The sequence below is a fragment of the Lyngbya aestuarii BL J genome (genome assembly GCF_000478195.2).
Lineage (GTDB): Bacteria > Cyanobacteriota > Cyanobacteriia > Cyanobacteriales > Microcoleaceae > Capilliphycus > Capilliphycus aestuarii.
On sequence record NZ_AUZM01000026.1, the window covers coordinates 1 to 57,671 of the forward strand.

Annotated in this window: 52 protein-coding genes and 1 tRNA gene (1 of these 53 running past the window's edge); 21 read left to right on the top strand and 32 right to left on the bottom strand. The window is 41.5% G+C overall.

The features are described from left to right. Nucleotides 1-108 precede the first annotated feature (108 nt). From M595_RS12730 to M595_RS12765, 9 genes are all read left to right on the top strand, one after another. Nucleotides 109-633, top strand: coding sequence for a hypothetical protein (locus tag M595_RS12730; RefSeq protein WP_023066712.1), 525 nt, complete (start codon nt 109-111; stop codon nt 631-633). A gap of 196 nt (nt 634-829) precedes the next feature. After that, entirely contained in the window at nt 830-2,314 is a 1,485-nt protein-coding gene (locus tag M595_RS12735) for a hypothetical protein (RefSeq protein WP_023066751.1), read from the top strand. A 414-nt stretch (nt 2,315-2,728) separates the two neighbouring features. Beyond that, the gene (gene apcA / locus M595_RS12740; RefSeq protein ID WP_023066696.1) at nt 2,729-3,214 is read left to right on the top strand and encodes an allophycocyanin subunit alpha; all 486 of its coding nucleotides are present in this window, start codon (nt 2,729-2,731) and stop codon (nt 3,212-3,214) included. Between the two features lie 87 nt (nt 3,215-3,301). After that, nucleotides 3,302-3,787, top strand: coding sequence for an allophycocyanin subunit beta (gene apcB, locus M595_RS12745; protein WP_023066695.1), 486 nt, complete (start codon nt 3,302-3,304; stop codon nt 3,785-3,787). A 255-nt stretch (nt 3,788-4,042) separates the two neighbouring features. After that, nucleotides 4,043-4,246 carry a phycobilisome linker polypeptide gene (locus M595_RS12750; RefSeq protein ID WP_023066740.1) on the top strand — a complete coding sequence of 68 codons (204 nt, stop codon included), beginning with the start codon at nt 4,043-4,045 and terminating at the stop codon, nt 4,244-4,246. 142 nt (nt 4,247-4,388) lie between these two features. Continuing rightward, a complete protein-coding gene (locus tag M595_RS12755) occupies nt 4,389-6,656 on the top strand; it encodes a hypothetical protein (RefSeq protein ID WP_152983571.1) in 2,268 nt (755 codons plus the stop codon). A gap of 352 nt (nt 6,657-7,008) precedes the next feature. After that, the gene (locus M595_RS12760; RefSeq protein ID WP_023066725.1) at nt 7,009-7,425 is read left to right on the top strand and encodes an Hsp20/alpha crystallin family protein; all 417 of its coding nucleotides are present in this window, start codon (nt 7,009-7,011) and stop codon (nt 7,423-7,425) included. A 293-nt stretch (nt 7,426-7,718) separates the two neighbouring features. Beyond that, on the top strand, nt 7,719-7,883 hold the full coding sequence (locus M595_RS31170; protein WP_161809821.1) for a hypothetical protein: 165 nt from the start codon (nt 7,719-7,721) through the stop codon (nt 7,881-7,883). Nucleotides 7,884-8,014: 131 nt separating this feature from the next. Continuing rightward, entirely contained in the window at nt 8,015-8,242 is a 228-nt protein-coding gene (locus tag M595_RS12765) for a hypothetical protein (protein WP_040484051.1), read from the top strand. 153 nt (nt 8,243-8,395) lie between these two features. On the opposite strand, the gene M595_RS12770 is transcribed toward M595_RS12765, so the two are convergent. Then, nucleotides 8,396-9,793, bottom strand: a complete 1,398-nt coding sequence (locus M595_RS12770) for a TldD/PmbA family protein (protein ID WP_023066752.1) — start codon at nt 9,791-9,793, stop codon at nt 8,396-8,398. A 318-nt stretch (nt 9,794-10,111) separates the two neighbouring features. Here M595_RS12770 and M595_RS12775 point away from each other — a divergent pair, with 318 nt between their 5' ends. Continuing rightward, nucleotides 10,112-11,836: a sensor histidine kinase gene (locus M595_RS12775; protein ID WP_238987076.1), complete on the top strand. Its 1,725-nt coding sequence runs from the start codon at nt 10,112-10,114 to the stop codon at nt 11,834-11,836. A gap of 92 nt (nt 11,837-11,928) precedes the next feature. Here the strand turns inward: M595_RS12775 and M595_RS12780 are convergent, their stop codons facing one another. Both M595_RS12780 and M595_RS12785 read right to left on the bottom strand, forming a co-directional pair. Continuing rightward, nucleotides 11,929-12,726: a hypothetical protein gene (locus tag M595_RS12780; protein WP_040484052.1), complete on the bottom strand. Its 798-nt coding sequence runs from the start codon at nt 12,724-12,726 to the stop codon at nt 11,929-11,931. 13 nt (nt 12,727-12,739) lie between these two features. After that, nucleotides 12,740-14,047, bottom strand: a complete 1,308-nt coding sequence (locus tag M595_RS12785) for a DNA cytosine methyltransferase (RefSeq protein ID WP_203419077.1) — start codon at nt 14,045-14,047, stop codon at nt 12,740-12,742. A gap of 105 nt (nt 14,048-14,152) precedes the next feature. Between M595_RS12785 and M595_RS12790 the strand changes: the two genes are divergently transcribed. From M595_RS12790 to M595_RS12810, 4 genes are all read left to right on the top strand, one after another. Then, complete coding sequence (locus M595_RS12790; RefSeq protein WP_023066704.1) at nt 14,153-14,815, top strand: nuclease-related domain-containing protein; 663 nt, start codon at nt 14,153-14,155, stop codon at nt 14,813-14,815. A 458-nt stretch (nt 14,816-15,273) separates the two neighbouring features. Further along, a complete protein-coding gene (locus M595_RS12795; protein WP_023066718.1) occupies nt 15,274-16,269 on the top strand; it encodes a sigma-70 family RNA polymerase sigma factor in 996 nt (331 codons plus the stop codon). Nucleotides 16,270-16,501: 232 nt separating this feature from the next. After that, on the top strand, nt 16,502-16,999 hold the full coding sequence (locus M595_RS12805; RefSeq protein ID WP_023066689.1) for a GNAT family N-acetyltransferase: 498 nt from the start codon (nt 16,502-16,504) through the stop codon (nt 16,997-16,999). 46 nt (nt 17,000-17,045) lie between these two features. Then, nucleotides 17,046-17,252, top strand: coding sequence for a hypothetical protein (locus tag M595_RS12810; protein ID WP_023066715.1), 207 nt, complete (start codon nt 17,046-17,048; stop codon nt 17,250-17,252). A 15-nt stretch (nt 17,253-17,267) separates the two neighbouring features. On the opposite strand, the gene M595_RS12815 is transcribed toward M595_RS12810, so the two are convergent. From M595_RS12815 to M595_RS12855, 9 genes are all read right to left on the bottom strand, one after another. Beyond that, a complete protein-coding gene (locus tag M595_RS12815; RefSeq protein ID WP_023066745.1) occupies nt 17,268-17,717 on the bottom strand; it encodes a DUF3574 domain-containing protein in 450 nt (149 codons plus the stop codon). Between the two features lie 86 nt (nt 17,718-17,803). Then, entirely contained in the window at nt 17,804-18,679 is an 876-nt protein-coding gene (locus tag M595_RS12820) for an SDR family oxidoreductase (protein ID WP_023066734.1), read from the bottom strand. A gap of 56 nt (nt 18,680-18,735) precedes the next feature. After that, a complete protein-coding gene (locus tag M595_RS12825) occupies nt 18,736-19,215 on the bottom strand; it encodes a TM2 domain-containing protein (RefSeq protein ID WP_023066731.1) in 480 nt (159 codons plus the stop codon). Between the two features lie 197 nt (nt 19,216-19,412). Further along, complete coding sequence (locus M595_RS12830; RefSeq protein ID WP_023066727.1) at nt 19,413-19,838, bottom strand: GNAT family N-acetyltransferase; 426 nt, start codon at nt 19,836-19,838, stop codon at nt 19,413-19,415. Nucleotides 19,839-20,074: 236 nt separating this feature from the next. Beyond that, on the bottom strand, nt 20,075-20,224 hold the full coding sequence (locus M595_RS12835; protein WP_023066733.1) for a hypothetical protein: 150 nt from the start codon (nt 20,222-20,224) through the stop codon (nt 20,075-20,077). Between the two features lie 332 nt (nt 20,225-20,556). Further along, entirely contained in the window at nt 20,557-21,678 is a 1,122-nt protein-coding gene (locus M595_RS12840) for a YcjF family protein (RefSeq protein ID WP_009787415.1), read from the bottom strand. 48 nt (nt 21,679-21,726) lie between these two features. Continuing rightward, nucleotides 21,727-22,230, bottom strand: coding sequence for a hypothetical protein (locus M595_RS12845; protein ID WP_023066692.1), 504 nt, complete (start codon nt 22,228-22,230; stop codon nt 21,727-21,729). A 415-nt stretch (nt 22,231-22,645) separates the two neighbouring features. Beyond that, entirely contained in the window at nt 22,646-23,518 is an 873-nt protein-coding gene (locus M595_RS12850; RefSeq protein WP_023066699.1) for an MBL fold metallo-hydrolase, read from the bottom strand. Between the two features lie 205 nt (nt 23,519-23,723). Then, a complete protein-coding gene (locus M595_RS12855; protein WP_023066747.1) occupies nt 23,724-28,919 on the bottom strand; it encodes a response regulator in 5,196 nt (1,731 codons plus the stop codon). A 357-nt stretch (nt 28,920-29,276) separates the two neighbouring features. On the opposite strand from M595_RS12855, the gene M595_RS12860 reads away from it, so the two are divergent. Next, nucleotides 29,277-29,798, top strand: coding sequence for a DUF4330 domain-containing protein (locus M595_RS12860; protein WP_023066686.1), 522 nt, complete (start codon nt 29,277-29,279; stop codon nt 29,796-29,798). A gap of 215 nt (nt 29,799-30,013) precedes the next feature. On the opposite strand, the gene M595_RS12865 is transcribed toward M595_RS12860, so the two are convergent. The 9 genes from M595_RS12865 to ftsH2 all read right to left on the bottom strand — a co-directional run bounded on the left by M595_RS12865 (nt 30,014) and on the right by ftsH2 (nt 41,401). After that, entirely contained in the window at nt 30,014-31,558 is a 1,545-nt protein-coding gene (locus M595_RS12865; RefSeq protein ID WP_023066746.1) for an ABC transporter ATP-binding protein/permease, read from the bottom strand. Nucleotides 31,559-31,587: 29 nt separating this feature from the next. Continuing rightward, nucleotides 31,588-32,028 carry a hypothetical protein gene (locus M595_RS12870; protein WP_023066722.1) on the bottom strand — a complete coding sequence of 147 codons (441 nt, stop codon included), beginning with the start codon at nt 32,026-32,028 and terminating at the stop codon, nt 31,588-31,590. Between the two features lie 70 nt (nt 32,029-32,098). Next, complete coding sequence (locus M595_RS12875) at nt 32,099-32,680, bottom strand: hypothetical protein (RefSeq protein ID WP_023066738.1); 582 nt, start codon at nt 32,678-32,680, stop codon at nt 32,099-32,101. Nucleotides 32,681-33,107: 427 nt separating this feature from the next. Continuing rightward, nucleotides 33,108-34,916, bottom strand: coding sequence for an energy transducer TonB (locus M595_RS12880; protein ID WP_023066716.1), 1,809 nt, complete (start codon nt 34,914-34,916; stop codon nt 33,108-33,110). 231 nt (nt 34,917-35,147) lie between these two features. Next, nucleotides 35,148-35,864 (bottom strand): precorrin-2 C(20)-methyltransferase, encoded by a 717-nt coding sequence (locus M595_RS12885; RefSeq protein ID WP_040484062.1) that lies wholly within the window; start codon nt 35,862-35,864, stop codon nt 35,148-35,150. A gap of 373 nt (nt 35,865-36,237) precedes the next feature. Then, a complete protein-coding gene (gene thrB / locus M595_RS12890) occupies nt 36,238-37,176 on the bottom strand; it encodes a homoserine kinase (RefSeq protein ID WP_023066687.1) in 939 nt (312 codons plus the stop codon). A gap of 62 nt (nt 37,177-37,238) precedes the next feature. Next, complete coding sequence (locus M595_RS12895) at nt 37,239-37,502, bottom strand: DUF7219 family protein (RefSeq protein ID WP_023066730.1); 264 nt, start codon at nt 37,500-37,502, stop codon at nt 37,239-37,241. A 567-nt stretch (nt 37,503-38,069) separates the two neighbouring features. Beyond that, nucleotides 38,070-39,380, bottom strand: a complete 1,311-nt coding sequence (locus M595_RS12900; protein WP_023066691.1) for an aminopeptidase P N-terminal domain-containing protein — start codon at nt 39,378-39,380, stop codon at nt 38,070-38,072. A 134-nt stretch (nt 39,381-39,514) separates the two neighbouring features. Then, nucleotides 39,515-41,401 carry an ATP-dependent zinc metalloprotease FtsH2 gene (gene ftsH2, locus M595_RS12905; RefSeq protein ID WP_040484054.1) on the bottom strand — a complete coding sequence of 629 codons (1,887 nt, stop codon included), beginning with the start codon at nt 41,399-41,401 and terminating at the stop codon, nt 39,515-39,517. A gap of 438 nt (nt 41,402-41,839) precedes the next feature. On the opposite strand from ftsH2, the gene fcmB reads away from it, so the two are divergent. Together fcmB and fcmC are read left to right on the top strand one after the other, a co-directional pair. After that, on the top strand, nt 41,840-42,949 hold the full coding sequence (fcmB, locus tag M595_RS12910; RefSeq protein ID WP_023066694.1) for a filament morphology actin-like protein FcmB: 1,110 nt from the start codon (nt 41,840-41,842) through the stop codon (nt 42,947-42,949). A gap of 365 nt (nt 42,950-43,314) precedes the next feature. Beyond that, complete coding sequence (gene fcmC, locus M595_RS12920; protein WP_023066720.1) at nt 43,315-43,875, top strand: filament morphology membrane protein FcmC; 561 nt, start codon at nt 43,315-43,317, stop codon at nt 43,873-43,875. Between the two features lie 49 nt (nt 43,876-43,924). On the opposite strand, the gene M595_RS12925 is transcribed toward fcmC, so the two are convergent. The 7 genes from M595_RS12925 to M595_RS12950 form a co-directional block, all read right to left on the bottom strand. Further along, a complete protein-coding gene (locus M595_RS12925) occupies nt 43,925-45,625 on the bottom strand; it encodes an ABC-F family ATP-binding cassette domain-containing protein (protein ID WP_023066697.1) in 1,701 nt (566 codons plus the stop codon). A gap of 175 nt (nt 45,626-45,800) precedes the next feature. Further along, the gene (locus tag M595_RS12930) at nt 45,801-46,193 is read right to left on the bottom strand and encodes a response regulator (RefSeq protein ID WP_023066683.1); all 393 of its coding nucleotides are present in this window, start codon (nt 46,191-46,193) and stop codon (nt 45,801-45,803) included. Nucleotides 46,194-46,400: 207 nt separating this feature from the next. After that, on the bottom strand, nt 46,401-46,931 hold the full coding sequence (gene ilvN, locus M595_RS12935; RefSeq protein ID WP_023066701.1) for an acetolactate synthase small subunit: 531 nt from the start codon (nt 46,929-46,931) through the stop codon (nt 46,401-46,403). A gap of 225 nt (nt 46,932-47,156) precedes the next feature. Beyond that, on the bottom strand, nt 47,157-48,563 hold the full coding sequence (locus tag M595_RS12940) for a cation:proton antiporter (RefSeq protein ID WP_052001770.1): 1,407 nt from the start codon (nt 48,561-48,563) through the stop codon (nt 47,157-47,159). Between the two features lie 44 nt (nt 48,564-48,607). Further along, nucleotides 48,608-49,420 carry a carbon-nitrogen hydrolase family protein gene (locus M595_RS12945; protein ID WP_040484056.1) on the bottom strand — a complete coding sequence of 271 codons (813 nt, stop codon included), beginning with the start codon at nt 49,418-49,420 and terminating at the stop codon, nt 48,608-48,610. A 242-nt stretch (nt 49,421-49,662) separates the two neighbouring features. Next, complete coding sequence (gene psaJ / locus M595_RS29265; RefSeq protein ID WP_023066706.1) at nt 49,663-49,788, bottom strand: photosystem I reaction center subunit IX; 126 nt, start codon at nt 49,786-49,788, stop codon at nt 49,663-49,665. 64 nt (nt 49,789-49,852) lie between these two features. Next, a complete protein-coding gene (locus M595_RS12950) occupies nt 49,853-50,344 on the bottom strand; it encodes a photosystem I reaction center subunit III (RefSeq protein ID WP_023066721.1) in 492 nt (163 codons plus the stop codon). A gap of 266 nt (nt 50,345-50,610) precedes the next feature. On the opposite strand from M595_RS12950, the gene tsaD reads away from it, so the two are divergent. Next, nucleotides 50,611-51,669, top strand: a complete 1,059-nt coding sequence (tsaD, locus tag M595_RS12955) for a tRNA (adenosine(37)-N6)-threonylcarbamoyltransferase complex transferase subunit TsaD (RefSeq protein ID WP_023066708.1) — start codon at nt 50,611-50,613, stop codon at nt 51,667-51,669. On the opposite strand, the gene M595_RS12960 is transcribed toward tsaD, so the two are convergent. From M595_RS12960 to M595_RS12975, 4 genes are all read right to left on the bottom strand, one after another. Next, on the bottom strand, nt 51,650-52,627 hold the full coding sequence (locus M595_RS12960; RefSeq protein ID WP_023066717.1) for a class I SAM-dependent methyltransferase: 978 nt from the start codon (nt 52,625-52,627) through the stop codon (nt 51,650-51,652). The genes tsaD and M595_RS12960 overlap by 20 nt on opposite strands. 394 nt (nt 52,628-53,021) lie before the next feature. Next, nucleotides 53,022-53,912 carry a calcium-binding protein gene (locus M595_RS12965; protein ID WP_023066743.1) on the bottom strand — a complete coding sequence of 297 codons (891 nt, stop codon included), beginning with the start codon at nt 53,910-53,912 and terminating at the stop codon, nt 53,022-53,024. Nucleotides 53,913-54,019: 107 nt separating this feature from the next. After that, nucleotides 54,020-54,922, bottom strand: a complete 903-nt coding sequence (locus tag M595_RS12970) for an alpha/beta fold hydrolase (RefSeq protein WP_040484057.1) — start codon at nt 54,920-54,922, stop codon at nt 54,020-54,022. Between the two features lie 98 nt (nt 54,923-55,020). Continuing rightward, nucleotides 55,021-55,746: a hypothetical protein gene (locus M595_RS12975; protein ID WP_009786374.1), complete on the bottom strand. Its 726-nt coding sequence runs from the start codon at nt 55,744-55,746 to the stop codon at nt 55,021-55,023. Nucleotides 55,747-55,819: 73 nt separating this feature from the next. Here M595_RS12975 and M595_RS12980 point away from each other — a divergent pair, with 73 nt between their 5' ends. The 3 genes from M595_RS12980 to M595_RS12990 all read left to right on the top strand — a co-directional run. Beyond that, nucleotides 55,820-56,368, top strand: coding sequence for a GNAT family N-acetyltransferase (locus M595_RS12980; RefSeq protein ID WP_023066723.1), 549 nt, complete (start codon nt 55,820-55,822; stop codon nt 56,366-56,368). A 238-nt stretch (nt 56,369-56,606) separates the two neighbouring features. Next, a tRNA-Pro gene (locus M595_RS12985) sits at nt 56,607-56,680 on the top strand. Between the two features lie 428 nt (nt 56,681-57,108). Further along, nucleotides 57,109-57,671 carry the 5' end (the start) of a hypothetical protein gene (locus M595_RS12990; protein ID WP_023066749.1) on the top strand. The gene runs 967 nt beyond the window's last position, so the window shows 563 of its 1,530 coding nt (coding positions 1-563); it begins with the start codon at nt 57,109-57,111; the stop codon falls past the right edge of the window.

A 57,671-nucleotide genomic window follows, 5' to 3' on the forward strand; every position in this document is an offset into this window, starting at 1 on the left:
CAATTGCTGCGCGAGATTGTTTCGTTTATCTGGGCTGAAAAAACCTTTAATTTTGTTCTGCAATTGCTGCGCGAGATTGTTTCGTTTATCCAGAAATAACTGGCAAGTTTGGAACACCAAGATAGTCATTTAAACTACTCGATTGAAGATTTTCAGCGTTTGCAAGCTGCTCTAAACACATTTGTTAGTCAAACCGATCAAGTTCAAGGAGAACAGGCGGTAAAATTATTAATTGATGAACTGAAATCTAAGGTTGAGTATTATCAGTTATTTACTCAAGAACAATCGGAAAAAGTTCGTAAACAAGAAGCAGAGGTTAAACTCCAAGAAGAATTGGAATTAAAAAGCCAGCAAGTCGAAGAACTTCAGCAGCGAGAAGCGGAACTTAAAAGCCAATATCAAGAGCAACTTCAGCAGCGAGAAGCGGAACTTCACAGCCAACATCAAGAGCAACTTCAGCAGCGAGAAGCGGAACTTCACAGCCAACATCAAGAACAAATTCAGCAGCGAGAAGCGGAACTTAAAAGCCAATATCAAGAGCAACTTCAGCAGCGAGAATATCAACTCAAACTGGAAGAAAAAGAACGGATTCAAAAACAAATCAACGAGTTAGAAAGCCAAATTAAGGAATAAGAAATAAAAACAGAATATCTCAACCCATAAATGATCGGTAGGTTGGGTTTCACTTTGTTCAACCAAACAGTTCAGGAAAGTCAAACCCAATCGACAGAATAAGTTTAAAATTTTTCTAACGTTTTGGCTCAACAGTTGAATCTTGTGGCAAACTAAAGTATTACTGTTTTTCCCAGGAGTTCAACGAGGTGCAGCGATGAATACAGACGTACTGCTTCAGCTTAAACGAGAATTTCAGCTCTTAGTTGAACAGATGAAAATTGTCTTCTGTCCCCAGGATGGTATTCAGCAACGCGCCTATGATATTCTACAATTCAAAGTTTCGTTAAAAAATCTTCAAACTCGTTTACAAACCGAAAAACAAAATCATTCAAGCTTTGGAGATTTGGATCAGTTAGAAATTCTCTGGGCGGATGAAAAAACAAAACAAAAATGGTATCAAAAACGAGAACAACAAGAAGAACTCTTAGATCGGTTGCTCATCCATGATAATTTATTACTATGTTTTTGTGATTTTATTCGATACAATGCTTACAAAGATACGTTAAATCCGACTTCACTTTTGAATCATCTCGTCGAATTTATTGCAATTGATATTCGTCGTTATACACACTTTCCTTATTTAGCGATTGCTTACAAAGGAATAGAAACCTTAACTTCTGAAATTAAGCAGTTTATTAATCAACTCAAAAAACAAATTCTCCCCGGACAAAAGCATAAACAAAAGCGACTTTATACCCTAATTTTAGAGTTAGAAGAATATCAGTCTATTATTCAACCGCAAGCCCAACTTTTTGCCCAAGAAAAAGCCGAGTTTGAACGTCAAAAACAACAGTGGTATCAACAACAAGAAGAACTGAAACATCAACAACAAGCTTGGTTAGACGAACAAAAAGCCAAAATCCATCAACAAGAAGCCCGTTTAGAAGAACAAAAGTTAGCACTGCGACGACAACAGCCAACGCTAATTCAGCCTAGTATTGAATCTTTTTCCCCAGTTAAAACTGACGCAGTAATTGATAAAAAACCTGCTAAAAATCGCCAGCGTTTAGGTGGGAGTCCCTTTCTCTTGTTAGCTGTTGTGATTGGAATTTTAGGCGGAGTACAGTTTCTCCCCAAAGCCTCAGTTAACTCTCGAAAACAAATTAGTGCTTTGGCTGAAAATCAACCGTTAGAACTGCGATTAAAATCTGCTCAAGGGTTAGCAATGAAAGCCAGTGAAGCGGTAGAAAATCCACCTTTACCGTTAACAGCTTGGAGAGAAGCGCAAGGAAAATGGGAAGATGCAATCACAGTATTACAAGAAATGCCTGCTCGTCAAATGCAATCAGAACCCGTTCAAAAACAGTTAGCAATTTATCAAGAAGATTATAACTGGGCGAGTCAAAAGTTAATTCAAGAACAAACTGCGATCGCCAATTTTAATAGTGCCAAAAAATTAGCATTAAAAGCCTCTGTTCTTGTCAAAAATCCGCCTGATTCTGTAGAAGTTTGGCAACAAGCCGAAAAGAAATGGCAAACCGCAATTAACTTACTCGAAACCATTCCGAATGATACATTTATTGCGCCGCAAGTGCAAGAGAAATTAACCCTTTATCGACTCAATTCTCAAGAGATCGAAAAACGGATTCTGATGCAAAAGCAAGCCGATCAACAACGCCAGAATAACACCCAAAGCTAAATTCATTCCCCCACCTCCCAAACCCCCTAAGAATGAGAGGTTATGTAAAAAAATATTACGATACCCCTAATAATGTGAACGTAATGCCTCAAAATACATCCGGTAGGTAGTTAAAAATTATCGGGCGATTGTCCCGCTTGACTACCTGACTAGAGATTGGATCGTTCGGCAGACAATGTAACTTTATGTTGCGGCTCTCAGAGATTAGCAACGGGCTTCAAAAGCTGCTAAGACGGGACAAATCAGCAAAGTTAAGTGTTAAACAGCGAATGCTAGTCCTCTTGACAGGACAGCACTTAACAGGGTTTCATTCGGGTTAACCCCCAAAATGATTAGCCCCCGACAACAGATCAAGCATCTGCACCAGTCGAGGGTAAAATCATGAACACGTTAGCTAAAACTCTTTGGTAAAAAATGAGTATCGTCACTAAATCCATCGTAAATGCAGATGCTGAGGCTCGTTATCTCAGCCCTGGTGAATTAGATCGAATCAAATCATTTGTCACAACAGGTGAGCGTCGGGTTCGCGTTGCAGAAACCATGACCTCCGCTCGTGAGCGCATCATCAAAGAAGCTGGAAACCAACTGTTCCAGAAGCGTCCTGATGTTGTCTCTCCTGGTGGTAACGCTTACGGTGAAGAAATGACCGCAACTTGCTTGCGTGATTTAGACTACTACCTCCGTCTGATCACTTACGGAATCGTAGCAGGCGACGTTACCCCTATCGAAGAAATTGGTATCGTTGGCGTCCGTGAAATGTACAAGTCTCTCGGTACTCCCATCGAAGCCGTTGCAGAAGGAATTCGCGCGATGAAGGGTGTTGCTACTTCCTTGCTGTCTGGTGAAGACGCATCTGAAGCAGGAGCTTACTTCGACTATGTTATCGGTGCAATGCAGTAACGTCATCGGATCAGCCTTGATCTTCGTGACCCCACCCTTAAGAATCTTAGATTCAGCAGCAACACTTAAGAAATATTAGAGTCAATCATGCAAGACGCAATTACTTCCGTAATCAACTCCTCTGACGTTCAAGGTAAGTACCTTGATTCCAGCGCTCTCGATAAGCTCAAAGCTTATTTTGCAACTGGCGAACTGCGTGTTCGGGCTGCGACCGCTATCAGTGCTAACGCGGCTTCCATCGTTAAAGAAGCAGTTGCTAAGTCTCTGTTGTATTCTGATGTTACCCGTCCCGGCGGAAATATGTACACCACTCGTCGTTATGCAGCTTGCATCCGCGACTTGGACTACTACCTCCGTTATTCCACCTACGCCATGTTAGCGGGTGACGTTTCCATCTTGGATGAGCGTGTACTCAATGGCTTAAAAGAAACTTACAACTCTTTGGGTGTACCCATTGGTTCGACTGTACAAGCCATTCAAGCCATGAAAGAAGTCACTGCTGGTTTAGTCGGCGCTGACGCGGGTAAAGAAATGGGCGTTTACTTCGACTACATCTGCTCTGGCTTAAGCTAGAACTCTTTAAAAGACGAACCTGTTCAACAGGGATTGAGAATCTAGACGTGATTCTTTCCGTTGTTGTGTATTGCTCTATCGTCTCTAAAGCAAGGCTAGGGAAGTCGGTCGTGAGTGCTAGAACACTAAAGGCTTGTCTCTTTCTTGTAGAATGATGAGTTTTCGTGAGCTAGTATTGGCCCCTGACTCCCTGCCTTCTATCGTTTTAAAAAGACTGTAAAGACTAGGACTTTTATTTTGGGAGAATCATGTGCCATGCGAATGTTTAAAGTGACAGCTTGTGTTCCGAGCCAAACTCGAATTCGGACTCAGCGGGAATTACAAAATACATACTTTACCAAATTAGTTCCTTACGATAGCTGGTTCCGTGAACAGCAACGAATTATGAAAATGGGCGGGAAAATCGTTAAGGTTGAGTTAGCCACAGGTAAGCCTGGAATGAATACAGGTTTGATGTAATGGTGTTCCCACGCCACAACCCTCTGTGGGTTTGGCGAGGGATGGGTGATCGATTAGCTTTTGATCTTTGAGGGAAAACCTGAAAGTTTCAATTCTAATTTTTTTTTGATCTCTTTTGGGGAAATCTCGTCAGCTATTATAAATGGGTGTAGCAGAACTAGGGCGGGAGATGCAGATGAAAAATTGGGAATTTCTGCTTCAAAAAGAAGGAGATACCACTTGGCTACCTTTAGAAACTCCAGATGTGGAAATTCTAGAAGGACGTTATCGAGTTGTCGCTCGTTCTAGCTATCCGAACGCTAAAATCGAAATTCGGATTATTCATCATGCTTTGGAGGAAACTCCCCCTGTTCGGCGTGTACAAACTCGCAACACAAACACCTCTGCTGAAGGATTAATGGTTGTGATTCCCTACACTCGACTCAAACCGGGAATTTGGGAACTGTCCTGTTCACCTCATCGGCCAGCGGCTCTTGTCAACTTGTCTTCTGATAACGGCGTTAAACTACGGGTTCTCTCCAATGACTCCGAACCGTTAGAACACCCTCCCACTTTCGATGATGATCTCTCCTCAGACTCAGATGAAGCGGTTTCAGATGAAAATGATCACGAAGACGACAGCCAGACAACCGTAACCGCAAAATCCATCGTTGAGATTGTTGACGAACGTAACACCACCCCAGAAACTTCTCCCCCAGAAACTTCTCCCCCAGAAACACAACCGGAATTCGCCTCAATAGAGTTGACGGGCGACACCGACTCGACTCCAAACTCTGAGACTAAACCTTCCGACGAGTCATCCGACACAGAATTTGTGATCGCCGCCGAGTCCTCTCCAGAGCCTTCAGAAACCGTTTCACCAGAGTATGATGATCGTCTCCAGGTGGAAGTCCAAAATATCCAACTCACCCTTGAACAAGATTCTTTTGTCGCTAAATTAGGACAAGCGTTATTAATTTCAGGACGGGTTGAAGCCGCAACATCTTCAGAACCGTTGAATCCTGAACCGATCCAATATTCTGTAGATCAGCCTCATGTAGAAGTTTATCTCCGTGATCCCCACAACTCCAATATTTTATTACAAGTTCAACAAGCAATTCCACAATCGATTCTCCCGATCTCTTTTGCTTGTTTGATTTATATTCCCTTTGAATGTCAAACTCGCCTGATCTTAGGAGAAGTGGTGATTTCCAGTCACGGAGAGTCTCTGACTCGCCATTCCTTTTCCATCGCCACTCAAGTTGAACATCTTCTCCAAGTTCTAGAAACCGATTTTAGTTCTCAAGCGGAGATAGACGAGACAACCGATCAACCAGACGAAGTTGAACTTGAAAACCGCTTACATCTGATTGATCCCAACGCCAGTCCCGAACCCGAACCCCCAGTATCCAAACCCAATTCTCGCCGTCCCACTGTTCCCGTTGTTTCAGCAAACGCTCAAACCCCCATTGATGAAACAACGTCCTCATCTTCCCTCGAACTCCCGAGTTTTGGTTCTTTTCTATCTGGGGATAGCGAACCGTCGGTTGACTCGACAGCTTCCTCCTCAGAACAAACTCCAACGACTTCTCAAGAGGCTGCGGATGCAGAAATTCTCACTCCCACTGATGAAACATCCCCAGAATTTATTTCCTCAGAAACAGACGATGAGGAGAGTGAAGAAGCTCAGTTAGTCCAGGTTTCACCGATTGATCCGGCTTTTCAAGCGTTGAAGTTAGAAAATCGTTTTTGGTCGCGCTTAAATTCTTTAGCTCAGGATCAAGATTTGTCTCAGTGGATGAAGCAAGCCAAACCGACTCCTTTACCCGACACTTCTTTTGTGCAAACTCGCCAGGATGAATCTCCAAAACCGAGTGTTTCTTCCCCCTCTGCTGACGCTGAACCGTTGTTTCCTTCCTTTGATGATGATTTAGAGTCTCAAGAAATTGTGGTAGATGATGAGTCATTGGAGACTCCGCCATCCTCTGTTGCTTCCCGACCCCCTTTGCGACTGTTAGACTCTCGTCACAGTCAATCCTCGACGTCTGAATCTTTGAGCGCAATCTCAGAAGATGAACCGATTCCTGCTCCGACTTTAGAAGTGATCAATCCCGAAATTATAGCAGGTCGAACGGTCAAAGTTAGGGTGCGGATGAGCGAGAATTTACCGCGAATTTATGTCAAAATATGGGTGTATGATCGCCAGTCTCGCAGTATTGTAGACGGGCCACGCTGGTTAACCGAGTTTTCACCCAACGGTTTAGACCAGATTGAAACCACAGTGAACTTAGAGATTGCTTATGGCAGTTTAGAGGTTCAATTTGAGGCGATCGCAGTTGAGATGCAGACTCAACGAGAAAGTCATAAAGTGATAGTCAAACGTTCTGTTGTTCCTCCGGCAGCTCCTACTTTGCCTTTAGATGAGGAATGAGCGCAGAAAAGACATTTAAAATTCCCGATCTAGATTAACTTTAATTCTTCTCTATTTTAGGGAATTCTTTCTTATAAAATAGCAGGATAGTTTTCAGTTTTTTTAGTCAAAGGGTGGGTCTTTAATCAGACTGAACAGTTATCGTTTTACTTGAGAAAAAGTTGTTAATCATATTGGTTTACGTGCATTTTTATGTGCGGGTTTTTGCCTATTTTTAACAACGTTGCTTTAATGTCTTTCTCTTGAGGTTTGGACTAATCTCAGCTTTAGATCAGACTCTTATTGAAATGAATTGCAGATCACAAATCTCACTTTGAAGTTAACATTGATTTTTTTAAGGAGTTTTAACCCCATGGTACTGACACACTATCAATCCTTTCAATATCTAGAAAATATTGATCGCCAAGTTGATCAAGTTTTTAATGAACCTGAACTTTTGGGAAATACTAATTTTAATATTCCGGTGATTAAAATTCAGGAAAAAAAAGAGATAATTGTGATCAAAGTGATTTTACCGACTTTAGAGGAAAACAGTTTAGAAATGCAAGTAACCGCAGAATCAATTGTGCTTTCGGGGAACTTGTATTATCTTCCACAAACCCAAAAATCGCCGGATCAGACAGTTGTCAAAAATTCCCAAAAGTTTCGGAAAATAATCGCCCTTCCGCAACCGATTCTGAGTGCAGGTATAAAATCAGACTACTTCAACGGTATTTTAACCTTGATTTTACCTAAAGCTGTTGAATCTCCAGCTTATTGTCAATCCTAAGTTGGATTGTGTAATTGTTGAATTGAGTGAGGTTAAATATGAATAAACTTCAAAAACCTTCAAACTTTTCTCAGTTTTACAGGATATAAATCTCCAAAGGTATTGTCTTTAAAAAACTCAATAATTATCTCCGATCTCGTCTACCCACTGGACGGGATTTTTTAGTGAAGTTATGTAGATTTGCGCTCATAATTAAGCATTTAGGATTAATTAATAAACCACTTGATCATTTTAACCGGATCTCGAACAAATTGTCTGTATTAGAAAATGGACAGACTCATACGGACAGACTCATGCGTTTCTACACTTTAATCCTATTCTTCAGCCTTTTGTCAATGGCTTCTGCTGATGCAATCAAAGGTGTTCAAGCTGCTTCCTCATTGTTGATTGCTCAAGATAGCAGTGAAATTAACTGTAATAGTAATTGTCCTCCAGGTCATCGTGGAAGTGGACGTTAATCTGAAACTGAGTCAAAAAGCAGTCAAAAGAAGTTTTTAAAAGCGGATTTGGGGAGTCAATTTTCAAATTTGTCCTGATCAAATAGCAAAGAACTTGTACTCAGAAGTGATACCTTAGCCCCGTTCCTACCATGCTAAACCCTATTTTAGTATCTGTTTTTAGCTTACTCTCTTTCGGCTTGGTCGCTTCTTCTCCGTTCTTTCAACACAATCTTCTCACTCAGTCACTATTGTTGAGTGAACTGCAAGTTGCTCAGACAAAATCCGAGTTCAATAAGTTGACCTTCCAACACCACACTGACACAGAAGATACTGCGCCTGATGCAAGCCGAGGAGATTCTCGTCGAACTTCATCATAGTTTTAAGATCACAAAGTATCTCATCATTGATTCACTGGAGATCAATCCTGACTGCTACCAACACACCATACAAGCTAGACTTGCTCCACCCGGAATTCCTCTGTAGGAATTCCGGTATTTTTTTGGGCGGATAGAAAATCGAGCAAAAAGAGATTAGGAAACTTCGCCTCCGACAACCACATTCCGAATTCTCAAACTTGGCCCGCCACAACCGACCGGTAAACCATTTTGTCCGCCTTTTCCACACCCTCCAGATTCATCCCAATAAAAATCATTTCCAATCGCTTCAATATCAGCTAAAGTCGTAAATACATTTCCTGATAACGTCACATCTCGCACAGGTTCAGCTAGCTTTCCATTCCGAATCATCCACGCTTCACCCGCACTAAAGGTAAACATTTCACCATTGGTCATTCCCCCCAACCAATTTCGTGCATAAACCCCTTGCTTGACTTCACTGAATAAATCCTCAACCGCAGTATCTCCCCGTTCTATCCAAGTATTTGTCATGCGAACCAAAGGCCGATAATGATAGTTTAAACAGCGAGCATTTCCCGTCGGCGCTTCTCCTAACTTTCCCGCCGTTTCCCGAGAGTGTAGACGACCTACTAACGCCCCATCTTTGATTAATTGTGTTGTTGTTCCGGGTGTTCCTTCATCATCGTAAAAATAGCTTCCCCGGTGTCCAGGAGGTTCCGCCCCATCAAAAATTTGCAGGTTTTTCGGCCCAAACTGACGCCCCAAAGTCATCACTTCCAATAAGTCAGGGTTCTCATAGGTCATATCCGCTTCCGAAAGATGACCAAACGCTTCGTGAACAAATAAACCTGTTAAAATCGGATCAATGACTACAGTGTAAGTATTTCCTTTAACGGGAGGAAGATCTAGGGAATTCACCGCCCGTTGCGCTGCACTCTGAACTTGAGTATCAAGGTGAGTTAAATCTTCATAAGCCCGACGTGATCCAGTGGTTTCCCGTCCTGTTTGTACGGTTTCCCCATTGCGGGCTGTCGCTGCGAAGCGCATTTCCATATCTACCCAAGCTTGTTCGAGGAATGTTCCTTCAGAAGTGGCTAGGAGAATACGCTGGGTGCTGTCATTGTAACGAACTGAAATCGTGGTAATGCGGGAATCAACACTTCGCAGAATATGGCCATAGCGATCGCAAAGTTCTTTCTTTTGCGCCAGAGGAACTTGACGGGGATCGGTTCCAGTTAAAGGTAAAATCCGAGTTTCCTGTACAATCGGAATCGGTGCGAGTAGGGTTTCTTCCTCACCGATGAGTTTCGCCGCAGTAATGGCTTGAGAAACTTGCTTCTCTAAACCTTCGAGTCGATTAAAACTCGCAAAACCCCAACCCCCTTTATGACAGGCGCGAACTTGTCCACCAATTGAAAGGCCTTCGCTGAGGGTTTCAATGCGATCGCCTCTGAGTAAAATATCCGTTTCTTCAGCTTCTTCGACTCGAATTGCTAAATAATCGACCTGAGAACGATAGCGTTTAATTAAATCAGCCAGTACATTTTTGAGATCCGTGAGCAAAGTGGGCATAATTTTGAAGCAACGTTAACAGTATGTTCCTACTATTTTGTATCAGACTATGGGAGGTCGTGAGGTCGTGAGGCCACCGAAAAAACAGTAAAAGCGGTGATTGCGACTAATTGGTTCGGTTCTACGAATCTCCAAGTCGTCTCGATCTAGATATCCTGAGAGTCAGAGGGGATGCTAAGAATATTAAAAAATAGCGTCGAAGGTTCAGTCTTCCAACTTCTATATTAAAAATTAAAAGTTTATATTGGGTAGGCTGGAACTGAGTTAAGTTAACGATAAAGTTTTTGCAGTTTTTGAAGTCAAAGGCAGGAAATGACCGTGAACCAGCTTCTACCAACCATTAGTGAAATTTTAGCGCGTCAAGGGTTAGAAAGTTCTCTAGATTTCTATCAAAATACAGTACCCTCTGGTGGCTCTAGTCCTTACACTGTTTATTATGCTAGCAAACAGCAACTCAAAGCTGAACGGGAGTGGTGTGGGGCAATTAAGGCAATTCATCAACTCCTCAGACAATTGATTATCCAACAAGATCGACAACGATCACGGACTTGTTGTTCTGAAGTTAGGAAAAAAGACTTGATTCACGCCACAGGACGAGAGACACTAACCGAGGATAGATCCCCACCTGTGTTGACCACACCTCCACAGGGATTAGTGCTTTCTGGGCCTTCTCCGGTTTTAGTTCATCCCGCCTTAGCGTTGAATTTTGCGACTCAAGTTTTTGTTCCTCAGATACCCGGTTGGGAAGGGTTTTCCGTACCGACTCGACAAAGATTATCTTTACTTCCATCTTCTTCTAACGATTGTGAGGCTTCGGTTCCCCCAACTTTTGCGTTTCCATTATTACGCGACGATCCTCAAGCGAATGAACCGTTTTGTATTGTTTTAACTTCTCGGTTTAGTTTGGTCATGGTTTTGGGAGAAGATGCGAAAGGTTGTCCTGCGTTTCAATTTTCTTTTGATCCAGATGTGGTTGAACAAGCATTAGAATTGTTACGACGGCGATCGCTATCTATTCGTTCTCAAGCCGAGGGTCAATCTTCTGATCAATTCCCTGATCCGGTGAAGTTACTTGATCGTTGGATCGAACAATTTCCCCTTGTTGATCCGAACTACAAAACTGTGATGCAATTCTCTCGTTTACTGTTAGAGAGTTTGCCTTTGGACTCCGAAAAACCCCGTGAAACCATGAGAATGCTTAACCCGGCTTCCAAACCTAAATCTCAGTCTCAGGAAGTCTTTGTTAATGTCTCTGGCCCTCAGCATTCTAATGGTCATTTACCTCATTCTCAAACCGCTGCTGATGGAAGTTTGGATGCTTCTCAAGTGGAGTTGATCCAAGCCATTTCCCATGAAGTTCGCACACCCCTGGCAACGATTCGCACGTTAACTCGATTATTATTAAAGCGTCAAAAATTTGATCCGGATATTGTTCGGAAACGGTTAGAGATGATCGATCATGAATGTACCACACAAATTGATCGGTTTAACCTAATTTTTCGTGCGGTTGAGTTAGAACTATCCCAAACTAAACAAGCCTCGGAAAACAAAACTCAAAAACCCTCTGTTCAACTCACGCCGATGTCGCTTGGAGATATCTTACAAAATAGTCTTCCCCGTTGGCAAAAACAAGCAACTCAACGCAATCATACTCTAGAAGTTAATTTACCTCAAAAGTTACCTCATGTTGTTAGTGACCCGACGATGTTGGATCAAGTTCTGACGGGTGTGATTGAAAATTTTACTCGCAGTTTACCTTCGGGAAGTCATATTCAAGTTGAAGTTCGTTTGGCTGGACATCAGTTGAAATTACAACTCGAATCTCAATCTAAATCTCAGCAACCTTGTCCATTTGGAACAGCAACAAAGTCTTCTCTGAAGTCGATTGGACGGTTGTTAATGTTTCAGCCCGAAACGGGGGCGTTAAGTTTAAATATGGCGGTTACAAAAAATTTATTTGAGGCGCTTGGCGGTAAATTAGTCGTGCGACAACGATCTCAACAGGGTAAAGTGATGACGATTTTCTTACCGTTAAAAAGTTAAATATTAGAGGGTAATAACAGAGAAACCCAGTTTTTTGGAGAAACCGGGTTTCTGAAAGCTATTAAATTTATTAACTGTCTGATTCACTTGATTCAGTAATCAGCTCTATAGTGTTCTAAGTCCATATCGGAAATTTCTTGAGCGGTCACCAGTTTATAATGCTTTTCTTCAACTATTCTAACCTCCGAATCACTTATAGTTAACTCAAATATTGAGATTAAATTATTATCAATAAACTGAGCGGATACCGGACGACAAACTAATTCTGGAAATTTTTCTGTACAGTATGCAAGATCTTGTTTCGTCTGAACAACACTAATTTGATCGCTTCCACTTTTAGCTTGAACGGGTACAATAAACTGAGATCCTCTTTGATTTAACCCTACATAAACCTCATCTATTTCTATCTGACCGATTTCACGAACAGTTGTTCTCAAATGATTTTGCAAAGAATAAGCGGTAATCCCTAAAAAGATATCGATTAACCTATTGTATCTAATCTTTGCAAGCAGAGCCTGTTCATCACCCGATGAATATTTTTCAACGATTTCAGGAGTTGAATCGGGAATTTTGATTTCAACTAAACTCATATTCGGTACAATACGGTTGACTCGTTCTAAGCTAAATCGGTAGACTCCTCGACCTGCTAATTCTATTATCCATTCCAAATCAGGAGGTTGAGTCTCTCTGATTTCTTGAGGTAAAGGTCTACGAAATCGATAACTATAAATTACATCACCGCAGTTTTTAGCACTTAGACCCAGATTTCTTCCAATATCTACAATTTCTTCCCGACTAAATTCAAATTGATTAAGTCCGGGTTCATAGTAACGAAAGAAAATTTCTCGGATCGTAGAACTATAGATTCTCGATTTTTCTAATCTGCTCATATCTAAACTAAAGTTATGATTTTTTCTTGCGAGTTCTCGGTGCAATGATATGAGGATCTACACCATAATACTTTGCTGCTTGCGACATATCAAATCGCAGTAATTGTTCATCTCCGAGTTTGATTTTATCTTGGGGTTTTTCGGGTTGAATCTTTAATAATTTCATAATTTCCGCTGCGACTGCTTGGGCGAGTAAAGGGGGAACAGAGTTGCCAATTTGACGACAACCATGCCATTTTGTCACATGAAACCTAAACCAATCGGGATAAGAATGCAGTCTAGCGGCTTCTCTGACGGTAATACATCGAGGGATAAAAGGATGAATGGGACGAGGAGAAGTATAAGCCCCTCGACTACTCGGAGTTCCCGCCCTCAAGGTATTACATAAACCATCAGGATCAAGTTTATGAAAACGGCTAATAGGTTCTGTTTTTCCGGGAGGTGTTGCTGCGAATCTTTCGATAGATTCTATACTGTGTTCGGTTCTGAGACTCGAAGTTAATTGTCGAGAATTGTATTGACGCGGATAAGAATAATCGTTTGTCGTTTTAACTATTCCTCTTAGTATTTTAGCATACATACTCGGTTTAGAAAAACGAACATTCGCCCAATCTTGTTGGGTTAATTCGGGATAATTCTCGATTTTAGGTAAATCCTGTAATGCTTCTCGAACCGTGGGAGTTTGAGGAAGATGAGAATAACGTTTTGCAACTGGGGAATAGGGCGGTTGAAAAGTGGGTTCAGGATAATTGGGTAATACTAAATCTTGCCGACATCCGAGTAAAAATAATCGTTCACGCTTCTGAGGAACACCATAATAAGCGGCATTTAATACTTGATAGGGTTGGCGAACACGATAACCATAATACTCAAATTTATTAATCAATTCTTGAATAAAAGTCTGATGCTTTCCTGATGCTATTCCTTTGACATTTTCAAAGACAAAATATTTGGGTCTGAGTTCAGCAACAATTCGCACAAAATGAAAGACTAATAAATTTCGAGAATCTTCTAACAATCGTTTGCCAATCAGTGAAAATCCTTGACAGGGAGGCCCTCCAAAGATAACATCTATGTCTTGATTTTTAATTTTAGAATCAATTCTAATTTTATCACTAGAAAGTTTGCTAATATCTTCACAAAATACTGACCAAAGTGGAAAGTTGTATTGGTGAACTGCACAATGAATGGGATCAATTTCCCCCGCAGCCAGAACATCAAACCCCGCCTGTTCAAAGCCGAGTGTCATTCCTCCGGCTCCCGCAAATAAGTCAACAGCAATTGGTCTTTTCGTTTTCACAGTTTGAAGCTGATCTAGCATTATTGAAATGAGTTATCTTGATTTTACCATCAGGGTTGATTATAACATCATAGGAAGATAATATGAAAGTTGTAGATCAAATTATCTTTCAGTAGATATTCACCTATGAAAAATAACAGTAACAATAAAAAAGCTGGGGAATTTGTTCATCAGATGAGTGTACAGCGTCGTCAAAAAGCCATCCGTTTTTATTTGATTGCGTTGGGTTTTGTGGGGGGAGTTCTGTTAGTTTTTTTAATCTTTGACCCATTGGGTTTAGGGTTTTTATTGGGTTTAGGGGGAGGAATTGGAGCTTATTATTTTTGGAAAAAAGGTCAATATTGGATGAGACGTTCTGATCAAGCTTTAGTCGGTGCAAAAGCAGAACAGGAAGTTGCTGTTATTCTTCAGCTTTTAACCGGAAAAAATTGGCAAATTGAATACAATCTTCCTTTGAAACGATGGGGAGATGCGGATGTTGTTTTATGTTCACGTCAAAGAAATTGGTATGTGATTGATGTGAAATCTCACAAGGGCAGAATTGTGAGTAAAGATAATTATCTCAAAAGAGATAATGGTCGTCAAATCTATGATTTTTCTGAGGGAAATTTATTAAGCAAAGTTAGAGGACAAGCGGCGGAGGTGAGGCAACTCAAACAAGCAAAATGGGTGACTCCTCTATTGTGTTTTACTCAAGCTCAAGTTAAAATTGATCAAAATAATATTAATGGAGTTTATATCGTTGAGAAGACTGACTTAATTAGGATTTTAGAAAAACTAGAGGGTTAATTTTTGAGATGACGATCATTAGATTTATGAATATTTTTATAACAACTCAATCCCTCAACCTCTGTTAATAATTCTCTCGTCAAATTTTTGGATTAACTAAGGTTGAGTGTTCTAAATAGTAAGTTTAAAAATAGTGGTGTCAAACGAACTTAACGAGCATTTCACCTAGATTTCAGAGGGCTGCCATTTAATCAGTCTCATTAGTAACAGTTCATAAAATCTTAAGATGACATTGGGTAAACTTGGCTCAATTTTACTTTCACAAGTTTAAATTCGATTCACTCAAACTCTGAAATCAATCGTGAGATCAATTGTAGCATCGGTATATTGAAGAGATGAGAAAATTTGATTATAATGTCGGAATATGCCGTGAACTCAAATGCTAAAATCCTGCGCTAAAATGACGCAGTGACGCTACAACGTTCAGCAAAGCCAACCTCAAAAGGGAGAATTTTCCCATGAACTTAGAGACTGCAACTATTCCGACGGCAGAGAATTTAACAAAAATGGATGATGCTGTCGGGGCATTATTCAAACGAATGGCTCGTTATCCTCTTTTGAAAGCAAATGAGGAAATCGAACTGGCTCGACAGATTAAAGCGTTAGTGACGTTTAAGGAGTTAGAAGAAGAATTAACCCATGAACTCGGAAGATGTCCACAATCTTCAGAATTAGCAACGGCGACGGGGTTAAGTGAAGCTGAACTTAACCATCAGTTTCAGCAAGGTATAATTGCCAAGCAGAAAATGATCAGCTCGAATTTGCGATTGGTGGTTTCTATTGCCAAACGTTATATTAATAGAGGTGTTCCGTTTTTGGATTTGATTCAAGAAGGCGCACTGGGGTTAAACCGAGCCACAGAAAAATTTGATCCCGATAAAGGATATAAATTCTCAACCTATGCCTATTGGTGGATTCGTCAGGGAATTACCCGCACGATTGCCAATCAAGGACGGACTGTTCGCCTTCCGGTTCATGTGGTTGAACAACTCAATAAATTACAAGGAATTCATCAAGATTTAAGACGCCAACTTCGTCGAAAACCAACAGAAGATGAACTCGCAGAAGCGTTATCGATTTCTCCCCAACAACTCCGTCTTCTCGAACAAGTCCGTCGCAAATCTCTATCTCTCAATCATCGAATTGGTTCAGAGGAAAACTCAGAATTAATGGATTTGTTGGAAGACTACGAAAGTCTCTCACCAGAATCGCAAATTAATGAACTGATGATGCGACAAGAGTTGCTAGAAGTGTTGCGTTCGGTTTTAAATGAACGAGAGCAAGATATTTTATCCCTGCGTTATGGTTTAACGACAGGCGTATCTTACACCTTAGATGAGGTGAGCGGAATGTGTAGCCTCTCTCGTGAACGAGTTCGTCAAATTCAAGCTAAAGCCATGCGAAAACTGCGTCGTCCCCAAGTCGCCGAGCGCTTGAAAGGATGGATTAAGTAAAACTTAGAATGGGGGAGAGGGTTAGCAACGGACAAAAAACAGAAGTAGCAGATTTAATTGACGAGGGGATTGATCAATCTCTAAATCTTCTCATGGGTAAATCTTCATTTTTCCTGTGTTCATCTGCTTTTTATTGTACAATGGTTGTTTTGATTGATGATCAGATAACTGACGATTTTCGAGCAGAGATTTGATCGGTTTGCTCGAATCTATCCTTCTCCTTTTTACTTTTATGGCCTTAGACTTTATTTTACGTTTTGCGACACCTGATGATGTTCCAGCTATCTTTGAGTTAATTAAAGCTTTAGCGGAATATGAAAAATTATCGGATCAGGTAAGCGGTAGTGTTGAGGAGTTGAAGCAACATCTATTTGGTGAACATCCCTATGCTGAAGTCGTGCTGGCGGAGTTAGAGGAAAAAGCGGTTGGTTTTGCTCTATTTTTTCATAACTATTCTACCTTTTTAACACAACCGGGGATTTATTTAGAAGATTTATTTGTTTTACCTGAATATCGCAGTCAGGGTATTGGTAAAGCTTTGATTGTTTATGTGGCTCAGTTAGCTGTGTTTCGAGGTTGTGGACGCTTTGAATGGAGTGTTTTAGATTGGAATCAACCTGCAATTGATTTCTACAAATATATGGGAGCTTCTCTCCTCGAAGAATGGCGAATTTGTCGGGTGACAGGTGAAGCTTTAACTCAAATGAGTCAACAACTTCCCAATCGATGATCCAATAAAATGATAAAATAGATAGGGTTTTAAGGGAGAGTCACCTATGAAAATTTGGATTAATGAACAACTTGATCCCTCGGGATTAATTTATTCTTGTATTGCTTGCTGTGACGAAGAACAAGCCAAAGCCTGTCACGAATCTTTTGAAAACAACTTGACAGAAACTCAAAAACAACAGGGTTGGATAGCCAGAATGAGGACGGTTGAATCTTGGGATGAAGTTCCGGTAAGTGCTTTAAAATTAAACTAAATCTAGAGCAAGAACTTAAAAAGAAACAGCAACTGAACTGGTAACACGCAAAACTGACTCTTGATTAAATCTTTGTTTGTATTGAGTGATAATTTCTTGAATAAATCGTTTTTCTTTGGGAGTATCTGAGTGAATTAAAATGACCAGTTTAGTTTGTTCTCGGGTTAAAATCCCCGCAGTATTTAAGTATTGTCCGTCTGCGTCAATAACGGTAAGTCCAGCTTGAAACCGAGGCGTAATCACTTCTTCTAAAAAACCTTTCCATTCTGCTTCTGTGATTGTTCCTTGCTGTTTGGATAATCCAAAATAAAGTTCATCTTTAGTGAGAGTTTGGCTAACATTGTTCGGATAATCTTCAGCATTATCAATAAATTGCGCCTGAACTTCTAATCGTTGAGAAGCGGGAAAGAGAAGAACAGAACCAAGCAAAACCCAACCCAAATACCACATCAGTCTAACTTTCATTGATTCTTCATCAACCCCATTTCTATAACTCAAAAAAGGCTAACCACAAAGATTAGCCCTTGAACGAAAATGTTAAATTCTAACAATTAAGCTCCCAAATAACGACGAAGAAAACTTTCTAACGATTCCATCTTCATATCAAACATCATTTCTAGAGTGTTGATTTCTTCAGGAGTACAGAAAAACTCATTTCCCAATAACACTCGTAACGTTCCTAAACTCCGTTCAACATCAGAATTCAATACACCAATTGTACTCCGCAATCCATCAAATACAAACAACGGAGGATTAATCACAATCGGATCTCGGTTAAAAATGCGGCTAAAAATCTGAGCAATATCGCCCCGAGTAATAATTTCTGGACCCCCAACAGACAAGACTTTATTTTTTGCACTTTCTACAAAAACCGAATCAATAGCAATACGAGCAATATCATCCGTACTAACAACAGAAGTCCGATTTTGAGGATCTCCAATTAACAAATAAATCCCCGTTTGTTTGAACCGTTCAGCCAGAGGTAATAAGCTCGAAGCAAACGCAGACGGACGTAAAATAGTATAGTTTAAACCACTATTTTGTAAATACTTCTCAACCTCTCGTTTGGCTTTAAAAACAGGTGAATCTTCATAACCGCGATCAGCGCCTAACACAGAAGTTAAGACAAAATGTTCAACCCCTGCTTCCTTCGCCGCATCAATTAATTCAATATTAGCCCGATATTCAACCGCTTGAGGTTTACCCCCTGAACCATGCGAACTCATCACATATTTTACCCCTTGACAAGCCTTATAAATATCCTTATCTCGCTCTAAATCTCCGATAAAAATATTCGCTCCCCGACTTTCCAATTCAGAATATCGAGAAGTCAACCGCACAAATCCTCGAACCTCTTTTTCTTGTTGGCGTAGTCGGCGTACAATCCGGCTACCGAGTCCACCTGTTGCTCCGGTTACTAAAAACATGATTGTTCGTCCTTTTACGCAAAACCTGTACAGGATTATGTTAACGAATATTCAAGCTATAATTCATGGAAGTCGTATAAAATAATTCCTGTCTCTGGATCATTGCCAATTCCGACATAACCACTTTTGAGCATTTGATTGAGAACCTTTTCGACTTCCTCAAAACTTGCTCCTGTCGCCATTACGCCTTGTGTTACCGAGAGTTTACCGCCTCGGGTTGCTGCTGCTTTTAAGAGCTTAACTCGGTATTGTTCTTGAGTCGTTGGCGTAACATTATAACTAACGGAAGGTATTGATGAATATAAAGGTACACCTGTGCTGGAAACCCCAAATTTTGCTTTAATTTTAGCGTTATGTTCCTCCACCATACCCGGAATTAAAAATAAATCTAATAATTGCCCAAACCCAAATAAACCAAAGGTACACAACCACAATACACCCGTTCCGATTTTGCCATTATAAAAACGGTGCAGTCCATGAAATGGCGTAACAAAACAAGCCGCCCACAATACATAACTAATCCCAACTTTATTCATTGATTTTCCCTTAAGATTATTGTTTTGATCCCGCTCAACCGCCTAAAGGAGAAAGCCGCAGAGAGATTACCGCTTTCTTAATTGTAAAAAAATTGAGTTAAATTGATAGCGGTTCTTAGGGGTTTACCTCATTTCAATCATAACAAAAGGGCTAAAACTTAGCCCCGATCATGATTTGTAGTTTGAGTTGACTGGTTCTACAAACTTTTGACATAGGAAATGCTGGTGTGAACTTTCTCAAAACCCACTGACTCATACAGTCGCAACGCACCGGATGGATTTTCAGCATCAACCCCTAAAATTGCACTATCCATTCCTTTTGCTTTCAAATATTGCATTGCGGTTAATAACATCGCTTTTCCTAACCCCTGCTGACGAAATCCCCGTCGGGTTCCTAATACAGCTATCCAGCCTTCGTTATATCCATTGCGTTTGTTATCTTCAGCATGAATGCGGGACTCACAAAAGGCGGCGAATTTACCATCAGGGGCGATCGCTATTAAGCTTAACTCTGAACTAAATTCTGGATGTTGGGTATTGTGTAGAAATTTCTCAACGGTGAAATTATGGTAATTCCAACGATCGCATCTAGATCGCTGTCTGTACAAGGGCGCATCATTCACCTTTGCTTAATTACTGCTTATCTATTGCAGTACATAAATACTACATAGTCAAGAAGCCACAAAAAAACCCTACTATTGGGTGAGGGGGAATTGGATCATCTCGGATGAAACTTTGACGAAACTTTGTATTCAAGCTAAAAAAAAACAATCAAACCCTCTCCTACAACGTGTAGGTTGAGGGCTTATATTTGCTTAGACTCTATTGTAAAACTCACTGAAATTAACTTGTATTGAGATTAGTCTTCCCATTCAGAACTGCTAGCAGGAATGCCCTCAAAGGGTTGTACACCAATCACTGGGGAAATATTATCGCTAAGTGTAAAAATGCGAGCTGCTGCTTCGGAGACATAAACAATCATATCTGCAAGTGCATGGAAAATATTCATATCTTGTCACCTCTGTCTCTGTAAGTGTATATTGATCCTCTACACTTTTATAATAAAGGAAATAACAGGAATTGTGTGGTCTTGCAATATTTATTTGCACTCAAAGAATATTTACAATTTTTCAAGTTGTGTTACAGCTTTTGGGAGGCGGTTCACCGAATAAATTAGGCTTGGAAATCTCTACAAGATAGACAATGTTAAGGAGAAAGAACAAGCGTTAAGTTCTAGCAACAATTGAAACGAATCTCAATTTCTAAGTATAAAAACTTAGTTAGTGCTGTGTTGGGTGCGCTAGCTCCGTGTAACACACCCCATTCATTGACGACAGTTAGCTATTTGGACAATACAGGGAAATTATTTCTGGATAGTTCTGTCTTGAAAGTTTCTGCAACTTCCTGTGGTGTCGGTTGAGCATCAGGATGTCCACCAAAAATAGCGCATAAAGCAGCAATATAGGCTTCTCCAAAAAGTGTTGTCAGCAACGCAGCCGTACTTCCTGCTAAAACTCCACCGACAAGGCTACCTGCACCCGGAATCAGTTTCGCTAAACCACCGAGCAACATATGACCTCCCAGTGTACCCCCTCCTCCAGCAATTACACTAGAGATGAGTGTTCCTAAAGATGCTTGGCTTAAGTCTAAACCGAACACTGCACTGATACTCGCTAACATTGTCATCTGTACAGGAACTAAAGCTACAGCATGAGAAAATGGTATGGGAACAGCACCCACACCAGCAGCACTCGTTGCTGCGGTAGTTACAATTAAATGAGAGCGTTTGACTTTTTCTCGAAGAGATACTTTTTGAGCGGCTGCTACTGCATTTCTTTGTCCCTCAGGAACGATTTGCATAGTTATATCAATCAATTCTTTTAAACCCATAATGGGTTGCAAATGACCATCATCTAACTGCTCAGAAATTGCTCTTACACGAACTACATTTTTAGCTAGAGAAAGTTGTTGTTGTACCTCTGCTCGAAAGCCATTATCTGCTCTGGCTTTAGTAATTACACCAACAACAGGTACATATCGACTGAGCATTTCCACAAGCTCTTGATCTGCATCTTCAACCCGTCTGATATCTTCACAAATACACACCCATGCAATATGAATATGGCGGTTGGGATCTGAATGATTGCAACGTTCTTTTATGAGGTTTTCTAATTCACAAATTGTTTCCTTGTACTTGGCAACCTCCAAACCTCTACTATCAAAAATTGTTAGGGGGAAACCTTCTTTTTTAATCTCTCGTGTAGTGGGTGTGACAGGTTTACCTTGACCTGTTTCGGCTAGATTTTCATGGAAAACAGCATTAATTAAGGTACTTTTACCAACACCCGTTTTACCCGCTATTAAAAGATTGACATTGCCGCGTAAATTTATAGCAGTTTTCATCGCCAATTCCAGACTTTTACTGATATCTACTTCTTGACTTGGTGCTGTTGTATAATTCATCTGAATTGATCCTCTAAATTCCAAAATATACCTTGTACAAAACTCAACCTAAAGACCTTTAGTAATTGCTTTTTGTGGATAGCCATTATGTTCCCAAGCACCTGTTACAAAGCCGGCAACACCAACGATAGCTAAACCCGCCACTGGGATTTTCTGCAATTTCTTAAATTCGTGAATTTGGAAACAGCGACAATCACCTGTTGTTACTAAACGCGCCCAGTGTTCACAGTTAAATCGAAAGAGTTCATACTGCCAATTTTTGTGAAACTCATCAACAGAAATATGTAAAGCCTGAATAATTTTATTTCTAGACCAATGATGAACGTATTTAGCGGGGTGAAAATGCTTGTTAATTTTCCAAATGTCTATTTCACCTTGATCTTTTTGGCGATCGCTATGAACAGGTTCCCAAGCTAATGACTCCGTATCATTCAGTTGTACTGAGTAATGCAAGACCTTCTTATTTTTGCGATCTCGATGATACAATAAGCGTCCAAAGTCTGAATGATTTTGATTGTCATCAATCAGGTTCTGAATTTCTTTCTTATTCATCAAATTTTGCTTGTGTATACAAGAACTCTGAATGGATAAAAATATGGCAACGTAACGATAATAAATACAGTCTTTTAGCAAAAATAATTTTGCTGTTTCCTTCAGAAAAAACCTGTCTTTTTCCTCTAACTAAACTTATGCGTCTAGTTTAAAGCTAAATATTTATCGCTGTCATCGGTACAACCACTGAAAAATAAAAAATTTTAGAATACTCTTAAACTTGTGAAGATCACGTAGGTATGAAAGGGATCAGGTGAAAATAGGGTTTAACCGATCCGACAGTTAATTTTTGGGGTCTATGGGTTGTGATGGGTTGGAATGCAAAGACCCCTCACCTTCTAGGAGAGGGGAAGGGGTGAGGTCAAAATAGGGGTTTAAGTGTTGTGATGAGATATGCTTACTCGAACCCATCTAACTAATTTTGGGTCATCCAACTCACGCATTCTTGCATTTGCTTTTGCATCGTGATACTATCAGCAGAATGGCGGTGTCCGTGACCGGGAAGCACCCACTCAAACGCATAATTTACTAACTTTTTCATTGAGTCAATTTGCTCTGACCACGAATACCAACAGTAGCGACGAAAAGCATAGAGTTGGTTTAATTGACTTGACCAAGCGAGATGATCTCCTGTAAATAAAAACTTGTGATTGTACAATAAAACAGTATGACCTTTGCTATGTCCAGGAACGGGAATAATTAAAATATCAGGAGCGAATTGAATATCTTCAAAACCCGAAAGTTTGATTTCTACAGATTGTGTTTCAGCAGTGAGATCATCTACATGAAGAATGCGATCGCATCCAAAATGATCTCGAAATTTTTGATGATCGGCGACATCATCCCGATGAGTTAAATAGAGATAACGTATTCCGCCTAATTCTTCTAAACGTTTCACTAAAGGCGGCGCAAACCGAGGGGAGTCGATGAGAATATTACCGTCTTGACGTTGAATAAAGTAACTCGCCGCAGCAAACGAACTCTCGGAATGGTAGCCACAATGATAAACGTTATCTGCGATTAAAATGGGGAAACTTTGGTGTATACTTTTAATATCTTTGGGTTTTTCAAGCGTACCAATTGAAGCCGTTGGACAGGATAACAACGCCTGCATTGCTCGTAATTGTTCGGTTTCGTTACTGGGTTGATGATACACCGCTGACTGTTCACCCGCTCTCTTGAACACCTCCGGCGCCATCCATCGACAGGTATCGCAGTCAATACAGCTTTGATCGACGTAAAAGTTACCGCTCTCGTTTTCGGAGCGACGTTGTTTAAGTTGAGCCATCGTTCTTTTCCTTTGCGTACTAACTCATAGTCGTTATGAGTTTATACTAAAAGCATATACATATTTTAGATAAAATGTCAACCCACTTGAAAACAGAGATATAACGACACGCAACCCCACACGGACAGTTGAAAAAACTTAAACCAATTTGGGACAAGTTGTAGTATTATCTGTTCCCCATTTCCTCTTGTTTTTTGCTATAGTTTCACTCTTTTACTTTAATTTCTTCTCGCAAAGCGGTTTCAACCCGTTGCCATTCTTTCTCCAATTCAGAGAATCGTTGAGCGGCAGCATCCGTAACAAAACATTCAATTTCGGTGGAATCACTTTCCATTCCCGCCCGTCCCATATATTCGATTTCTTTACACAATTGAGAAAATTGCATCGCACCCAATTGAGCGCTACTGGATTTGAGAGTATGAGCAGATTCTTTCAGAAGTTTTGCATCTTGAGACTGAACAGCTACCCGAATTCCGTCTATATGTTGAGGGGCTTCATTGAGATAAGTTTCAATTAAAATATCTACAAACGGATCATCTTCATCATCGTATTCTCTTAGATTTTGTAAAATTTGAGCATCAATAGAAGGGACATCAGACAGGGAATTTTCGTTATGTGTATTAGTCATTTCCGGTGATGAATAGCCGTTATTAGAGGAGTGTTTTTCGAGGGAAAGATGTTCAGAGGAAAGTGGATACAAAGGTTGACATTTTTCTAAGGCTTGAGCGAGTTCTTCTCGACGAACAGGTTTAGTGACATAATCATCCATTCCTGCCGCCAAACACATTTCGCGATCGCCTCGCATAGCATTCGCTGTCATGGCAATAATCCAAGGTTTTTTCTGGGGTCCATCAGAACCCTCTCCATATTCTTTACAAATACGACGGGAGGCTTCTAAGCCATCCATTTGCGGCATTTGAACATCCATCAAAATCACATCATAGGGTTGTCGTTTGAGTGCATCTAATACTTCCACCCCATTTCCAGCAATATCCGCTCGATATCCTAATCTTTGTAATAATTTTGTGGCTACTTTTTGATTCGTGACATTATCTTCAGCCAATAAAATGCGTAAAGCAGCATGATTTTGAGGAGGACTCAGAGAGCCAGACTCATCAGCAAGTTTCAGCGAGGAGGAATGTTCTATGATTTCATTTCCCGCAAAAATTTGAACCAATGTATTATAAAACTGAGATTGTTTTAGAGGTTTATTGACAAATCCAGCACAGTTAATATTGGTGCGCTCGATACGTTTAACAATATTAGTATTACTTGCATAGTTAAAGAGAACTAAATGAACGGGTTGCCTATCCGGATAGTTTCGGCTTAAATCTTTTTCAAGTAAACGGATTTTACGGGCGAGTTCTATCTCATCAATATCGGGTAAGTTAATTCCAATAATCACTAAATCTATATTCGGATTCTCCTGAATACATTTTAGAGCATCAATTCCCGTTTTGGCTACTAGAGGTTTCATTCCCCAGGCTTTGACTTGTCGAGTGATAACGGTTTGATTGATTCCATGATTTTCGACAATTAAAATTTGCTTATCTGTAAATAACTTATCCGCAAATTCATCAGAGAGCGAGGTTTCGATAGCGGATGAATTAATCGTAAAGTAGAAGATAGATCCGGTAATATCTAAACGGGGAATTTCAAAAGAGGTCGGCGGATCTCCTGTGATACTTGAAATTAAAGATTGAGAATTTGAGGATTCTTGATCCGGTTTTACCCAACTCACAACCCACATTTTTCCGCCCATCATTTCACTCAAACGCTGGCTAATCGCTAATCCTAAACCTGTTCCTCCATACTGTCGAGTGGTAGACGCATCCACTTGAGAAAAAGCTTTAAATAAACGGTGCATTCGATCAGGAGGAATCCCAATTCCTGTATCTTTAACGGCAAATTGTACTTCATAAATAGGAGGGGAGATTGAGGGCTGACTTTCATTGTTTTCTTCAGAAGATGCTACAGGTTTTGCGTTCTCTTGAATTAAGCTAGAAGTCACAGAGACAATCACTTCACCTTGATTGGTAAATTTCACCGCATTACTGAGTAAATTCACTAAAACTTGACGTAAGCGAGTCACATCTCCAACCATAACTTCCGGTGTGTTGGGATCGACAATGTAAGCTAATTCTAAGCCTTTTTCAGACGCTCTAGCCGAGAGTAAATCTAAGGATTCTTCAATACAAGTTCGGAGTTTAAACGGTTGATGTTCGAGTTCTAATTTACCCGATTCAATTTTAGAAAAATCAAGAATATCATTAATAATGGTGAGTAAAGCATCTCCACTGGTACGAATGGTTTCTACAAAATCTCGTTGTTCAGGATTTAAGTTCATATCCAAAAGTAAACCTGTCATCCCAATAACTGCATTCATGGGTGTACGAATCTCGTGACTCATGGTGGCGAGGAATTCACTTTTAGCACGACTAGCGATTTCTGCTGCGAGTCTAGCTTCTTCTAAGGCTTTATTTTTATCGGCTAATTGCTGACGACTTTTGACTTCAAATTCTAAAAGTTTGGCTTGGAAAAGAGTTAAACCGACTTGACTCGCAACATCTTCTAAAAATTCAACTTCTTCTTCTGTCCATTGTCGTAAATTATCACATTGATGTAACATAATAATTCCGTTAGGTTCGCTATTGTAAGAAGTCCGAATTGCCAACATTGATTTTAATCCCATACGCCGACACATTGGGGCGGATGATTCTAACAACGGATCAGCAAATACATCGGGTGAAACAACGGCTTTATCTTCAGAGAGTAGTCTTTCAATATAGGGGTTATAATTGACAGAAATTTCTAAATTCAAAGTGGATTCATAGCTGACTTCTAAATATTCAGCCACACAAGCTAAATGAGGATAAGGTTGAGAAATGTAGGTATAAATAGAACAGCGATTTACTCCAAAAACACGACCAATTTGAGTTGCAGTGGTTTGAAAAATTTCCTGAGTTTCTAGTTTAGAACGCACCTTTTGGGTGATTTGTTTCATTAATAATAAGTATTGATTCTGTCGCTGTAAATCTTGTTGAGAATTTTCACGCGCGATTTCACTTCCAATGTAACTCGCCATCAATTTTAAAATTTCTAAGTCTATCGGCTGAAATGAAGAACGGGCTTTACGACTCATAAAACTGAGAGTACCATAAACTCGTCCTTCTACTTTTACTGGAGTTCCAATATAAGCTTCTAAGCGTCGAATGGTATAAGCTTCGTGTTCTTTCCAGGGTGAATTTTTAATCGATTCAATACAGACAACATCATCAGCGCGCAACGCTTCTCGTTCAAAGGTTTGTTCGAGAGAAAATGTATCACCTTTTGTAAATCCGAAGGGAAAATCTTGGGATAAATAAGCCGAAATTACTTCATAACGATCAGCCCTGACTCGACCTAATAAACCAATATCCATTCTAAAACGATTGCATCCCATGACTAATAATTGATTAATTCGGGATTCAAAATTAGCATTAGAATTAATGGCAATTTCATAGAGTTGATGAATGACTTTTAGTTTTTCAGTAACGTCTTCAGTAATAGCGACTTGGGAAACATTGAAGTTAAGAGTTCCCGTAATTCCAACTCGCTGATATTCGGAATTTAAAATTGCACAACCTGAGAGGATAATGGGTTGATATGAGGATCTATTTTCTTCTAAAGAAGCAGAAGCATTTTTGAGTCTAACTTCCTGACAAATCGTTTCTATCTCTCCGTTTAAAATTGCTGAAAATAGAGAACTGAGTTGTATCCGATCCTCTGAATGAATATATTCAATCAATGCTGTTCCTATACTTTCAGAAACCAAGTATCCTGTTTGTTGAGTCCAGATTGAATTTAAAAAGGTTAAGTTTCCTTCAGTATCAAGCTGAAATAGTATTGTTTTTAAATTTGTTTTTAAATTTGTTTTTAAAGTTTGCTGATAATTATTATTTTGAGAATGGGTAAAATTTTTCTTGCGAGAGGTAATATCGATATGAGTCCCAATCATCCGCAGAAGTTCTCCATTTTCCGCCCAAATAATCTGTCCTTGACAGAGTACCCAGATGTAGTGACCATCCTGACATCGCATCCGATATTCTAGAATACAGGAATCTGTTTTTTTAGCAAAATGTTCTTTAAGTGTTGCATGAACAGCTTTTAAATCTTTGCTATGAATTCGACCAAACCATTCTTCAACTTTAGACGAAATTTCATAATTTTGATACCCCAACATCTGTTTCCAACGAGGAGAATAGAAAACCCATTGTGTTTTTAAATTCCAATCCCAGAATCCATTTTGATCAATCGATAAAGTTGATAGTGACTGTTCTTCTGTCGATTTTTGTTGAGTTTTAACTTGATGAGATAAAGTTTTAATTTTTGTTTTCATCTGATCAACTTGTCCTTGCAAACTCAAAATAGTCGAGTGCATTAATTTCGGACAAAGCATCTGTAGCAGAATGTTTCGCGGCGAGATTAAATTAATCGGATAACCACTTTCATCGATAATAATTAAAGGAAGTTGATTATAATATTTTTGCATTAAATGAACAGCCGATTCTACCGAAGCTTCTAATCGAACTAATAAAGGAGGCTTATTACAAATCATACTCGCCTTGATTTGACTCAAATCCAGTCCGATCGCTTGCACTTGAACAATATCATGACTGGTGACAATTCCTTTTAATTTACTGGTATTTTTCCGGGAAAATTGAGATTCTCCTGTAAAATCAGAAGTCGTTTCTCGATTAGAAGATACAGTTTCTATAATGACAACACAGTTTACTTTATATTGAAACATCAACTGGGTTATATCACTTCCCGAAGCTTGATGAGGCGCATGAACAATACGAGTAGCATGAGCAGAAATTTGATTGATTTTAATTAAATGATCGGGAATTAAAGTCGGAGAATTAATCGAATACTGAGAGTTTGAATCGGTTGAAGAATGAGAAAAATGTGATGAATGATCAGAATGATTTGTTTTTGGGGAAGATCCTGTTGTTTTAGATTGAGCGAGTCTCAAAAGATGAAGCGGTGTAATCACACCAAACAATCCCCCCAAATCATCCAAAATGGGAAGATGATTGATTTGATGTTTATTTAAAAGAGAAGCTAAAGCAAAAACATCTGGAATTTCACAGAGGTGAACCGCAATCACAGAGCGAATCATAATCTGTGAAATCGGAAATCCCTTCAAAGAATCACCAATAGAGTTGAGTTGAATGATATCATGCTCAGTAAAGATTCCCAAAAGAGATGGATTACACCCCACAACTTCCGATTCCTCTATGATCAGCACATAGCTTGCACCTGTACGACTCATTAACTGAATCACTTCTTCAACAGGTGTTTCTGGCTTTGTAGTCACCGGATGACGATCAATAGCTTGAGAGATAGAAGGAATTAACATAGGAAAGCAGTGAGAGGTACTCGATGGTGAATCTTAAAATTGGGAGAGTAAAAACGCATGGAATTTAAAGATGCACCAGATATTGGTGACGTCGCGATTGGGTAGGACTCTGATTTTCAAAACAAACGTGCTGTAGATCAACTTCATAGACTCAGTTGACTCAGTGAGCATGACAGCCAAGCCCATATCCGATTGAGAGTCACCCTCTACTACCATTTTGACCTTTTACTTGCAAATCTCTCAGATTTATCCGGAACCCATAACGTGTAACATAGTAACTGACAACTGACAACAGAGAGTGGGTTACTGCTCCCCGACTGCTGTTGTGTCCGATCTCAAGGAACTGCTACATTTTTGATGAATATATTAGATTCTAAAGGTCGCCTGTTTGGAAAAGTCAGCATTTTGGATGTTGGCGCTGCTTTCGTGATTTTGTTGGTGATTGTGGGAATATTTTTCTATCCCGGAACCTCTGGTTCTGTTGCTCAAGTCGGCGTCACCACTAAACCTGTAGAAGTGGATGTGATTGCTTTGGGCTTAAAGGGACGTGACCCCAGTGTAATGATCAAAGCAGACGACAAGACAAATTTGATTATCCGTAACCAACCCTACGGAGAAGTCAATATTAAAGCCGCCGAGATTTTACCCCGACTCATTCCCGTGGCTCAACCCGATGGTACCGTTAAAGCCCAACCTGATCCCACGGCTGAGTATACTTACAGCAACAATGTTTTAATGACCCTGGTTGGAAACGGTCAAATTACCGATACCGGGCCTGTTTTGGGTAATATTAAGATTAAAATCGGCAGCACCGTAGAACTCGAAGGCAAAGACTACAACTTCAACGCCACCGTGATTGATGTACGAGTGCAAAGTTAAAATCTAGAGCCAGGGTGAGATCAACGGGTTTGCGAGTCCGTTTCCAAGGGATTTTGGGGAAAACCGGGAAACGGATTTTCGGTCTGCTTTCTTTCCCAGCGGAATTTAATGATGAAAATCCCCAACTTCTTCGAGAAATCAGGGATGTGATGTTTACAATCATTTTAGATTGAGCGTTGGTCAGCATTACCAACTAGAGGACGACGGGATCGGAACTACTGAACCACTTGGTCACGCTGGTACGACCAACTCGCAAATAAACCAAATGCACTTGCAGCCCACACCATCCACAACAGGTGCAAGAAAAGCTGGTTATCGTAGTCAAACTCAGCAATCCAAGAAACTAACTGTTGATAGTGGTAGAAGGGTGATACTGCAATCAGATCTTGAACGTAGGAAGGAGCATTCGGTATTGGCATCGAACCACTGGCAAATATCGCCACAACCAGCATCAGTGTTAACCATGTACTTGCACTTTTGGGTTCAAGCCAGTATCCCAGTCCCAGAAAGAGCAATCCAAAAGGAATCAAACCGATAATAATAGTGAAGAACAATTTTGACCACCACTCAAAGCTTTGGTGAATTTCAAGTTGCCAGATTCCAACTGAGAATAACAGCACTAAAATCACCGATGCTAAAGTCAATAAAGTTGCAATTTTAGTGGCAATATAGACCGAGGAAGGCAGGGGGGTTGCTTTCAATAACTTTAACCATCCTTCTGCACGTTCCACTGCAACTCGATTACCGAGAAGTTCGATAATGATGGTGAATAGAAAAACGGCGCACAGAGAAACCAATGGCTTTACAGCGTTTTCTGATACCAGTCCAGCATATTTAAAGAGTGGTAATAACAACACTCCTGAAGCAGATGCGAGTAAGAATGAAGGAGTACGAACAAGCTGAAGGGTTTCAAACCAGAATTGCTTTAACAAAATCAAGGCAATATTTTGCTGCGGCTGTTCAAGTTCGGACTCATCTTCCAAACCATAAAGTAGTTCGGGCTTGAGGAAATAGGGAAAACCAACAGTAGCCCATTCCAAATATAATCTTGGTTTTTCTTGAATAAAACTAGCCAGAGGATTGTAATAATGACTCTGCAACTGCTCTCCCTCGATTACTTCAGAAAGTTTTTGCAAAATCACCATGCGAGTTACTAGACCTTCTAATTTTTTCCAGTCGGCTTTATTGTTTGTCACCATCAAAATGGTGATCCCTTGCTGACGACAAATTTTGATTTGTTCCCAAAATTCCTCATAGCCTTGATCATCTAAATTACGAGTGGGTTCGTCTAAGATTAAAAGACTAGGATTTCCCGCCAAAGCCAAAGCAAAATAAAGCCGTTGTCTCTGTCCGCCTGACAAGTCAGTTGCACAAGTATCCTGCTTGTAGGTGAGGTTAACTTTGCTTAAAATTTCCGAAGTTGTGAGACGATTTGGATAGTAACTGCGTACCAGTTCAATCAATTCTTTGACTTTAATATTTTTCGGAACTTGCGTATCTTGCAAAACCACACCCACCCGAACTTTTGACTCGGAAATGTGGGGAGGAAGTTCCATCAAGTTCACTTCCCCCTGACTGGGTTTGATTAATCCGAGAATCAAATTCAAAACTGTTGTTTTACCCGCACCGTTTTCTCCGCGTAAAACCACAAATTCACCGGATTTTACTGTGAAGTTAAGGTCTTTTAAAATAGGCACGGGTTTGAACAGCAATCCTTTGTGAAAAGTTTTCGAGACTTGCTTGAGTTCAATGACGTTCATTTTTTTGACTCCCAAAAATTAAGAAAGACTTAGGAAAGAGACATTTGAATCAGAAACCAAATACCCGCAGAAGCCGCAACAGCCGGAATAATGGAAATTCCCATTGTTGTTAGAGCAAGTAGTGTAGCGGCACCTCCAACATAAGCCCATAAACTTGTAGCCATAGTATGTCCTACTGTTGCTGTCGTACCACCGTCTCGTATGCAGGTGCTAAACATACAGAAATCACTTCCTTTTGTCATTAAAAAGAATGTGAAAAACATCGCCAATGCAATTCCACCTAAAACTAACCATTTACTCAGGGGTAACGACCCCAACCAGTTGTGCATTGCAACAGTTGTGGCTTGAAGCCGAGTTCTTTCTAAGACGGTAGGATTTTGTTCTTCTGGGGAAACAGATTGCAGTGAATTAGAAGGCTGGGAAACGATTTCAGAAGCGTTTTGAGGCGGGTTTTCTGGAGAATTAGACATGATTTTTGATGCCTGTTAAAACGACAAATTTACTTGTACAATTATCGCGAAAAATCTCAACTCTATTGAGTTAACGTGAAAGTGCAGATCTGATGACTAACCAGAAAAGAACACCAACTCCAACGGCAACCGCAGCAGGCGCACTGGCGATCGCAGCTACCGCACCTGCCGCAATTCCAGCCGTTGCACCTGCTAAATCTCGATGTTCTTTTGCTTGTTCAATTGGAGATAAAATCTCTGGTTTTGGATGTTCTTTTGTTTGTTGAGTTGGATCTTTTTTTACGCTTTTAGATGTATCTGTAGTTTGTTGTGAATCCCAAGCCGTGTTCGGTTTACCTGAAATGATATTTCGATCTTTTTGATTTCCACGATCAATAGGTGGAGTACATTCTTTTGCGGTTTGATTAGACCAATTAACAAGAGGATGACAGGAGTGTTGTACCTCGATTGTATGCCATGTTAAGATGGGAGTCCATAGAATCAAACAGGCAAGTAATATCGTTGAAAATCGATAACGAATCCAGCGGCTTTGATTGGATTTAGAGGCTTGGCTTGAGTCTGATTCTAATAGAATTTCCGTGTTTTTTTCGGAAATACTTATCGGATGAAGCTCTGAGAATGGCTCAGAAGTAACTTGAAAATGCTGTAGCATATGAGAAGAATTTTTTAGGGTTTATTCTTCTCTCATTATCAGCTTATATTGGATAAAATTGCATCAGTATTAACACTGAACTTTTGATCAAATTATTTTGACTGATAAAATTGGCGGATGACCCATCCAGTTCTAGGCTGAATGTCCCACTACCAAAGGATGATGAGGGGTTAATCGCCGGATGTTTTTTCGTCTACACTTACGAGTTCTGAAACCCATAAATATCAACTTTTTTTGTATTAAATTTAGTTGTTGAATTGTTTCCCTGATGAACCGGGAGAGAGAGGGTTTTAATGTGGAGTTTTACTAAATTTTGTTCTTATCCGTGTTTTTACGGATCACTTCTAGCTGATAGCTTTTAGGTTAAGACTAACAGAGTATAGGGGCGCAAACCACAGCGCCCTCAAAGCTAATTCATTACTTCTTATTACTCAGCCGGAGTCATGTTTTCTGCGGGGTTTGCTAAAGGTTCCTCAAACTCGCTTGGCATTGCTTCTGTTGGAAGTTCTGGGGGTTGAGTAACTTCCGGTTCCATCTCTAAAGGAGGTTCGACAACAGCATCCGGTTGAGTAACTTCCGGTTCCATCTCTAAAGGAGGTTCACCAACAGCATCCGGTTGAGTAACTTCCGGTTCCATCTCTAAAGGAGGTTCACCAACAGCATCCGGTTGAGTAACTTCCGGTTCCATCTCTAAAGGAGGTTCACCAACAGCATCCGGTTGAGTAACTTCCGGTTCCATCTCTAAAGGAGGTTCGACAACAGCATCCGGTTGAGTAACTTCCGGTTCCATCTCTAAAGGAGGTTCGACAACAGCATCCGGTTGAGTAACTTCCGGTTCCATCTCTAAAGGAGGTTCGACAACAGAATTTTCCGCAGCATCTTCAGGCTCAGTAGTTGCCCCCGGAGGAGTAGAATTATTTTGTGCGGGTTGAGAATTTCCCGGTGTAACTGGGGGTGGTACTTCTTCGGGAGAACTCACATTGCCACAGTTTTCGCTATTAAAGTTAAAAGCATATTGATAAGCTGTCGGAGTTCCTCCACCAGAAGCCTGAGTTGTCACAAACTCCTGCACCGTTTGAAGTGCTTTATTATCCAAAATACCAGATCCCGTATCCAACAACAGTTCTGGCCCTGCTAAAATTTGACCCCCCGAACCGACAACCACTCCCACTAACGCTCGCCCACTTAACTGTTGTTGGCAAGCTTCAGACGGATACACATCAGAAATAGAAACAACCTGAGATCCTTGGACATCGGGATAACTCTGCTGAATTCCCAAAACCCAATTTACATAAAGACTTGCCCCTTGTATACTCGCCCTTTCTTGGTTAGAAACCTGTCCTTGAGGTTGTTCTTGGGGTTGTTGCTGAAACACTGGCTCGTTACCCTGAGAATTAGCCGCAACATCACTATTTTCTTCTTGTTCTAAGCCTTCTTCTAAATTAGCGAGAATTGAGCCTCTAAATTCTTCAGGAGGGGTTTGAGAAGGGGTTTCTTGATCAATATCTGCACTCGCCAAATCATCGGTAGGCCCTTTTTGCGGAAAACGAGGCGGTTCGCTTCCCGGTTCATCATCAGAATTGGTATTGGGGTTAAAAATACCCGACTGACCCAAAGGATCAGGCCCTTCGGAGAAAACAATCTCTCCTCGCTGTAGCTGTTCATAAAACTCTCTAGCGCGATCTAATTCCTCAGAATTTTTATCGGGGAAGGTATTCTGATCAGGGATAGAAGGCGCTGGGGGTGGAGTGTAGGTGGGAATATTGGTAGAAGGGGGTAACGTTCCAAACGAGTAGTTATCTGGATAACTTGGATAGCTCTCTGGATAAGACGGTAAACCGCTTCCTCTACTTCCGACTGAAGGATTAACCGGAATTGTGAACAACTCTTGCTGAGGCGTTGTAAACGTCGGAGAAGAAGGAGGAGGAGGACTAGAAGGAAATGCCGGAACAGTAGGCCCACCGCCTAGAATTGAGGAGAGAGACGGGGGTGGTGTGATCGGACTCAAAGAAAATTTCGGCGGAGGAGGCGGATAGATCCCTCCAACTTGATCAGCAGATAATTCCACTAATTCCACACTGGGAGGAAGTTGAGCGCTTGGGGTAAATAATGGAATATTCTCAATATTAACTGCAAATAAGGCATGAATTCCCACCGAAGCGATCGCCGCTATAGTAGCAGGTTGACGGAGTGATGATGCCAATCCAGATTGGATAAAGGGTGTAGAAGAATCCATAATATTGATTTTAGAGGTTAAAAATCGGCTTGCATCTATATGAAGTACAGGGAGAAGATTAATCACCGCCCCCAGATGTGAACCGAGTTTGGGTTGCCTACTCTTATCTTCTGTTATGTTATAGCAAGCTTGAGTCAAATCATCAGGCGAAAATCTCTTGGACTCCACTTCGAGAACGCTACAACTCTCCTCACCCTAACCTGTTCCTCTCAAGCTGCTCTAGTCTTTTCTCTAAGATGTCCCCTGCACAATCATTAACGAAAAATAAGATAATTGCAAGTGGGGGCGATCGCTTAATCCCGCATAAATTTTCTGTTGAGGGAGCGTCGCCCATTCTACCACGTAGGCATTATCTAACAAATCTTGCTGTTTTAAGACCTGCCAAACTTGCTCATACACCGAACTCACTTTCATCAACACCACAACATCCGCCTGTTCCAGAGTCGTTTCTAACGCCGTCATCGTGTACAACGCAGGTAACACGACTAAACGTTGATCTCGCACGGTTAGCGGAAGTCCAAGACTGGAAACCGCCGCCAACGGAGAACAAACTCCGGGTATTGTCTCCACTTTCACTCCAGGACGTAATTGTACTAAAGTTTGTGCCAAGTAAGTAAACGTACTATAAAAACTAACATCTCCCTCACAAGCAAAGACCACATCCTGTCCGGCTTTGAGATATTCCCAAACTTCTTGGGCGGCGAGTTGCCAAGCTTCGGTTAATATATTCTCGTCTTGGACATAGGGAAACTTTAACGATAATTGAATTTGCTCAGAATTTAGCCACGGTGAAATAATATTCTCAGCAATGCCTGATTTTCCTCGAACTCCTGCCGGAAACGCCACAACTGGGGCGGTTTTGAGGATATTTAATCCTTTAAGTGTGATCAGTTCGGGATCTCCAGGCCCAACACTAACACCATATAAAATACCAGATGAATGATTCACAACCAATAACTAATTTTTCCTCTATTGTAGGTGGGTTTAACTAGGGTGAATCCCAATTTGATAACCAGGAATTTGATCAATTTTTTCTTGGGTTTCATCGCCTTAACCTAACCTACTTTCTCATCCCCCTATAAAATACTGAAAGTTAACGCAATCATCTATGACGATACCTATTTTTAAGACTGATCAATTTGGGATTTTTTTGGGGTTGAGAGGGTTGACAAATTTGGCGAAATTCAAGTATTATTAATTTATAATGGAAATATGTCTTAAAATTTTATTTTTTTGAATATCCCATTATTAAACTTCCCCATAATTTTATCAAAAAGCCTCCGATAAATCAACCCCTTTTCCAATACTGAAATCAAACGCCTCAACTCTCCTCAACAACACGCGCCCCCTGAGTATCAATTTTTAGCGATCGCACTTCTACTTTAACCCCAAATTGATGCCATGCTTCTGCCATTGCTAAGGCCACATCCGGCGCCGAAGTTGCAGGACTCAGCGCTAACAGAGTAGGCCCAGCCCCACTAATAACAAGTTGATAAGCCCCTGCATTAATTGCTGCTGTATGCACTGCTTCATAGCCGATAATCAATGATTGACGATAGGGTTGATGTATTCTATCTTGCATCGCGACTTGTAGCCATTTTCCCTCTCCCGTTTCCAAGCCTCGCACTAACAAGCCAAAATGGGCTGTGTTAAAAATCGCATCTGTTCGACTATACTCAGTGGGTAAAACTTGACGGGCTTCCGCCGTAGACAGTTCAAAGTTAGGGATGGCAACAATCGGAATAATACTAGAATGCCACGGAATTTCGCAGATTTCCCAACGGTTTTCTGAGGCGACGGAGAGTTGACAGTTTCCCAACAACGCCGGAACCACATTATCGGGATGTCCTTCCATCTCAATGGCCAAGTTCATCACTTCGGTTTGACTCAGGGGATAACCTGCAAAGGCGTTAGCCCCCACTAACCCACCCACAATAGCTGTCGCTGAACTTCCCAACCCTCTAGCGAGAGGAAACCCTAAATTAATCTCAAGTTGAATGGGTGGTGGAGATTGACCTAAATGCTGATAAAGTGTAATAAAGGCTTGATAGGCGAGATTTGTTTGATCGGTGGATAGGCGATCGGCATCGACGCCTTGAACGGTGATGATCACAGAGTTAGAAACCTCTGTTGTTTGGGGTGATTCCCACTCCGAGATCTTCAACCGATTATACAAGGTTAACGCAGCACCAATACAGTCAAAACCCGGCCCTAAGTTGGCAGTTGTCGCCGGAACAGTAACGATAACGGACTTAGACATTCTTCGTTTTCAGACCCACAAAAATCAGCATTCAATTCATGCCGTAGGCTGATGATATCAGATTAAGGGTTAGGACTCTCGGAGTTTTGATCGGAATCGCCTTCACCGATGTGGAGATTCTTTTTAGAAGATTTAAGCTGTTTCCACAGTTCTTTGATCCGATGATAAGCTTCGTCTGGTGTAATTTTACCATTCGTTTCTAAGCCACAAATATAGTTGACCTTCTGAGCAAACTCTTGGATATTGGCATTGAAGACTAAGTGTTCGGGTGAGAACTCTCCCCGATAGCGGCTTTTAGGATATAGAAATTTATCACGTTCGTTCATATCGTTCTCCCGATGGTTACAGCTTTACTAACTTCAAACAAAGATAAAGATAACTAGGCTTTTTTTATTCAAAAATGGAAAAATTTTTAAGTTTGGTTTTAATTAATAATCAAATAATTGCTTTTAAGGTTTGATCCTGTAATCTTACCTTAATTTAAGATTTTAACTTTTACCCTTGACTATACCATAGCTTTTAGATCTGTCAATTTTCTTCTCCTTTATCTAATTTAACATTGAGCAGAAATACTGTCTTCAAGGCAGCTTTTAATCTCTACTTAACTGAAGAACAACCAAAGAACATCTTTTCAACGGTTGTGGTGTAGTTGTCTAGTCATTCGGTTCTCTCCAGAGATTAAATGATTCAGATGGGTTGAGGTTTATAGATCTATGATTTCTATCTCTAGACCTATTTCTTAAGGATGAACTGAAAGAGAGAGCGGGATTTTATTTTTATAAAAAAATAAGATTTTTAAATTGATAAAGTGAGATCAGGAGAGGAGAGTGTTGATTGGGTAAAAACGACTTTTAATTAACAAAAACTCTCCCTATCTTCCTAATCTTTCTCTTTTAACTTTCCATCTCCTCAACAGACTTCGGTACACCCGCAGTTAAGACATCGTAACCCTGCGACGTTACTAACACATCATCCTCAATTCTCACCCCAATTCCTCGCCAACGTTGATCCACTTCAGGCTGTCCTTCTACGGGTTTTATTTCCGGTGAAATATAAATTCCAGGTTCAACCGTTAACACCTGTCCCGGTTGTAATTCTTGCGGGTTTTCTCCCCACTGATAAACCCCCACATCATGCACATCCAACCCCAACCAATGACCTGTTCTGTGCATATAAAAAGGCTTGTATTTTTCTTCTTTAATAATCTCCTCAATATCTCCCGTTAATAGTCCTAAATCCATCAAACATTCAACAATCACCCGCACCGCTGCATCGTGAACTTGTTTGTAAGGATTACCGGGTTTAACTTGTTCAATCGCTGCTAATTGAGCCTTCAAAACAATCTCATAAATCGTTTTTTGTTCAGAAGTAAACTTCCCACTCACTGGAAAAGTTCGGGTAATATCAGCGTTATAATATTGATAGGAACATCCTGCATCAATTAATAATAAATCTCCATCCTGAAGCTGTCGATTATTTTCAATATAATGCAAAATACAAGCATTCACCCCAGAAGCCACAATCGAAGGATAAGCAGGTGTTCCACCATTCAAACCAAAAAGATGTTCCATTTCCGCTTGAATTTCATATTCATACCGTCCAGCTTGGGCAAAACTACGAGCGTGATTATGGGCTTTAACAGAAATATTAGCTGCTTTTCGCATCAATTCTAATTCCGTTTCACTCTTAATTAAACGCATCGGATGTAGAATCGTCCCCGCATCTTGTAAAGCAATTGGGCCAGTTCCACTTTTGGGGTAAACACGCATTAATCTTTTCCAATGTTTAAGGACTTTATTATTAAAAGCTTCATCGTGTCCTAAACGGTAAAAAATGCGATCTGATGTTTTTAAATATTGGGGTAACTTTTCATCAAGTTCAGCGATAGAATAAGCCTCATCCGCCCCATAAACTTCTTTAGCTTTTTCTACGCCTGTGCGATATCCCGTCCAAGTTTCCTTTTCAGAGTCTTTCGGCTGTACAAATAGCACGAATTTATGTTCATCGTGATGGGGTGCAAGTACCGCAACAGCGTTAGGTTCGTTAAAGCCTGTAATATAGAAAAAATCGCTATCTTGACGAAAATTATATTCAACATCGTTGTGCATAACCGCCATCGGCGCACTTCTGAAAATTGCCGTACCATTACCGATTTTTGCCATCAACTGTTGGCGGCGTTGCTGATATTCTACAGATGTGATCATTGAAGCTATGAGAATTTAAGGTGAGTGTTGTTTAACTTTAGTTTAATACTAATTTATAGAACATGGAAAACGAATGACTAAAAAAAGGCACGGTATGAACCGCACCTTGAGTTGAATTAATTTTTCAAAGAAACTTACATGACAGGAACAAAGCGTTCTTTTTCAGGAACTTCTGTGTACTCTGCCACAATTTGACGGAATTCATCACCATCAATGGTTTCTTTCTCAATCAACAAATCAACCAAACGGTCAATCACCACACGATTCTCGCGGATAATTTGACAAGCTTGCTGATGACAATGATCAGCGATCGTTTTAATTTGGCTATCAATGCGAGAAGCAATCCGATTAGAATAGTCGGTGCGAGTGGCAAAATCACGGCCTAAGAACACCTCACCTTGCTGAGACTCTAGCGACAACGGCCCTAAATCCGACATTCCGTAACGAGTCACCATCTGCCGAGCCATTCCAGCAACCTGTTGTAAGTCACCTCCTGCGCCTGTTGTCACTTCTGCATCGCCAAAAATGACTTCTTCTGCGGCTCGACCCCCTAAGGCACCTGTAATCCGGGCGAGAATTTGCGCTCGTGAAATTAAACCTTGTTCCTCATCCGGGATAAACCAGGTTAAACCGCGAGCTTGGCCCCGAGGAATCAAAGTTACCTTTTGAACCGGATCGTGATGTTTGATCAAAGTTCCAACGATCGCATGACCGACTTCGTGATAAGCGATCAAGCGCTTACTTTTACCATCAATTAACGGAGTTCCCTCCATTCCCGCAACCACCCGATCCACCGCATCATCGATTTCTGACATGGTGATCGCTTCTTTACGGCGACGAGCAGTGAGGATAGCGGCTTCATTGAGAAGGTTAGCCAGATCCGCCCCGGTAAAGCCTGGAGTCCGACGAGCAATTGTTTCTAAAGAAATATCTTCAGCCAGTTTTTTATTGCGGGCGTGAACATCTAAGATTTCCAGACGACCTTTGACATCAGGAGCATCTACAGAAACCTGTCGGTCAAAACGTCCAGGACGTAGTAAAGCCGAGTCGAGGACATCAGGACGGTTGGTTGCAGCAATGATGATAATTCCAGTATTGCCTTCAAACCCATCCATTTCTGTCAGTAACTGGTTGAGGGTTTGTTCGCGTTCGTCGTTTCCGCCCCCAATACCTGCACCCCGTTGACGGCCAACAGCATCAATTTCATCAATAAAGATGATACAAGGAGCGGTTTCCTTTGCTTTTTTAAATAAGTCACGTACCCGAGAAGCACCGACTCCGACAAACATTTCTACAAATTCTGAACCGGAAATACTAAAGAAAGGAACTCCTGCTTCTCCGGCGATCGCTTTAGCTAAGAGAGTTTTCCCGGTTCCGGGAGGGCCGACTAATAACACCCCTTTAGGGATGCGGGCACCAACTGCGGTAAACCGTTCGGGTTTTTTGAGGAAAGTAACAACTTCTTGGAGTTCTTCTTTGGCTTCTTCAACTCCAGCAACATCATCAAACAGGACTCCGGTTTTGGCTTCCATTTGGAACCGGGCTTTGGACTTTCCAAAGTTCATCGCTTGACCGGGGCCACCGGGAACGTTGTTAGAGCGGCGGAACAGGAAGAATAAACCTGCAATTAATAAAATCGGGAAAATCAGATTGCCTAGCAATCCCCAAATCGCCCCATCATTGCGAGGAGGATGGGTATCGAAGCTAATTTGGGCATCTCGCAGACGAGAGATGAGTTCAGGTGTGTTGTTGGGTAAGTCCACCCGCAACCGTTGTACGCGGTTATCAAGTTGGGGATCGACCGCCTCAACGATCGCTGTGCGACCCCCATCATAGAGGTCAACGCTGGTGACACGGCCCGCATTTAAGTAGTCTAAGAAGCGACCATAACTCATGCGGGTGCTAGCGGTGTTATTGCTCATATCAGTAGCAGAAGGGCTAAATGCTCCCTGCCAAAGGAAAAACCCGATCACTAACGCTGGTAATGTCCAAAGTAGTATCGTTCTCCATGTTGTTTTCATAAACTCAGTTGCCTCTGATCTTGTAAACCTATTTTGTCAAATAGCAGTGCGGGTGAACTGCTGACTGGATTATTCATAATCTTAATTAAATTTAACGTAATGATCGCGGATCAAGCAACAGTAGCAATTCATCCTTGTGGTAAAGTGACGGGCAAAGGGAACCCACAGAGGGGGAAAAGATGGCGTTTAGTCCCAAGAAAAAATCTAGGGTTGAGGTACGCGATATCCCACAAAATCAATTCGTTGAGGCTCTCAGTTTTCTTTTTGCTAACTTTGGCAAGCTTTGACTGGGTTATGAGTCTACACCAATACCCCCTATTTTCAACGCTTCGATCCGGTTGAACTTTAGATTCTCTGTCTATGTGAAAATGTTAGGGGTGTAAATGGTGTAGAGATCGGGCATTATAATTTTGAGTCTGCTTGAGGTAATTAATTCTAATGCAAAGCAATAAACAGCCAGTCGGACAGCCAGCAATTGGCCCTAACACGATTATGAGCCGACAAACAACGACAACCAGTAGTCGGAGAACGATTCTGAGTGTGGACTTGGGACGAACATCCACCAAAGCTTGCGTCAGTCGCAACCCAAATGAAGTGGTGTTCATTCCTTCTAATGTCGCCCAGCTAACCGTTGAAAAAGCCCGAGGGGGTGGCTTTGAGTCCGAGAATACTGACCCTTTATTGGATCTGTGGCTCGAATACCGGGGAGATGGTTTTGCCATCGGTCAACTTGCGGCGGATTTTGGGGCTAACCTATTTGGTGGAAATGATACAGAAAGTCCCTCAAAAGTCAATGATGCTTTGATCAAGATTTTTGCCTGTGCAGGATATTTTCAGATGAAAGGTGATGTCGATCTCATCTTAGGCTTACCGTTCTATTCGCAAGAACAGTTTGAACGCGAAAAGGAACAGATTATTAGTCTATTGATGGGGCCTCATGTTCTGCTGTTTAGAGCCAACCAAATCACCATTGATATTAAGAGTGTGCGAGTCATGCCGGAGGGCTATGGTAGTTTGATTTGGTGTGAAGCCCAAAAAAGCAAGGAAACTCCTAATTTTGCCGATTTATCTGTGGCGATTGTCGATGTCGGACATCAAACCACAGACTTTTTAACGGTTGATCGTTTCCGGTTTGCCCGTGGGGTTTCCCAGAGCGAAGTGTTTGCCATGAGTAAGTTTTATGAAGAAGTGGCAACGAAAATTGAGGGCGCAGATAGTCAGTCTTTATATTTGTTAGAAGCGGTTCATCGTCCCGCAGGTCAGCGCTTTTATCGTCCTCGGGGTTCAGCAAAACCTGTAAACTTGGATGAAATTGTACCAGAGTTACGGAAAAAATTTGCCCAAGAACTCTCCTCTCGGTTAGTGGAATGGCTCCCCGAACGAGTTACAGATGTGGTTCTCACTGGAGGCGGTGGTGAGTTTTTCTGGGAAGATTTACAACCCCTTCTCAAACAAGCTCAACTCCGAGCGCATTTAGCTCAACCGGCTCGCAAGGCGAATGCTTTAGGACAGTTTGTTTACGGCGAAGCTCAACTGGTTAAACGATAGAGAGTTTTCTTCTGTTCAACCCGCCCGATCTCAACTCCTCAGTTGATCAGTGATTATCTCTGTTTTTCGTCTCTATTCTTTCTGACTTTGAGAACCAGCAGGGCGGGCTGAATACCGAAATAAGGCAAGAATTTTGGTACACTGAAACCAATTGGCTTTGAGTTGATCAAAATTTATCAAGATTGATGACAAAACTTTTGAGTCAAGATATCCCCGCGATCGCACCGAAACGAGGCTATAGGCGATCAAATCGATCAGCAAGGTAAAAGAATGTCTTGATCAAAGGTCAAACAAGTGGGGTGAGTGTTTTCTCTAAATTGGCAGTCTACTGAATCTCTTGCAGGCAGAAACTTTTAATTTTAATTATGTTCCGGGCTAATAAAAAACTAACCCAGTCAGTTACGTTTACAACAGAAGATGCTGCCGATCAAGCTTTATGGGAAGCGATAGAAAAAGAGCTATCTCTGACTAAATATCAGACGTTTAGTAATCTTTGCAAGCAAGCCCTCTGGCAATTTTTATTTGTTTCTGACTCTCCCGCGAAGACTTCAACCCCAGCAGAAACAACAACTTCTTCTTCCTCAATCTCTCCGACTCCCAATCATTCTCACAAACTAGAAGAACAAGTCAGTGAACTGCAAAAGCAGCTTTCCCATTTAGAACAGAAAATGTTAACGGAGGAAGGAAACCGTTTTGAACGCCTCCAACGTCAACTCACTCAGATGACTCAACAACTGGCTCAGTTACAAGTGGCAATTACACTACAACCGAGTTCACCGACTCCTCAACCTGCCTCTCAAATCACTTCTTCCTCTTCATTTCCAGAACCTGTTGCTGAACCTGTCGAACCCGAAACCCAAGCCACTCCTGAGCAAGAATCCGATCCCGTATTACAGCGTTTAAGTTCGCTGGTTGATGATTTTTAGACAAGATCGGACACTTTATATGAGTCACAACAGGGTTGCAAAGTCAAACTTACTTACGTTTAGCTCCGGCTTTCTTTTTCGCTGCTTTCGCTGCTTTTTTCGCTGCTTTTTCGGCGGCAATTTTTGCTAATCGTTCTTGCTCTTTCTCCTCTTCTATTTTATCCAAATAGTAGTGATAATCACCCAAATAAGTCCGAAACTCACCGTCGCGAATTTCTACAATTTTGTTGGCGGCTTTGGAGATAAAATAACGGTCGTGAGAAACAATAATCACCGTTCCGTCATAGCTTTGTAGAGCTTCCTCTAGCATCTCCTTCGCTGGAATATCTAAGTGATTGGTCGGTTCGTCCAAAATGAGTAAGTTAACAGGTTGTAGGAGCATTTTAGCGAGTGCTAGTCGCGCTTTTTCTCCTCCACTCAAAGCCCCAACTTTCTTCGCGACGGTTTCTCCACTAAACAAGAAACGACCTAAAAGTGTCCGCACTTCTTCGTTTTTCCAGTCGGGAACTTCATCATGGATTGTGTCTAGAACCGTTTTATCTAAGTCTAAAGCTTCCGCTTGATTTTGCTCAAAATAACCCGGAATAACGTTATGTTTCCCTAAGCTAACTTTCCCTTCACTGGATTGCTCTAATCCCATAATAAAGCGCAAAAGGGTTGATTTTCCACAACCATTCGGCCCTAAAAAGGCAATGCGATCGCCTCGTTCTATCGATAAATCTGCTCCTAAAAACAGAATCTTATCATCATACATATGAACGAGATCTTTAATCTCAACGACACTTTGACCACTACGCGGTGCCGGAGGAAATTTAAACTTTAATGTTTTTAAAGAGGCAGTCGGTGCTTCAACTCGTTCGATCTTATCGAGTTGTTTTTCACGACTTTTTGCTTGGGTACTGCGAGTCGCACTGGCTCGAAATTTATCGACAAAAGCCTGCTGTTTCTCAAGTTCTTTTTGTTGACGTTCATAGGTACTCAGTTGGGCAATTTGTGCCTCAGCTTTTTGTTCGAGATACGCGCTGTAGTTCCCTAAATAAACCGTAGAAACACCCCGTTCAGTTTCCACAATTTGCGTACAAAGACGATCCAAAAATTCTCGGTCATGGGAAACAATCACCATCGGAGTTGTTAACCCCTTTAGATAGGTTTCTAACCACTCAATCGTTTGTAAGTCGAGGTGGTTTGTCGGTTCATCGAGGAGCAATAAATCAGGATTTTGCAGGAGGATTTTTCCTAAACTCATTCGCATTTGCCAACCGCCACTAAAGGCACTCACCAGGCGATCGCCATCTTCGGAATCAAACCCCATCTCCGGTAAAATCTTCTCAATTTGTGCTTCTAAAGCATAGCCATGAATGCCTTCAAATTGACGTTGGAAGCGATCTAACTTGGTAATTAGGGAATCAAGTTCTTCGGGACTGGCAGTTTCCATATCCCGTTGTACCTGAGCCAGCGACTCTTGAATAGTATTGGCTTCGGTAAAAACAGTCCAAAATTCTTCGCGAACCGTGCGAGTGGGATCGACTTCAAATTCTTGAGTCAAATAAGACATATTGAGACTTGCAGGACGAATGATTTGTCCAGATGTCGGCTCTATTTCACCTGCAATAATTTTGAGTTGAGTGGTCTTTCCTGCTCCGTTGACACCCACCAACCCAGTTCGCTCTCCAGGCTTGACTTCCCAATTTATATCTTTGAGAATAACGCCAGTGGGGTAAATTTTACTAATATGTTCGAGTCGCAGCATCAGGTATTTTCCAAGACAGCAAGGTAAGGGTGCAGAGAATTTAGCCCGCAGATCAGGGCATCATACATTCTTTGATCCAATCAATCTTAACAAAAATTAACCCCCTATTACAGTGACCAGTGAACAGTGACTCTGGATGAATGATCAACTCTCAATCTTGCCTGTCCCCGGTTCCCTATTCCCGATTGTCTCTTTTCGGTAAACTGGCTTGATAGACCTCTGCGGCTTGTTGAACAATTGTTTTCAGGTCTTCAGGGTTCCAAGGTTTAGTGACACATTTATAAATTTGAGCCGCACTGATCGTGTCTGGGTCATCTTCTAGAGTATCCTCAGAGTAACCTGTTAACAGAATCCGAATCGTATTGGGGAAGCGATCGCTAATTTTGCTCAAAAATTCAACCCCTGTCATTTCTGGCATACTTTGATCAGAAATAATAATCGCCATTTCTCCTTCCGTGTCTAGAATTTCCAGAGCGGTGGCTGGACTAATTGCCAAAAAAACCGGAAAATGACGGCGAAACGTTCTATAGATCAGATCGAGGTTCGCCTGCTCATCATCAACTACCATGAGCTTAAGTTTGGATTTAGGCATCTCTAGATTAAGAAGCGCACTCTTGAGCGTTTAGTTGCTGGCTGACTTCAGGTACAGGTTTTGCTCGACTTGATCACAAAGAAAAGCACGAAAGCGCAACCTGTACTTAATTATCGATTCGTCTTCTAACCTATCATATATTTCTCGTCCCATCTGCATCGGCTAGAGCCAACCTAACAGAACTTATAGACGGCTAGTTTCCATCGGCTGACTTTTGAGAAACTCAGTATTAACACCCGACTCACGAGTCAAAGCAACCTTCCCAGTGCGAGCAATTTCACGAATCCCAAACCGACTCAGCACTTGAATAATAGCAACCATTTTTCCCGGATCTCCGACCACTTCAACCGTCAGGGTGCTTTCCCCAATATCCACCACACGCGCTCGGAAAATATGAGCCAGTTCAATAATTTCTGAACGCATCGCACTCCCATTACAGTTAATCTTGAGCAGCATCAACTCCCGTTCCACAGAGGGAACTTCAGTAATATCCTGGACTTTGAGGACATTAATCAATTTGTAGAGTTGTTTGGTAATCTGCTCAATAATGCGGTCATCTCCCGAAACAATCATCGTAATCCGGGAAATGCCACTTTGTTCAGCAGGCCCTACCGCCAGACTTTCAATATTAAAACCCCGACGTGCAAATAAACCCGCAATACGAGTTAGAACACCTGCTTCGTCTTCCACTAAAACAGAAAGAGTATGTTTCATCTCAAAACTTGAGCTTGATCAAAGTCAAAAATTTGCATCTCTCGATTTTATCGGAAACCTTTGACCACTTTTTACAGTTATCAGTTTACAGGGAACGGTAGCTCTGGGAACAGCAGCTCTAGGAACAGTTTTTTCAAGTTGGAAGATCAGGGAGAGGGATAATTGATCAATTATCCCTACAGAAACGGTTGACGATCTCCTGATCTCCGGAATGGTTTTGAGCGACTAGCTAGAAGTTTCGGGTTCGGCAACTTCCTCTGTTTTCATCACCACTCGCAACAGAGGCGGCGCGACAAAGGTTGTCAAAATCACCATTAAAATAATCGCCACATCCAAAGCCGGTGAAAGCGCCCCACTATCAGAACCGACGGCGGCAAAGACGAGTCCAACTTCACCCCGAGGAATCATTCCCACCCCAATTGCCAAACGATTCACTTGAGGGATGCCAAAAACGCTCCAACCTGAAACAACTTTCCCAATCATGGCTACCACAATCAGAAATGAGGCAATAATTAATCCTTCTCGATTTTCGGGGATAGCAGGATTGAGAACACTCAAATCGGTTTTGGTTCCCACAGTGACAAAGAAAACCGGAACAATCACACCCGCAATCGGTATAATCAGATCCTCTAAATGTTGGTCTTCAATGTCCGTCTCATCAAGAACTAAACCTGCCGCAAACGCCCCTAAAATTGCTTCGAGGTTAATCGCTGCCGCAATATAAGAGAGAACAAGTGCGAGCGTTAAAGCCGGAATCACCACTCGACCCCGAGTTTTGAACTGTTTAGCCAGGGCAACAAAGCTGTTGTTGAAAAAGCGGCCCAGGAGAATCGCACCGACAAGAAAAACACTTGCACTGATAATCAGGTAGACGGTATTGAGAACATCAATTTCTCCGGTTTTGGCTAAACTCGCGACAACAGCCAAAACAATAATCCCCAAAATATCATCCATCACGGCCGCACCCAGAATAATCTGACCCTCTGTAGAGGAGAGTTGACCGATTTCTGTGAGGACTCGTGATGTGATCCCAATGCTAGTTGCGGTTAAAGCAGCACCTGCAAAAATCGCTGCAACCGTTGGGGTATGGAAAATCAAAATTAAGCCTGCGGTACCTGCAACAAAGGGAACGGTCACTCCAACGACCGCCACCAGTAGAGACTGGATACCGACTTCTAGCAGTTGTCTGATGTTGGACTCTAATCCAATTTCAAACAACAAGACAATTACCCCTAATTCAGCGAGAACAGAAAGGACTTCACTGGTCGCTTCATAGGTGGTTTGAGCAGCATTAGGTTCTAATCCTGTTGTCGCTTGTAAAATGCTCATAATCAGGGAGCTGGTATAATCCCCATTTTCGGGAAACACAACCAGATGCAGTGCCGAGACACCGATCACGACACCCCCAACCAATTCACCCAACACAGGGGGAAACCCTAACCAGTTGAAAAATTCTCCGCCCGCTTTACTGGCGATGAAAATTGCAACTAAACTTAGCAACACTCCGCACAAAATGATCACGGATTCAGGTTCAGCAGAAGCTTCTTCTGTGGCTGTTGCCAGCAAGGGGAAAGTATCAGATAAATGGAAAAAAACAGGGGAAGAACTCACCCCGGCAACAAGATCAATCATCTATTCCGCAGAACTCATCGTGTCTAGTCTAACGGAATGTTGTCCTACAAAAATACTCGATGTTTGAGACTGGGCATTTGCACCCGGACTTGTTCGAGGCGAGTCGGTTGAATTTCAGCAATGGCGACACCGGGTTGATCTCCCACCTCGTCTAAAATTACACCCCAAGGATCAATAATCATCGCATGACCGTGAGTGTAGCGCCGACCATAGTGATTTCCGGTTTGGGCAGGTGCAACGACATAACAGCTATTTTCAATCGCTCTGGCTTTCAGCAACACTTCCCAATGATCTTTTCCGGTATAAGCGGTAAAAGCCGCCGGAACAAACAGAACCTCGGCGCCTTGACTGGATAAATGGCGATACAGTTCGGGAAATCTGACATCATAGCAAACCGATAAGCCTAAATTGCCGAGTTCCTCGGACTTGTAAACTGAGGGTAACTGTTGACCTGCCATGACGGTAAAGGATTCTTGGTAGTTGTTCCCATCGGGCAGATTTACATCGAATAAATGCACTTTCTGATACCGAGCCAATTCATTCCCACTCGGATCAATCAGTAAGGCTGTATTATACACTTTGCCGATGTCGCTCGGAACTGGAAATCCTCCCCCGAGTAGCGTTACCTGAAAGCGTTGGGCTGTGGTCTGAAGAAATTTTTCGGTTTGTGCTGCAATTTCACTAGCTTGAGCTAATTTTTCGGCTTCTTTGCCCATAAATGAAAAATTCTCCGGTAAGCAGACTAGCTCTGCCCCTCGACGCACGGCTAAATCAATTAACTCTAGCGCCTCGGCTAAATTTTTTTCTAGCTCGGGCAAACTTGTCATTTGAATTGCAGCAACAAGATAGGATCTCATAGAGCCAAAGACGATTTAGGGACAGTAGCTAAAGGTTGTTAATCACTCTCACTGTTACCGAAAAATCAAATAACGGGAGATTTTGATTTGCTGATTGAATGATTCAGGGGGACTTGGGATTGACCGTTAAAAATAGGAGTTCATCCCATTGACACAGACAGACAAGACTTTAATCAGAGCGCTTTGAAGTTAACACTTCCATGCCAAGAGCCCCCCTGAATTGTTCTAAATGCTATTACCGTTTATAGCGGATGAAACAGAAGATCGGGGAAGAAACGATTGAATTCAATTAAGATTCCCGCTGTAATCACAAACCAAACTGTTGCTAAGACGGGTGCAGTGGAGAGATATTTGAGAAAATACTGCATGAGATGAGATCTCCTTTAAACTTTATTGACACAGAACACAATGGGTTAATCGGCTCTAACCCCACTAGCGGGGTGAAACTGTAATTTCGTTATCTTTGGCAAACATTTCGCCAGAGGTGGCTTCTTTCAGTGCTGCTAAAGGCCAGATAAAGCCGCCTAACATCAATTTAACGGCTACCGGAACGTCGATAATAATCTCTTTTTCGGTCGCATTTTTACCTTGTTTGGCCGCATATTGCAGGTAAGCCCGACCTACCCAGCCAATCCATCCGGCAATATACAGGAACAAAATGCTGGGAATCAAGAATTCACCGGCGTGAGCGAGGCTACCATCTACGATTAAGTGAGGAAGACCATCTTCTCCACATAATGCTTGAGAATATCGCTCAAATCGTGCTTTGGCGAGATCTGGGCTAGGACTATTCGCCACAGAAATTTTCGCCCGTTGCTGAAATGCTGCTGATTGAGAACAAGGGGTTAAGTTGTAAGCGGATGCACTGGGAACAAAACTGATCCACAGACCGAGAGCTAAGACTACAGCCAACAATCGTCGCATAGAAAGGTTTCCTTTTGTTACAAAACAATAAGTTTTATGTACAATTGTTTCAGACCGCTCGTTAAGAAGCTATCTGAATTCTTCCGAGCATTGGACAAGACATCCGACAGTGAAACACTCCCGTTGACCCATCTGAGTCGGTTTTTCGGGGGTTTCTTTTTACTGAGGTTATTTTAGGATATCCCCGAAGTTAGGGTGTACCCTAGATAATTATGATGAAGCTACTGATCGTAGCTCCGATCGTTTCATAAAGAATTTATCAGTCAATGGCGACAGTTTTAGCAATTGAAACAAGTTGTGACGAAACCGGGGTCGCAATTGTAAAAAATCGTAAAGTTTGCAGCAATGTTGTCGCATCTCAAATTGCCGTTCATCAACCCTATGGCGGTGTTGTCCCCGAAATTGCTTCCCGATATCATCTCGAAGCGATTAATATTCTGATTGACCAGGCTTTGGAAGAAGCTAGCCTCACCTGGACGGAAATTGATGCTATTGCTGCGACCTGCGCCCCTGGGCTGGTGGGTGCTTTGTTAATTGGGATTACAGCCGCAAAAACCCTCGCAATTGTACACCAAAAGCCCTTTTTAGGCGTTCATCACCTCGAAGGTCACATTTATGCCACCTATCTCACTCAAACGGACTTACAACCGCCTTTTTTGTGTTTGTTGGTGTCTGGAGGTCATACCAGTTTAATTCGAGTCCAAGACTGCGGAATTTACGAAACTCTCGGTCAAACCCGAGATGATGCTGCTGGGGAAGCGTTTGATAAAGTGGCCCGGTTACTCAATTTAGGCTATCCCGGTGGCCCGATTATTGATAAATTGGCAACTGAGGGAAATCCTGAAGCTTTTACACTCCCCGAAGGTAAAATTTCTCAACCGAATGGGGGTTATCATCCCTATGACTCTAGTTTTAGCGGCTTGAAAACCGCAGTGTTGCGCCTCGTTCAAAAGCTAGAATCCTCTCAAGAATTACCCGTTAACGATATTGCGGCTAGTTTTCAGCAAACGGTTGTCAATAGTTTAACTAAACGAGCGATCGCCTGTGCGTTAGATTATGGACTGAGTACGATTGCAATAGGTGGAGGGGTTGCAGCAAATAGTTGTTTACGCCAACATCTCCAAGAAGCCGCTAGTCCGCATAACATCAAAGTGTTGTTTCCCCCCTTAAAATATTGTACCGATAACGCCGCCATGATTGCCTGTGCAGCCTGCGATCATCTCAATCGAGGTCATTCTTCATCTTTAACGTTAGGAGCGGCTTCTCGCCTCAAAATTGAGGATCTCATGGGGTTGTATCAAGGCATTAATCTGGAAGACAACTGATGACCGATACAGAATCATACTTGCGGGATGCAGAGGCTAGTGCAGAAGATGCCAACATCATCCACCTCGTGCTAGCACAGGATTTTATCGGTAAAGATTCTTGCCCATTACGCAGGGAAAAGAATTCATATGCTTGTTGCTCTATTTTTATATTTTCTGGAATAAATTGTCGGCAATATCCTCGAAATTGCGTGGAAAGGACTTGAAATCCTGCTTTTTCAATACAAGAAGCTAGGCTATTTTCTGTGAAAAAGTGAAGGTGACTCAGAACCCCTAAATGACTCCATGAAGCACCTGTCCATCGAGCACCAATACAATCATTATTCGGGACTTCACAGATAAATATACCTTTGGGTTTCAGGGCTTTTTTTATGTTCGCTAAGGCTGAGATTGGATCAAGGCAATGTTCTAGAACGTGTGTCATTACGATTCCATCAAAGAATTGCTCTTGAAAATGCTTGGACAAATCTTCTGCAATACCCTGTTTTACTTGCAGACCTTTTGACACAGCCACAGTCTTTGCTTCAGCATCGGGTTCAAGTCCATAAACCTGATAGCCGAGTTTCTGACAGGTTGAAAGTAAACGTCCGGAACCACATCCAATATCACAGATAGTGCCTTGATGAGGTATATATTTTTCGAGCAGAGAAGCCGTTATTTCTGTTCCTTGATCTAATTTCCAGGCAATATGAACCAGTAATTTCTCCAAAAATGTTCTCGGCTTTTGGTTATCTTTTTTTTGGAATTGATCTGAATGGGTGTAGTAATCGTCAATCTTGTAGAAATCTTCAACCTCTTCATACTGAGTGGGAAGAGGATGTAGAGTACCATACTGACAAGTTTCACACCAATAGAGTTGATAATCTGTTTCTTCGCTGGGCTTTCTGCGATCTCCCGGAACAGAGAGCCACTTCCGTAAAGGAGTGTTATCTAGGGGACAGAGTAATTCTTGAGTCATAGTATCCTTGATTCAAAACTGACAGAATAGTTGGAAACTTTAGTAGATACATAGCCTGTCTTTGATTGTTTATTGGAACACGTAAATTAGCTAATCTAGGCTCACTCAATCATTAGAAATTTTAAATTGCTTCTCATACTAAAAAGAGATGATGAGCAACCCATTCCGCTCTCACTCTATCAATATCTAAATTATTTGTCTATCTATTTTTGATAAGTTAACTAAACTTTTTTTAACTTAAGTTAACCCCGGAAATCCTTTCTTTTTGCAACTCTATTTTATGACTTAAGTAGTCAAAAAAATCAATGTCACTATATGGACATTTGTAAATAAACCTCAGATTCAACGTGTTTTGAAGAAAAAGGACGCAAAACACCCGAATGAGAATTGCTTGCTAGATAAAACTATTCCAAAGGCTATTAGCAGAAATATTGCTGACAAAACCTAATGCTGTATTTGAGCTATTGTTAACAATGAGAGTGCCGGGATTACCGAGCAAATTAGCAGGAACTAAGTTTAGGTTTATAGGACTTAATCCTTCATTTAAACCGATCTGGTCAACTCCAACTTGAAAATCGGTAATAATATCAGCTTGAGTAAAATCAGCCGTTGCTGCTGAGTTGGAGAGAATAAAGACATCAGAATTCAAACCCCCAGTTAGAATATCTTGACCTCGATCTCCACTTAAAATATCATTGCCTATCCCTCCATTTAAGAAGTCATTCCCTTGACCTCCAAATAAAGTGTCATTTTCACTATCTCCGTTGAGCCTATCATTGCCTAAACCTCCACTAAGATAATCGTTTCCACCGCCACCATTTAAAGTATCATTTTCAGGAGTTCCGACTAAAATATCGTGACTTTGGTAGGAGTTTAAACTATTGTTTAAATTGTTTAATTCAATATTTTCTAACTCAGTTGCGTTAAAGTTATTGTTATTTCCTCCATATTGAAAGAAAGGATAAGTGCTGAACGTTACCTCACCTGGAGAAGTGATTTCTCCGGTAATTGGATTAATTTCAAAGGGTTCAAAATCTGAAATCCCAACGGCTTCTGAATTCCGAGTCACAGGTGCAACTGGACGCAGTGTTAACCCACCTTCGGGTGCAATTAATGGAATATTCCCAACTTCTTCAAACTCAAAAAATACGTCTTCTCCCGCAAGCGGAAAGTTTGGTACAATCGGAGGAACAACGATGCTATTAACGACGGTCTCGCGATCAGGTGGATTAATCCCACCAAAGTTAATTAAACCTGCTCCTCCATCACTGAGAAAAAATACCATAAGTGTTTGTATAGGTTGAGGACTTAAGGTTTAACTGTACTCAACTTTTCTGAAATTGTGTGTATGGTAATTATCAATTATTGAAGTTTACAAGAATAGATAATTTATCAACTATCTTGTCTTTCTGGGGGTGACGGATCACGATTGACTGTTTCGCCCTGTTGTTGGAGAAGGGTTAAAATATGAATTGCCATCACTTCGGTTTGTTCAACCATTGCCATATGTCCGCAGTCAGGAATATCGATAACGTTACCGTCTCCCTGTTTAAACATCCAGTGAAAACTCGCCAGATATCGGACATATTGGGGTTCCATGACTTGATCTTCCGTCCCTGCTAAAAAATAAACCGGTTGTTTGAGACGAGCAACAATTTGGGGGAGACGATGTACTTCAGCTTCTGTCGTTGAGTCTAACAAAGCCCCTAAAGCCGCTTCAGGCGAAGCAACAACAAAATCAATCACTCGTTGACGTCCCCACTGACGTGCAATTGGACGAGCCACTTGAGTTCGGGAAAAAACCCTATCAAGTAAGGGAACAATCGTCAACCATCGGGGACGAAACTTAACAATTTGTTTTCCAGCCGAACGAAATTTCTCGAATTCTTCTTTGAGATAAATTCCGCCTCCGGCGTTAACACAGATTACACCTTTGACTTGTTGGGGAAGTTGGTCAGCCGCGAGTAATGCTATTGTTCCCCCCAGAGAATGCCCTACAAGCCAAGCTTGCTCAATATTTAGATGTTTGAGTAATAAAGCCAAATCGGCGGCGTAGGAGGCCGGAGAATAGCTCAAAGACCCCTCAACTGAAGCAGGAGACAGTTGAGAATCTCCAAATCCCCGTAGGTCATAAGACAAACAGGGGTAATAGGGTTGCACCTGTTCGATTAGCGGTAGCCAATAGCGACGGCTCAACAACCAGCCGTGGATAAAAACAATTACAGAACTCTGTTTAGGGGTTGATGGGGTCAATTCGTAAGTGTGTTTGACACCCTGAATCTCAATAGTTGTCATACCTTCATTCTACCCCAGAACAGTCTTTACAGGCAAAAGGCAAGCTAGCAATAGGCAAGCTAGCAATTTACAGTTATCGTTGTTTCCTGTTCACTGTTTTAAAAGCGTTCTCCCATGAGTCGCTGACGCATTCCTTCGGCAATTTTTTGGCCAAGATAGTCAGGAATTAAACTTTCATTGGGGCCAAGTAGATAAAGAATTAAACGAGTTCGACCCCGCCAGACGAGCAGGTTTGCGTTGACCACCAACAAATCTTCTTGCCAAATGGCGTACATGACCTTGTAAAATAAACCAGGCTGGTTATCGGCTTCAATTAATAAAGCGGGGAGGTGAAACACTGGATCTACATAAAATTCGGTGGCTACATCTTCTAGACCTGCATCTAAATTGAATTCTACCGCGAGCATCTCCTCAACTTCAAAATGTCCAGCGAGAGCTTCTTGAACAGCTCGACAGACATTATCAGCAGTCTTCTCAGTTAGTGCTTTACCCCCTCGGGAAACGACTAACTTGATAAAGACCAACATGGGAGGATAAATTTGTCCATATAAACTCAGATTATGGATTGTTAAACCGTAAGCCGCCAAAACACCAAAAATATCGCTCAGAAGAAAAGACTGATTGCGGTAGGCAAAGTGTAAGGCACTTCGACTTCCCTCGGGTTTGATTTCAATGACTGCCTGTCTCGTTTTGTAAATTTGATAGGCAAGTTTGAGATTTTGCAGTTGAATCTCACTACTGACAAATTGCTCATAAAACTGTGGGAACGCCCGATTGAAGCGTTTGAGCAGTTCTAATGTTGATGATTTTAAGCCCAAAGCCATAATTGAGGAGAAGGTACGGGAGATATACTATCTAGTACGGTCATTCAACGTCTACTACCTTAACCACACCTGCATGGGTTTCTGGAAAAACTTGTTTAGCGGTATGAATTCCACCTCGAGTTCCTCGACAGCAGATTACGAGGTTCATAACAACGGGGACAGCGATGCTGCACCCCAGGCAGTTCGCACATCGACTAATAGTAATGGTCGCATTTTTTTTAGTACAGATCGTGATATAGATCTTTATGAACTAGAAGAACTTTGCAGTGCGGTGGGTTGGTCTCGTCGCCCTTTACGAAAAGTCAAAAAGGCTATCCAATATAGCTTTTTGGTGGTTTCGATGTGGCAACTCCAAGGCAAAAAACGACGGCTGATTGGGTTTGCTAGAGCAACGTCTGACCATGCTTTTAATGCAACCCTCTGGGATGTAGTCGTTCATCCAGATTTCCAAAATCGAGGTATGGGTAAAGCTCTGATGAAGTTTATTATTAAAAAGCTCCGTAGCGACGATATCAGCAATATTACTCTGTTTGCTGACCCCCATGTTATAGATTTTTATCGAAATCTGGGTTTTATCCCTGACCCCGAAGGGATTAAAGGGATGTTCTGGTACCCAGATTAACTCCTAATGACTTTACTTGCCAGGTATTAGGAGTGGGGAGACAATGAACAGCGACGTGTGCGGGAATGTCTGTTGCCCAGAGGAGGATACCCCTGCCTTAAAAGCGGGACTAACTCCTAACCCCCAAGACCAATCACTTTTGCTTCCTATCTCGTTAAATTTTGAGTGAGGTGTAAATTTTGCTATTTTTAACTGACTTAGTGTAAACTATATAGGTGTACACTAAAAGTACAGTTTACGGGATGTAGCGCAGCTTGGTAGCGCGCCTGCTTTGGGAGCAGGATGTCGCAGGTTCAAATCCTGTCATCCCGATTGAGTTATAACACTTGCTAACACTAGGTTTGACGGTAATGACTCAAACAACAAAACGATAAACTTACCTAAAATCTACCTAAATCAAGCATATTTCACACTCATATCAACTGACCATCAACTCTGTTATATTGATTCACTAATCAACCATCACAACGCAGTCATTCTGTCAAACCCTCACTTTTACCCTTAACCTGAACTTTCAAGCCTACCAATGTCGCTCTATCTGTCAAGGTCAAGCCTAACGGTGCTACGCAACCTTGACATCTATCGCTTGCCATTGGTGTCTTGAGTTTGTCAGGTTAAGGGGGAAGGTGTGTTTTAAGATCACAAGTGAAAGTACAGAGAATTTCGAGAAGAAACTTTGGCAGTCAGAAACGATCACGGTAGACTGGATGTAATTTGTGTTGCTGTTCTTCGTTAAAGCTATGCCCGGAGCCGATCTTCCCCCCAACATCAATCCATCTGATCCTACCCCTCCAACAGATTCTCATTCTTTAGAGGCTAATGAGAGTTCCGTTGATGGGACTCACTCACCAGACGAAGAATGGGAAACCGTTAATTTACCGAATGCCATCAGTGTCGATCAGCTTCCCATTACTGACGAAAACAACATCTCAGAAGTCGTCGAGGAAAAGTTGGCTTTTGAGGACGTCGAAGTTCAACCGGGTGAAAGCGAAAATCCATCTGAGTTAATCCAAGCCTTACATGAGTGTAATCGGGATTTGATTAATCGAGTCACAGAACTTGAAATTGAACTAGATGAATGTCGAAAAGCATTACACAATCAAGATAGTCTATTCAATCAACGGGTTCAAGAACTTGCAGTTGCTCAAGATCAGGTGACTCGGTTATTTGGGAAGCTAGAACTGTCTAATCAAGTCATTCGCCGTCAACAAGTCTTAGTTGAAACCCTCACCCAACAATGGGAAACCAGCCAAACCCGCATGGCTCAGATGGAACGGGAATGTGCTTTGGCTCAACAGCGCTA

Bases quoted from the DNA above. Each gene is read 5' to 3' on its own strand.
- M595_RS12735 (WP_023066751.1), top strand. From the start codon at position 830: ATGAATACAGACGTACTGCTTCAGCTTAAACGAGAATTTCAGCTCTTA.
- apcA (WP_023066696.1), top strand. From the start codon at position 2,729: ATGAGTATCGTCACTAAATCCATCGTAAATGCAGATGCTGAGGCTCGT.
- apcB (WP_023066695.1), top strand. From the start codon at position 3,302: ATGCAAGACGCAATTACTTCCGTAATCAACTCCTCTGACGTTCAAGGT.
- M595_RS12750 (WP_023066740.1), top strand. From the start codon at position 4,043: ATGCGAATGTTTAAAGTGACAGCTTGTGTTCCGAGCCAAACTCGAATT.
- M595_RS12755 (WP_152983571.1), top strand. From the start codon at position 4,389: ATGGGTGTAGCAGAACTAGGGCGGGAGATGCAGATGAAAAATTGGGAA.
- M595_RS12760 (WP_023066725.1), top strand. From the start codon at position 7,009: ATGGTACTGACACACTATCAATCCTTTCAATATCTAGAAAATATTGAT.
- M595_RS31170 (WP_161809821.1), top strand. From the start codon at position 7,719: ATGCGTTTCTACACTTTAATCCTATTCTTCAGCCTTTTGTCAATGGCT.
- M595_RS12765 (WP_040484051.1), top strand. From the start codon at position 8,015: ATGCTAAACCCTATTTTAGTATCTGTTTTTAGCTTACTCTCTTTCGGC.
- M595_RS12770 (WP_023066752.1), bottom strand. From the start codon at position 9,793: ATGCCCACTTTGCTCACGGATCTCAAAAATGTACTGGCTGATTTAATT.
- M595_RS12780 (WP_040484052.1), bottom strand. From the start codon at position 12,726: ATGAGCAGATTAGAAAAATCGAGAATCTATAGTTCTACGATCCGAGAA.
- M595_RS12785 (WP_203419077.1), bottom strand. From the start codon at position 14,047: ATGCTAGATCAGCTTCAAACTGTGAAAACGAAAAGACCAATTGCTGTT.
- M595_RS12790 (WP_023066704.1), top strand. From the start codon at position 14,153: ATGAAAAATAACAGTAACAATAAAAAAGCTGGGGAATTTGTTCATCAG.
- M595_RS12795 (WP_023066718.1), top strand. From the start codon at position 15,274: ATGAACTTAGAGACTGCAACTATTCCGACGGCAGAGAATTTAACAAAA.
- M595_RS12805 (WP_023066689.1), top strand. From the start codon at position 16,502: ATGGCCTTAGACTTTATTTTACGTTTTGCGACACCTGATGATGTTCCA.
- M595_RS12810 (WP_023066715.1), top strand. From the start codon at position 17,046: ATGAAAATTTGGATTAATGAACAACTTGATCCCTCGGGATTAATTTAT.
- M595_RS12815 (WP_023066745.1), bottom strand. From the start codon at position 17,717: ATGAAAGTTAGACTGATGTGGTATTTGGGTTGGGTTTTGCTTGGTTCT.
- M595_RS12820 (WP_023066734.1), bottom strand. From the start codon at position 18,679: ATGTTTTTAGTAACCGGAGCAACAGGTGGACTCGGTAGCCGGATTGTA.
- M595_RS12825 (WP_023066731.1), bottom strand. From the start codon at position 19,215: ATGAATAAAGTTGGGATTAGTTATGTATTGTGGGCGGCTTGTTTTGTT.
- M595_RS12835 (WP_023066733.1), bottom strand. From the start codon at position 20,224: ATGAATATTTTCCATGCACTTGCAGATATGATTGTTTATGTCTCCGAA.
- M595_RS12840 (WP_009787415.1), bottom strand. From the start codon at position 21,678: ATGAATTATACAACAGCACCAAGTCAAGAAGTAGATATCAGTAAAAGT.
- M595_RS12845 (WP_023066692.1), bottom strand. From the start codon at position 22,230: ATGAATAAGAAAGAAATTCAGAACCTGATTGATGACAATCAAAATCAT.
- M595_RS12850 (WP_023066699.1), bottom strand. From the start codon at position 23,518: ATGGCTCAACTTAAACAACGTCGCTCCGAAAACGAGAGCGGTAACTTT.
- M595_RS12855 (WP_023066747.1), bottom strand. From the start codon at position 28,919: ATGTTAATTCCTTCTATCTCTCAAGCTATTGATCGTCATCCGGTGACT.
- M595_RS12860 (WP_023066686.1), top strand. From the start codon at position 29,277: ATGAATATATTAGATTCTAAAGGTCGCCTGTTTGGAAAAGTCAGCATT.
- M595_RS12865 (WP_023066746.1), bottom strand. From the start codon at position 31,558: ATGAACGTCATTGAACTCAAGCAAGTCTCGAAAACTTTTCACAAAGGA.
- M595_RS12870 (WP_023066722.1), bottom strand. From the start codon at position 32,028: ATGTCTAATTCTCCAGAAAACCCGCCTCAAAACGCTTCTGAAATCGTT.
- M595_RS12875 (WP_023066738.1), bottom strand. From the start codon at position 32,680: ATGCTACAGCATTTTCAAGTTACTTCTGAGCCATTCTCAGAGCTTCAT.
- M595_RS12880 (WP_023066716.1), bottom strand. From the start codon at position 34,916: ATGGATTCTTCTACACCCTTTATCCAATCTGGATTGGCATCATCACTC.
- thrB (WP_023066687.1), bottom strand. From the start codon at position 37,176: ATGTCTAAGTCCGTTATCGTTACTGTTCCGGCGACAACTGCCAACTTA.
- M595_RS12895 (WP_023066730.1), bottom strand. From the start codon at position 37,502: ATGAACGAACGTGATAAATTTCTATATCCTAAAAGCCGCTATCGGGGA.
- M595_RS12900 (WP_023066691.1), bottom strand. From the start codon at position 39,380: ATGATCACATCTGTAGAATATCAGCAACGCCGCCAACAGTTGATGGCA.
- ftsH2 (WP_040484054.1), bottom strand. From the start codon at position 41,401: ATGAAAACAACATGGAGAACGATACTACTTTGGACATTACCAGCGTTA.
- fcmB (WP_023066694.1), top strand. From the start codon at position 41,840: ATGCAAAGCAATAAACAGCCAGTCGGACAGCCAGCAATTGGCCCTAAC.
- fcmC (WP_023066720.1), top strand. From the start codon at position 43,315: ATGTTCCGGGCTAATAAAAAACTAACCCAGTCAGTTACGTTTACAACA.
- M595_RS12925 (WP_023066697.1), bottom strand. From the start codon at position 45,625: ATGCTGCGACTCGAACATATTAGTAAAATTTACCCCACTGGCGTTATT.
- M595_RS12930 (WP_023066683.1), bottom strand. From the start codon at position 46,193: ATGGTAGTTGATGATGAGCAGGCGAACCTCGATCTGATCTATAGAACG.
- ilvN (WP_023066701.1), bottom strand. From the start codon at position 46,931: ATGAAACATACTCTTTCTGTTTTAGTGGAAGACGAAGCAGGTGTTCTA.
- M595_RS12940 (WP_052001770.1), bottom strand. From the start codon at position 48,563: ATGATTGATCTTGTTGCCGGGGTGAGTTCTTCCCCTGTTTTTTTCCAT.
- M595_RS12945 (WP_040484056.1), bottom strand. From the start codon at position 49,420: ATGAGATCCTATCTTGTTGCTGCAATTCAAATGACAAGTTTGCCCGAG.
- psaJ (WP_023066706.1), bottom strand. From the start codon at position 49,788: ATGCAGTATTTTCTCAAATATCTCTCCACTGCACCCGTCTTAGCAACA.
- M595_RS12950 (WP_023066721.1), bottom strand. From the start codon at position 50,344: ATGCGACGATTGTTGGCTGTAGTCTTAGCTCTCGGTCTGTGGATCAGT.
- tsaD (WP_023066708.1), top strand. From the start codon at position 50,611: ATGGCGACAGTTTTAGCAATTGAAACAAGTTGTGACGAAACCGGGGTC.
- M595_RS12960 (WP_023066717.1), bottom strand. From the start codon at position 52,627: ATGACTCAAGAATTACTCTGTCCCCTAGATAACACTCCTTTACGGAAG.
- M595_RS12965 (WP_023066743.1), bottom strand. From the start codon at position 53,912: ATGGTATTTTTTCTCAGTGATGGAGGAGCAGGTTTAATTAACTTTGGT.
- M595_RS12970 (WP_040484057.1), bottom strand. From the start codon at position 54,922: ATGACAACTATTGAGATTCAGGGTGTCAAACACACTTACGAATTGACC.
- M595_RS12975 (WP_009786374.1), bottom strand. From the start codon at position 55,746: ATGGCTTTGGGCTTAAAATCATCAACATTAGAACTGCTCAAACGCTTC.
- M595_RS12980 (WP_023066723.1), top strand. From the start codon at position 55,820: ATGGGTTTCTGGAAAAACTTGTTTAGCGGTATGAATTCCACCTCGAGT.